Source organism: Pantoea sp. NPDC088449, from assembly GCF_044753225.1.
GTDB lineage: Bacteria > Pseudomonadota > Gammaproteobacteria > Enterobacterales > Enterobacteriaceae > Pantoea > Pantoea floridensis.
The window spans coordinates 286,442-343,407 of sequence record NZ_JBIVMT010000004.1 but is presented as its reverse complement, the minus strand read 5'-3'; the positions used below and the strand labels follow the sequence as shown (position 1 = coordinate 343,407).

Genomic DNA, 56,966 nt, shown 5'->3' with positions numbered 1-56,966 from the left:
GTGGAAGCCGATCGCTTCAGCGGTTATCAGCGCGCGGGGATTAACCGTATTTCGATTGGCGTGCAAAGCTTTAGCCCGCAAAAGCTGGAGCGTCTGGGCCGCATTCACGGACCGGAAGAAGCCGTCCGCGCGGCGCAGCTGGCGGAAGGCTTAGGTCTGCGCAGCTTTAACCTCGATCTGATGCACGGCTTGCCGGATCAGTCGCTGGAAGAGGCGCTGGACGATCTGCGCCAGGCGATTGCCCTCAATCCACCGCATCTATCGTGGTATCAGCTGACGATCGAACCGAATACCTTATTTGGCTCGCGTCCACCGCAACTGCCGGATGACGACGCGCTGTGGGATATTTTTGAGCAAGGCCATCAGCTGCTGAGCGCCGCTGGCTATCAGCAATATGAAACCTCGGCCTACGCTAAACCCGGCTATCGCTGCGAGCACAACCTAAACTACTGGCGCTTTGGTGATTATCTGGGCATTGGCTGCGGCGCACACGGCAAGCTGACGCAGCCGGATGGCCGCATCGTGCGCACCGTAAAAACGCGCCATCCCCGCGGCTTTATGAAAGGCAATTATCTTGATAAGCAGCACGAGGTGGCGGAAAACGACAAACCGTTCGAATTCTTTATGAACCGTTTCCGTCTGCTGGAAGCCGCTCCGCGCGCGGATTTCCGTCGCTATACCGGTATGGATGAGCAGGTGATTCGCCCGCAAATTGATGCCGCGATAGCGGCGGGATACGTGGTGGAAAGTGCTGAATACTGGCAGATTACTGAGAAAGGGAAGCTGTTCCTGAACTCGCTGCTGGAGCTGTTTTTAAGCGAAGATGAATAAGCAGAAGGCCGGGAAACCGGCCTTCTGCTTTGTTAACCTTTAACGCCCTGCATCAACCCTTTGCGTTGTTCTTCTAGCACGGTGACGCGATTACACACTTCGTGGCCGAAATTCTGGAAATCCTGTTCCTGCTTGTTCCATTCCGCCTGCACCGATTGCTGTAAGCCGCCAAGGTTGCCCATGATGGCCTGCAGCGGATTGCTGCCGTTCGCCGCCTGGCTGCTGCCCATCTCGTTGAGGCTATCCTGCATGATGCCGCCCAATGTGCTCTGCACCAGCTTCTCGCCTTCCGCACGCACCTGATCGATGGCCTGATGATGGAAGGTTAATCCATCCGGGCGATGCTCGATGATACGGTTCATTTGCTGCTTGAGCTGGCCATCCAGTTTGGTGAGACGATTGCGTACGTTGCTGTTAGCGCCAAGTTTCTCAACAATCACTTTGTCCAGCGCCACGCGGCTACGTTCCAGACGCGAGGTCGCGCCGCTGTCGATCCACGGCAAATCGCGACGCAGCGCGGTTTGATAATCAATGGCTTTCTGGCGCGTTGCGTTGTCAACGCTGACCTTCTGCCCATTAAACTGCACATCGCCCTGCGGCGTGATTTCAAGGTTGCCGTTGCTGCCCACCACCTGCACGCTCTGTGGTTTAACAATCACATCATCCTGTGGCTTAACGCTACATTCATACGCAGCCTGAGCCTGAGTTGCCGCCAGCAGCAGCGCGGCGATAAGTGCCTTACGAACCATGAAATCTCCTGAACAATAAAAAGGTCGCCAAAAATGGCGACCCTACGACGGATTTCGTAAGGTGGCCATTGATGGCCACCAACACGCATCAACCATTAAAGATTAGTCCCACCAAACGTCGAAGAGTTCAGTTACTTGAATATCAGAAAGGTTATGCTGCTCAAGCCATTTACGCACCAGCTCGCGGTGCTCATCGGTGCACTTGCCGGTTTCCTGCAGGCAAACCAGACCTTCCCACACAAGATAACCGCTGCCGTCATACGCCAGACCATTCGGTGCGATCACTTCATTAATGAACTGATCAACCGTCGCATCAATTTGCTCCTCAGTTGTGCCTTCGGCGAAACGCCAGGCCACGGAGAAACCCAATTCCTGAAACTCATCAATATGCAGTTTTTTACGCAAACGGCGGCTACGCTGTACGGCCATTATTTCACCCTCTCAAACATCAGATCCCATACGCCATGGCCCAGTCGCTGCCCGCGCTGCTCAAACTTGGTTAACGGACGCGTTTCGGGACGCGGCACGTAATTGTTACTTTCCGACTGATTTTTATATCCGTCGATGCTGCTCATCACGTCTAACATGTGTTCGGCGTAGGCTTCCCAGTCGGTTGCCATGTGGAACACGCCGCCCAGCTTCAACTTCCGCATCACCAGCTCAGCAAACGGCACCTGTACGATGCGACGTTTGTTATGGCGCGCTTTGTGCCACGGATCCGGGAAGAACAGCTGCACCATACGCAGCGAGTTGTCCGGAATCATCTTCTGCAGCACTTCCACCGCGTCGTGACACATCACGCGCAGGTTCTCAACGCCCGCTTCTTTGGCTGAGGCCAGGCAAGCGCCAACGCCCGGCGCATGGACTTCCAGCCCGAGGAAGTTCTGGTGCGGATTATTCTGCGCCATGGTCACCAGCGAAGCGCCCATGCCGAAACCAATTTCCAGCACCACCGGCGCGTCACGACCAAACAGCGTCACCAGATCCAGCGGTTCCGGCTGGAACTCAACGCCCATCTCCGGCCATAAATTATCGAGCGCGAGCTGCTGTCCTTTCGTTAAGCGCCCCTGGCGGCGCACAAAACTGCGGATACGGCGTAATGGCCGCCCGTTCTCATCAAATTCTGGGGTGATGACGTCATTAATCATGTTGAAGCCTGCTGGTTAGCCTGTTCTGGGAAACGGGCATTATGCAAAGTTAGAAAGCAGAAGCAAGCCTTTGCAATGTTCCGGTTTACACCCTGATGTCTCTGTGCTGGAATTCCTGCCTGATTGTAGAGTAAACACGGAAAATTTCCTTCTTATGATGCAAGCGCCGACGTTCGCGCAACAAGTGCTGGATTGGTATCAGCGCTTCGGTCGCAAAACCCTGCCGTGGCAGCAGGAGAAGACGCCATACAAAGTGTGGCTCTCTGAAGTGATGCTGCAACAAACGCAAGTGACCACCGTTATTCCCTATTTTGAACGCTTTATGGTGCGCTTCCCGACGGTCAGCGATCTGGCCGCCGCGCCGCTGGACGAAGTGCTGCATCTGTGGACCGGCCTTGGCTATTACGCGCGGGCGCGCAATCTGCACAAAGCGGCTAAGCAGGTGGTGGAGAAGCACGGCGGCGAGTTCCCACGCAACTTTGATGATGTGGCGGCATTGCCGGGTATTGGTCGATCGACTGCGGGCGCGGTGCTATCGCTGTCGCTGGGCCTGCATTTCCCGATTCTGGATGGTAACGTGAAGCGCGTGCTGGCGCGCTGCTACGCGGTTGGCGGCTGGCCGGGCAAAAAAGACGTTGAGAAACGTCTGTGGCAGATCAGCGAAGAGGTTACGCCCGCAGAAGGCGTTAGCCAGTTCAATCAGGCGATGATGGACCTTGGGGCATTAGTATGTACTCGCTCACGTCCTAAGTGTGAAATCTGCCCGCTGAACAGCCGCTGCGTGGCCTATGCCAATAACAGCTGGGCCAACTATCCCGGCAAGAAGCCGAAGCAGACCTTGCCGGAACGTAGCGGCTGGATGCTGATGATGCAGGATGGCGACGATGTGTGGCTAGAGCAGCGTCCGCCGGTCGGCTTATGGGGCGGGCTATTTTGCTTCCCGCAGTTCACTAGTGAGCAAGCGCTAACTGACTGGCTAAGCGAGCGTGGCATTCAGGCTAAGCCACAGCAGCTCACGGCGTTTCGTCATACCTTTAGCCATTTCCACTTAGACATTGTGCCTATGTGGCTAGCGTGGCCTTCCGCTGGGTCGCTGATGGATGAAGCGGGCGGTCTCTGGTATAACTTAGCGCAACCACCGTCAGTGGGTTTGGCAGCGCCGGTTGAGCGCTTGTTGCATGAACTGCGCCATCCCCAGCAGCTTACGCGTCGATCGGGCGTGACCGAAGAGGAAGAGTAATGAGCCGCACCATTTTTTGTACTTATCTGCAACGCGACGCTGAAGGCCAGGACTTTCAGCTCTATCCTGGCGAACTGGGTAAGCGCATCTTCAATGAGATCTCCAAAGAAGCCTGGCAGCAGTGGATGTCCAAGCAGACCATGCTGATCAATGAAAAAAAATTGAGCATGATGAACCCGGAAGATCGCAAAGTGCTGGAGAAGGAGATGGTGAATTTCCTGTTCGAAGGCAAAGACGTGCACATTGAAGGTTACACCCCGCCAGAAAAATAACCGTTCAGGGCTTCCCTTTGAAGCCCTCTTTTTCGAGTCAGGCACGCATTAACAATGAATAAAAAACTGATAGCACTGTTGGTGATTGCACCACTTTTGGTCTCCTGCTCCGGACAAAAAAAATCGCAGTATCATGAAGAGTGGGTCAAGGACACCAACGGTTTCGATATCCTGATGGGCCAGTTCGCCCACAACATTGAAAATATTTGGGGCATCAATGAGGTTCTGATCGCCGGACCGAAAGACTACGTCAAATATAGCGATGGTTATTACACCCGCAGTCACATCAACTTTGACAGCGGTAGCATCACTATTGAGACCATTTCCGGTACCGATCCGATGGCCAGCCTGCGCCAGGCAATCATCACTACGCTATTGATTGGCGAAGACCCGGGTAATGTCGATCTCTACTCTGATGCCAACGATATTCAAATCAGTAAAGAGCCGCTGCTGTACGGCCAGGTGCTGGATAACACCGGTCAGCCGATTCGCTGGCAGGGCCGCGCCGGCAACTTTGCTGACTATCTGATTCAGAACAAACTGCAGAAGCGCACTTCCGGATTGCATGTCATCTGGTCGGTGACCATTCCGATGGTGCCGAACCACCTCGATAAGCGTGCGCACAAATATCTGCCGATGGTGCGTAAAGCGGCGGAACAATATGGCGTCGATGCCTCATTGATTCTGGCGATTATGCAGATTGAATCGAGTTTCAACCCCTATGCGGTCAGCCATTCTGATGCGCTGGGTCTGATGCAGGTGGTGCAGCATACTGCCGGCGTCGATGTGTTCCGCATGAAGGGCAAAGGCGGCAAGCCGAGCCGCAGCTATCTGCTTGATCCTGAGAATAATATTGATGCGGGCACCGCGTATTTGTCGCTGCTGCAGAGAAGCTATTTAGGTGGGATTCAGGATCCGGTCTCGCGGCGTTATGCGGTGATCACTGCGTATAACGGCGGTGCGGGCAGCGTGCTGCGCGTGTTCTCCAGCGACAAAGATCGCGCCTTCTCGTCGATTAACGGTATGTCGCCAGCCGAGGTATATCAGACGCTGACCACCAACCATCCATCGGCGGAATCGCGTCGTTATCTGTACAAAGTGAGCCAGGCGCAGCGCAGCTATCGTCGGTTCTAGGACGGTGCGGCTTGGCCCTCATCCCAACCTTCTCCCGCTCGCGGGAGAAGGAGCCGATCCAGCACATGCTTAACAATGCTCACCACCTAAACATTCCCTCTCCCGCGTGCGGGAGAGGGTTAGGGTGAGGGAAATCAGCTCACCATCATATTCGCCACCAGATGCTTACGCCCGTTCTCCCCTTCCTCGGTGTAAACCCCTTGCAGCTCCGGCGAAAAGCCCGGCAGGAGATTGATGCCCTCTTCCAGCGCGAGGAAATAGCGCTGCACCGCGCCGCCCCACACTTCCCCCGGCACCACGCACAGCACGCCTGGCGGATAGGGCAATGCGCCTTCTGCCGCAATGCGTCCTTCGGCTTTGGCAATGGGCACCAGCTCCACTTCGCCGCGAATATACGCCTGATGCGCATCCTGCGGATTCACTTTCACCGGTGGGAAACAGGCCGAGCGGAACATCGCTTTCTGTAAATCCTTCACGTCGAAGCTGACGTAGAGATCGTGCATCTCCTGGCACAGGCGGCGCAGCGTGTAACCTTTGTAACGCTCGATATTCTTGCGATAGACGCTCGGCAGCACTTCCGCCAGCAGCGCATCCTCACGCACGTGCTGCTCAAACTGCACCAGCATCGCCACCAGATGCGCCATCTTCTCCGGTGTTTCAGCGGGCGTCAGCAGGAACAGAATCGAGTTCAGGTCGCACTTCTCCGGCACGATACCGTTCTCACGCAGGTAGTTAGCCAGAATCGTCGCGGGAATGCCGAAGCGGGTGTATTCACCGCTGGCGGCATCAATGCCCGGCGTGGTGAGCAGCAGCTTACACGGGTCGACCAAATACTGATCCTGCGCGTAACCTTCAAAACCGTGCCACTTCGCCCCCGGTTCAAGACTAAAGTAAGCAGGATCGGCGGCAATGGCTTCGGTTTCCGCCGTTTGCCACAGCTTGCCGTGCACTTTTTCTGGCAGGAACGGTTGGATCATCTCACAGCGTTCCAGAATCGCTTTGCGCGCATCAATGCCGATGGTGACGCACTCGTGCCACATGCTGCGCCCTGCTTCGCCTTGGTGCATACGGGCGTTGATATCCAGCGCGGCAAACAGCGGATAGAACGGGCTGGTGGAGGCGTGCAGCATAAAGGCATTATTGAGGCGCTTGTGCGGACAGAAGCGCTTTTGCCCACGGATGTGATTGTCTTTCTTGTGGATTTGCGAGGTCTGCGAGAAACCGGCCAGCTGCTTGTGCACTGACTGCGTAACAAAAATACCGGGATCGTTCGCGTCCAACTCCAGCGTCAGCGGCGAGCAGCCGGCCATCAACGGGATGAACTGCTCATAGCCGACCCACGCTGAGTCAAACAGGATGTAATCACACAGATGCCCGATGCGATCGACCACCTGCCGCGCGTTGTACACCGTGCCGTCATAAGTACCAAGCTGGATAATCGCCAGGCGGAAAGGCCGCTGATCCTGAGCGCGATGCGGCGCCACTTTCGCAATCTGCTCACGCAGATAGGCATCGTCAAAGCAGTGCGCATCAATGCCGCCGATAAAGCCAAACGGGTTACGCGCCGCCTCCAGATACACTGGCGTTGCGCCCGCCTGAATCAGCGCACCGTGGTGATTGGATTTATGGTTGTTGCGGTCAAACAGCACCAGATCGCCGCGCGTGAGCAGCGCGTTGGTCACCACTTTATTGGCGCTGGAGGTGCCGTTAAGCACGAAATAGGTTTTGTCGGCGTTAAACACTTTGGCCGCGAACTTCTGCGCATCTTTGGCGGAGCCTTCGTGGATCAGCAAATCGCCCAGCTTGACGTCAGCGTTGCACATATCGGAACGGAACACGTTCTCGCCATAGAACTCATAAAACTGCCGTCCCGCCGGATGTTTGCGGAAAAACGCGCCGCCCTGATGTCCCGGGCAAGCAAAGGTGCTGTTCTGCATATCAACGTAGCGCGTGAGCGTATCGAAGAACGGCGGCAGCAATGCTGATTCATACGCCAGCGCCGCGTCTTCCAGCGCCTGCCACTCTTCCGGCGCGCCGTTAATTTCAGCGGTGACGCCCGGCAGCTTTAGTACGTCTTCATCGAACGCATTGGCGACAAACACCGGCAGATTAAAGCCGATCTTCTGCAACAGCGTTAACACACCGCTGCGCGTATCTGACAGGGTGATCACCACCGCAGCGACATCGGTAAAATCAGTATTGTCCAGCGTCACCACGTCGCGTGTGGTATTCAGGCTGAGACTTGGCGCGACAGCAACGCTGGCAGCAATTTTCAATGGGTTCATAACACAAATCCCTGAGCAAGGATGAGTGGGTGCCGATGGCACAGCAATGAGGAGATTTCCTCGGCGAAAGTCATAAGGGAGTAGATGGCTGACTGGGGCGCAATCATGTCATCTTTTTTTTGCAGGAACAACCGTACCCTCACCCCAGCCCTCTCCCGTTATACGGGAGAGGGAGCAGTCGGAGCGATAATTAAGCGCTGCTGGATCGGCTCCCTCGCCCGCTTGCGGGAGAGGGAGCAGTCGGAGCGATAATTAAGCGCTGCTGGATCGGTTCCCTCGCCCGCTTGCGGGAGAGGGTTAGGGTGAGGGAAAAAAAGGAGTACTATTATTCAACTTTCCTCAACCAGCCGGAGGCTACATGTTTAAGGCATTGGTCATTGAAAATGACGAACAGGGTTATCGCACCACCTTGCAAGACCTTTCAGAAAAACAACTGCCCGATCAGGATGTCACCCTCGAAGTAAGCTACTCCACGCTCAACTACAAAGACGCGCTCGCCATCTGCAACAAAGGCCCGATTGTGCGTCAGTTCCCGATGGTGCCAGGCATCGATTTTGTCGGCCGGGTGATTAGCAGCCGCCATCCTGAATGGCAGCAGGACGATGTCGCGCTGCTCACCGGCTGGGGCGTGGGTGAAAAACATTGGGGCGGACTGGCGCAGAAAGCCAGCGTTTCGGGTGACTGGCTGGTGAAAGTGCCGTCCGCGCTCAGCCCGCTGCAAACCATGGCGATTGGCACCGCCGGTTTCACCGCCATGCTGTGCGTGCTGGCGCTGGAGAAACAGGGCATCACGCCACAGCATGGTCCGGTATTAGTCACCGGCGCGAGCGGCGGTGTCGGCAGCTTTGCCGTTAGCCTGCTGGCGCGGCTTGGCTATGAAGTAGTGGCCTCCAGCGGGCGCGCCAGCGACAGCGATTATCTGATCAACACGCTGGGCGCAGCCTCGGTTATCGATCGTGCGGAACTGAGCGAGCCAGGCAAGCCGCTGGCGAAAGAGCGCTGGGCGGCAGCAATTGATAGCGTTGGCAGCCACACGCTGGCTAACGTGTTAGCAGGCATCAAGCGCGATGGCGTGGTCGCAGCCTGCGGCATGGCGCAAGGTTTGGATCTGCCAACCAGCGTGGCGCCGTTCATTCTGCGCGGCGTGATTCTGGCGGGCGTGGATAGCGTGATGTGCGCACAACCGCTGCGTCAGCAGGCGTGGCAGCGTCTGGCGGAACTGGTGGATGGCGACTTGCTGCAGCAACTCACCAAGGTGATTCCGCTGAGTGAAGCGCGGGAAGGTGCCGAGCAGCTGCTGGCGGGGAAAGTGCGTGGCCGGTTAATCGTTGATTGCCGCTGATGTGTCGTAGGGTCGCCATTCATGGCGACCTGGTGGGCATGAATGCCCACCCTACGAAAACACAGGCATTACAATCAGGCTCGCAGTTGGATTTGCGGCCTGCTCTTTCCCTCCTGCATCACCACATCCAGCTCCGCCTGATACCAGCGCGTCAGCGTGGATTCGGTCATCACTTCCTGCGGTGCGCCCTGCGCCACCAGTTTGCCCTGATGCAACAGCAGCACGCGATCCGACCACAGCGATGCGAGATTAAGATCGTGCAGCACGGTACAGACGCTAAAGCGTCCGTTGCGCGTTAAGCGGTGCAGCAAACGCAAACTGTGCTGCTGCCAGTACAGATCGAGCGCCGACGTCGGTTCATCAAGAAACAGCCAGCCGCGCGGACCATCGCCATGCCACAGCTGCGCCAGCACGCGCGCCAGCTGCACGCGCTGCTGCTCCCCGCCAGAGAGCGAGCGATAATCGCGCTTTGCCAGCTCGAGGCTGCCGGTGATGTACATCACCTCTTCGATAACCGCTTTCGATTGGCTGGCCGGCCAGGGCGCACGGCCCATCGCCACCACTTCAGCCGCCACTAACGGAAAGGTGAGGCTGTTTTGCTGACGCATTACGGCGCGACGCTGTGCCAGCGGTTCACGCGGCCACGCATTTAACGGGCGATCGCCGAGCCAGCATTCCCCTGCTTCTGGCATGAGAAAGCCAGTTAGCAGGCGCAGCAGCGTGGATTTCCCTGCGCCGTTCGGACCAATCAGCGCGACCATTTCACCGGGCTGTAAGCTAAGCGAAACGTCATCGATTAAGGCGCGCGCGCCGTGGCTAAAGCGCAGACCGCGCGCCTGCAGGCAATCACTCATTCATCCCCCTTGGGCTCACGCAGAATCAGCCAGAGAAACCACGGGCCGCCGAGCAGGCTGGTTAACAGGCCAACCGGCATTTCTGCCGGGATCACCACCGTGCGCGCCAGCGTATCCGCCAGCAGCAGTAAAATCGCACCCGCCAGCGCCGAGCCCGGCAACATCCAGCGATGATCGCTGCCCAGACAAAAACGCATCAGGTGTGGCACCACTAAACCCACGAAACCAATAATGCCGCTCACCGAGACCGCTGTCCCCACCAACAACGCACTCAGCACCAGCAGTTGACGCTGCGTACGCTTCACATCGATGCCCATATAATGCGCATCTTCCTCACCGAGCTGCAGCAAGTTGAGGCGACGCGCGCGCAGTTGGATAGCAATCAGCGCCGGCAGAATCAGCACCGCACACACCGCCAGACTCGGCCATTGCGCCGCGCTCAGGCTGCCCATGCCCCACAGCGCCAGCTGACGCAGCTGCTGATCGTTACTCAGCCAGGAAAGCACGCCAACCGCCGCACCGCACAAGGCATTAATCGCGATGCCGACCAGCAGCAAACGCGACAAATTGCCCAGCGCCAGGCGGCTAAAACTGAAAATCAGCAGCGTGACGACCAAGCTGCCGATGAAGGCGGCAATGCTCGGCAGCCACAATGCCAGCAGCGGCGGTAAGCCGAGCGGAATAACGATCGAGAGCGCTACCGCCAAACCGGCACCGCTGCTAATGCCGAGTAAACCGGGATCCGCCAGCGGGTTGCGAAACAATCCCTGCATCACCGCGCCCGAAACCGCCAGCGCCATGCCGAGCAGCACCGCCAGCAGCACGCGCGGCAGGCGGATATTGATCCAGATTTGCCACGCCATATCGCTCAGCGGCGCGCGCCATAAGGTACGCATCGAAAGTGGCATCGCGCCGAAGTTGGCGGCCAGCAGCATGCACATCACCATGCTAATGCCCATCAAACACAGCCAGCGCAGCACGGATGCATTAGTCATGTTTTGCGGCTTCAGCGGCACGGCGCAACTTCACAATCGCACCCGGCGTATCCAGGCCAAAGCTCAGCAGCGCCATCTCATCCACCACCAGCAACGCGCGATGCTGACCGGCCGGCGTCATTGCCAGCCCCGGCAGCGCCCACACTTTCTCTTCGCCGCCCAGCGTGCGCAGACCATCTTCGCCCACCACGATTAAATCCGGTGCTGCCGCCACCACGCCCTCCTGCGACAGTTGCTGATAGTGCGGCACCGCGGCCATGGCGTTGATCAGTCCCGCGCTGCGAATCGCACCGTCGGCGCCGGTTTGCGCACCGGCCGCCTGGGTACGCATGCCGCCGTGCGCCATAATAAACAGCACTTTGATCGGTAACGGTTTTTGCGGGATCTGTGCGCGCTGCTTGTTCACTTTTTCAATCAGCGCGTTAGCTGCATCTTCACGATGCAGCGCCTTGCCGATGGTAGCGATTTTTTCCGCGATAGCATCAAGGCTATTTTTACCGGTGATATCCACCACTTTTACCCCGGCTTGTGCCACCTGCTCTAATACCAGCGACGGCTTGGCCAGCTCGCTGCTCAGCACCAATGTCGGCTTCAGCGCCAGAATCCCTTCGGCGTTCAGCTGGCGCATATAACCGACATCCGGCAGCTTATTGGCCTGCGCCGGATGCTGGCTGGTGCTGTCGCGTGCCACCAAATTCGCCTGCGCATCCAGCGCATAGATAATCTGCGTGACATCGCCGCCGATGGAGATGACTCGATCCGCCGCGAAGGTGGGCAGCGTCAGCGCGCAAAGCAGTGCCAGAAGTCGTCTCATGCGGTGGCCCCTGCGCTGTTCAGCGAGGTCACCTGCTCGCGCCAGCGCGCCTGTTCCGGCGTGCCTTCGCTGCGCTGGCCATACAGCTGCGCAATCTGCGTGCCGTCAGCAGCGAACAGTTCAAGACTGGTGACGAAGCCGTCGCCGCTCGGTTTGCGTGTCACCCAGCTTTCACTGATGCGATCCGCCATCAGATGCAGCGTGAAGGTGGGATTGAAGATGTTGATCCAGTTCTCCATCGGCATCAGCTTCTGCACCGCGCCGGTGAAGATCTGCGTGCAGCCACGATTGCCAATGAAAATCATGATTTCGTTGCCATCCTGCTGTGCTGCATCCAGCAGCTGCGCCAGGGAATCATTACTCACCTGACGCGCCAGATCGTCCGGCACCGCGTGGAATGCCTGCGGGCGTGAGAGATTATGACGCTTCAGCAGCCCAAAGAACTGATGCACATCGGTCATCGCACGCCATTCGGCCTCCACTTTGCTGGCATCCACCGTGCGGCTGTATTGCGCCGCGCTGGCGGGCTGCGGATCTACTGTCGCCGCGCGCTCCACCACAAACCCGGCAATCAGCGCATCCCAGGCGGTGATATCGGTGTTGTCGGTGACGTAGATTTTCAGTACCGCATCGGCGTGGCGATCAAAAATCTGAATGCTTTGACGTTCGCCGTGTGCGGTCTGCTCACGCAGAAAGAATGCGCTGTGCCACTGATTGAGAAACAGGCGCTGATCGAGGGCGCGCGGATTGAGAATCAGCCCGGCATGTTCGCCAAGATGCAGGTTTTCATACTTGCCCACCTGCTCGTGCACCGCATACTCATTGCGGGTGATACTTTTGGTCTCGCCGACAGCGGACAGCGCCGCCAGCAAGGCGGGAAAATCGGCTTTTAATGCCTGCGCATCCTGACTAACGCGGGCTTCGCACAGCTGTGCTTCGCCAATGCCCATCAATGCCGCCAGATCGCGCGCGTACTTTTTCGGATGCTCGCCTTTCAGCGCCAGATAGTGTTCGTAACGTGGGTTCATTGCCTTGCTCCATGAAAATGCCCTGCGCCACCGCAGGGCGAAAAGGGATTAGAAGTCGACGTTCACACCCAGCTGGAAGGTGCGGCCTGGCATCACTGCCAGATTGATGTCGTTGCGTTCCTGGGCATTGCTGCTGGTCAGCGTACGACTGCTGGTGTAATCCCAGTATTTGCGATCGGTAATGTTGTAGATGCCGCCGCTCAGCTTGACGTTTTTCGTCGCCTGCCAGTAAGCCGTGGCATCAACCATGCCGTATCCCGGCACGCGCATATAATCGGTGGTGGCATCGGTGATCGGCGTGCCAGCGTTGGTATAGCTTTCGCGGTTGGTGGCGGTAGCCTGCTTACCTTTCACAAAGGTGGCGGTCAACGCTGCGCCATAGCCACGCGCTTTGTCATCCCACGCCAGTCCAACAATGGCTTTCAACGGCGCGACGCTGTCGAGATCGATGTACTTGTCACCGGCATAGCTGGACTTCGATTTCCCTTCGTTATAGCCCAGCGCAAAGGTGCTGCTCAAGCCATCCACCTGCGGGAACCAAGTGCCGTAATTCACTTTGGTTGAGATCTCAGCACCATAAATGTAGGCCTTATCGCGGTTTTCAGCCTGATAGCTGGTGTAGATGTTGCTCGGTACGTTGACGAACATCTCCGGATTAGTGGCGCGACGATAGCGGGTATAAGCGATGAAGTTTTTATACTGGTTGTAGAACACCGACGTGTTAACCGTGACGCCTTCGGTGGCCTGACCTTTCAGGCCCCACTCGAAGTTGTTGCTGGTTTCGGTTTTCAGATCGGTATTACCAATCAGCGCATACTGCGCGCTACCTGCATAGCTGGAACCGAGGTTCCATGAGCCATACAGCTGGCTGGTGGTAGGGAACTGCACGCCGCGTTTGTATTGCAGATAGGTGGTCAGCGCGGGCGTCAAATCGTACTGGAAGGTCAGTGATGGCAGCACCTGAGTATCAGAGTTGGTTTTGCCGTACAGTGCATCAACCTGCTCTTCGGTCAGCACCGCGCTGCCAGTGGTAAGATCGCCCAGATCCTTCGGCTTAGTGCTTTGATACATCACGCGTACGCCGGGAATGATCGCGAAGTTGTGGCTATCAAGATCGAAGTTGATCTTATCCTGCAGATAACCGGCCACCGCGAAAGTGCGGCTGTCGGCCTGCGGTTGCGTGATGGCGCTGAAGGTACTGGGTGCCGGTTCCTGACGGAACGGACGCTCGCTGTTATCCAGACGCGCATTGACACCGGCGCTGAGCTCATGACGTCCCAGCGTTTTGGTACCGCGCGTGTCAAAGCCGTAAGTATCGACATTGAAATCGGAATAGACGAAGCCGTACTGACTGGCGCTGGTTGGCAGATAGGTATTGTCGTGCGCCTGCGTTTGCTGCCAGTAAACACGCGTGGTCAGCGTATCGATGAAGTCATTGTACGGCGTCCACTCATCCGCCAGATTGATGCCCCAGCGGCGCGTATCACTCTGCTGCTGCGCGCTGCCCCACACGGTGTTACCGCTGGTGTCCCAGGTATCGTAGTGACTGTGATTGGTTTTGTGATAGTAATCGAAAGTGGCGCTCAGCTTATGCTGATCGTTCGGCTGCCAGATGCCCGACGTCATAAAGGCATCGGAGTGCCAGTTAGCTGGATAGGCGTCTTTCACGCCGCTGTTATTTTCGGTTTCCTGACCGTCGCGGCGGCTATATACAAACAGGCCGCGCAGCTCGTCATCACCCGCTGCAGCAGTAATGCCGTTGTGCCAGCTGCGGTTCGAGGAGTCATAATCACTCTGGTAACCGAAGTACGTATTTTTGTCGCTGCTAAGGTAGTCATCGGCGGTTTTGTTGTGAAACGACACGTTACCGCCGATAGAGGTGTTGGGTTGATCGACCGCCGTGGCGCCCTTCTCGATATCAACGCTGCCGAACATGTAGGGATCGATGTAGTCGCGGCCAATCCCAAAGGTATTGTTACCGGTGCGGCTGACGTACGGACGACCGGTAGCATCCGGAATCGGGATGCCATCGATATCCATACCCACGCGGTTACTCTCCAGGCCACGGATGTTATAACCGGTGTAGCCCGCGCGGTCGAAGCCACTTTTGCCCGCCGATGAACCGCCGCTGGAGCCGGTTGCGCTGATCAGCGGTTCATAACGCATGATCGAACCGAAGTCATTGGCGCCGCGTTTTTGCAGTTCTTGCGCTGTAATCGTGGTTTTATTGCCGGCCTGCTGTTTTGGCGCAGTGACGGTCAATACCGGTTCATCGCTGGCGGCGTAGCTGCAAGCGGCATGAATAGCCGAAGATAAAATGGCAACTTTGAAAAGACGTTGCTGAGTGAATCCCTGAAAGAGTGAAGACATGCGCGAAATACCCGGTTAATTGTTAGTATTCGCTCACTTGCTTGCTGCCAGAAAGTACGGACTTTGATGCAAAGACCATAAAAAGTTGCGGACTTATTTTATGTAATAAATGATTGCGACAGAAATGTAATGCAACTGGTAATCATTATCAATAGCATTTACATTAAGATGTATCTTAGAGCGCACGATTTGTTAACTTGTTTATTATCAATAATTAAGCAGAGACATCTATGATTCAGAAACCGTCCATCACTATTCATTACTGCACACAATGCAACTGGCTGCTGCGCTCCGCGTGGATGGCGCAGGAATTACTGCATACGTTTGCTGAAGATGTAGGCGCAGTTACGCTTAAACCGGGCACCGGCGGCGTGTTTGAGATAAGCATTGATGGTCAGGTGATTTGGGAGCGTAAGCAGGAAGGCGGATTCCCGGATGCGGCGGCGTTGAAGCAGCGCGTGCGCGATGTTTGCTGGCCGGATCGCGCGTTGGGGCATGTGGACAAGAAGAAGAGTTGAGGTGATTGACGTGTGGTCATTGAAACGGTCGCCATGAATGGCGACCCTACGGGCGATCTGCTAACTTTTGGCGATTTTTTCTGCCGCGTCGTGCAGCGCGCTGATCACCCTCTCCAGCGCCTCAGCCGAAATATCTTCCTGCGCCAGGCGGTGATTCAGCGTGTATTTTATCAGGTGAATCGCCTGCTCAACCTGCGGAATATTGCGGTTATTCACCAGAATCGCCAGCGAGGTTAAGCGCTCAATAATCGCTTCCACACTGTCACGATTCTCCGCCAACAGTGCCGACCCGCTCTCATTCAGCGCATAGGCTTTACGTGATGCCTGCGCATCGACCACGCGAATCGCGTCCATCTCTTCAAGCAAGGTGAGATTGGGATAAATGATACCGGGGCTAGGGGAATATTCCCCTTTGGAGAGTTCTTCAACCGATTTGATCAGCTCATAGCCGTGCGCAGAGCCGTTCGCCAAAAAGTGCAGCATTAACAGTCGGATATCGCTGGCATCCAGCATCCGCTCCCGACGCTTCTTACGTGCGCCTGCACAGATGGTCCGCTGTGCGTGGTCGGACTGCCATGGAAAATCCCGCTGCTGTTTCATTGCCTTCCTGAGCGTCAATTAAGGGAGGTTGATAGTAGTCTGCCGCCTGGCAAAATTCAACACAGGCGGCAGCGGGCGGGCCAGTCGGGAATTATTTCTGATGCCAGTAGGCCGCAGCGCGCACGTAATCGGTGTGCGCACCGCGTCCTTGAGTAAAGTAATCGCTCAGCAATTTCACCGCCTCACCTTCGCCCGTTAGCCAGATGAAGTAGTCGTCAGCGGGCAGCGCAATGCTTTCTAAGCGTGCAGTTAGCGGGGCCAGGTTATCCGCCTGCATAGTGCCGCTGCCAAGCCAGCTCACCTGCACATTCGGCAACTCGCCAAGATAATCGCGGCCGGTCGCTTCATCGACATACGCCAGCAGATGGATCGCCTGCGCCTGCATCTCGGCGTAGCGACGCTTAAACGCGGGCAGGCCGGTTTCATCACAAACGTAAATCTGGCAGGCATAATCGACGGGCACGATAAGCGAACCGCGCGGACCGCCCATGGCAATTTGATCGCCCGGTTTGGCTTCATTAGCCCAACTGCTGGCCACGCCGCCCTCGTGGATGTAGAAATCGATGGTCAGTGAATCGATGCCGTTAAATTCCAGCGGCGTGTAATCACGCGCGGCAGGACGTACCCCGCCCGGCCAGACAATACCGTCATCCGTCATCTGCGGTAGCGCCAGTTCAGCGCCATTTTTTTCCGGGAAGAATACTTTGATGTGATCGTCAAACGACGGCGAATTGAAGCCTGCCAGATCGTTGCCGTTGAACACAATGCGCCAGAATGCACCGGCAATCAGCGTTTTGCTCACCACAGTGATGTGACGGAAACGCAATTCATTACGTACGCGACGCGGTACGCGTGCGGAAGGCGTAGTTTGCAAGCGTGGTCTCCCTAAAAGATAGTGAAAGTCATTCTCATCTGATGGCGTCAGAATAGTTATGATATATCTTCGATGCAATGCCGAAAAATGCTATTGGGAGATTGTGGCGATGGCAAAATCAGTGCGATTGGTAATGCGGTCGCCATAAATGGCGACCCTACGGGTTTTGTAGGGTGCGCATTTATTACGACGCGCGGGTTTTGTAGGGGCGCATTTATTACGACGCGCGGGTTTTGTAGGGGCGCATTTATTACGACGCGCGGGTTTTGTAGGGTGCGCATTTATGCGCACCGTCCACATGGACGCACAGAATTTGAGACGTGGCTAATCGCACCTGGCAATACAGCAGGCATGAAGATTTTTCATGGGAGAGCTCATCCTGCCGGACATCAGGCACGAGCAGTGCGACCGGCAAGCGAGATTAAAGCGTAGAAATATTAAGCCTGATGGTTACCGCAGGTGACGAAGCTACCCTCATCCTGGGTATGGTTCGGCAACACATTGTCGCCCAGAATTTCATGCTGTGCACAACGCGGTTGATGCGGATGCAGGCCACCCGGCGGTGAAAAAGGCTCGGCCATCTGTGCACTTGCCAGCGAAGAAAACGCTACAAGCGCTGTCATAAGGAACAACGGTAGAAGTCGCATAATTTTTTTATCTGTTCACTATAGCGGTCCGGAATGGACCAGAAATGCAGGTGATTATCCAGCCTGATGTGTGGCGGCTGGTGATTTACGCGGCCAATCAGGTTTCGATGAAGAATTTTACGCCAATCAGGGCGATGAGTTTATAAAATCGTGCGGTTTGTCACGGTTTACCGCACGAATTATGCATTAGTTAACCGCTACAGGAATATAGAACGTCCCTTGCAGCAGATCGGGCGTGCTGTATTTCAGATCCAGTTTGAGTAAATCTTTGCCCGCCCGTCGCGCCACGCCCAGCGCTGGCAGATGGTTGTAATAGATCTCGGCAGTAAAGGCGTTGATCTCTTCCGGCGCGCCGTGCCAGTTTATTTCCGCATACAAGCCCTTTTCACCGGTCCAGTTCTGCACATTACGTGGAAGCACATCGGCATACTGACTCTCCAGCGCCTGGAACAGGCTAATATGCTGCTGGTCGGCCGAATTCACGCCGGGACTAAACTGGAACCCCAGCCAGCCACGGTTCACGTGCTGACCCGCAAAGGCAATAAAATCACGCGTGTGTTGCGCCACAATATGATTGTGGTGATCGATGTATTCGCCAAAACGGCACTCCCACTCAATCACCTCGCCACACAGCTGCAGCTCCGGCTTCTCCACCAGATGCGCATTAACCCACTCACGCTGCGTTGAGATGCGGCTGTGGAAATCCTTCATCAGCATATCCGGGATGCGGCGATAGGCGCCTGGCGTCATTGAAAAATGACTTTTAAACACTCGGGTAAAATTCTGCTGATTATCAAAGCCAAAGCGCACCGCAATATCGATCAGCGGCATGCTGGTCAGACGCAGCGCCATCGCCGCCATCGTTAAACGACGTTTGCGCGTGTAAGACGCCAGCGTTTGTCCGGTCATCTCTTTGAACATGCGCTGCATGTGCCATTTGGAGTAACCGGATTTCAGGGTAATCAGATCGACGTTGAGTTCGTCAGTCAGATTCGCCTCGATCCAGTCCACCAGATCATTGATGTACTGTTTTTTTAGATTCAGGCTGAGCATGGTTTTGATAATCGAATGAAGTGGTTAACGTAATGAATTTGCGTTATTCGTCACATAAATATAACAAAAACGTATTACTAACGTAAGGAAGAGTAAACGTACCGAAGCGGGAAAAGCATTAATTGCTTAGGTGACTAACGTTTTTCTCTGCGTGGAAATAGAAAAGGTCGCCATGAATGGCGACCTTTCGACAAAGCAGACCTGTGTTAGTAGGGTGCGCATTCATGCGCACCTCAGTGCAGATAACTCAGTGCGAGCGCATGCCCGCTGCCGTCATCATCATACGAAACAGTGATGCCACTACACCCAGTGCCAGCACGCTTGCGCCGTAAATGATCACCAGCCACATCAACTGTTTCCACCACGGAATCTTCGTTTCTGAGTGAGTTTTCATGTTGCTGACCTCGGTTTGCATATCAATGGTATCCTTCGTCGGCTTTGATTTTTCCGCGGAACACGTAGTAACTCCAGAAGGTGTAACCCAGAATTACCGGAATAATCAGCAAGCCACCCACCAACATAAACGCCTGGCTGCTCGCCGGAGAAGCGGCCTGCCAGATAGTGATAGACGGTGGAATGATGTTCGGCCAGATGCTGATGCCAAGGCCCGAGAAGCCAAGGAAAATCAGCGCCAGCGTTAGAATGAACGGCGAGTAATGCGCTTCGCGTTTAATCGCACGCACAATCCCCCACGAACACAGCACCACCAGCACCGGAACCGGCAGGAACCAGAACAGGTTAGGACGCGTGAACCAGCGCTGCGCGATATCGGCGTGCGTCAGCGGCGTCCAGATGCTGATAATTCCCACCACCAGCAGCAGCGTCAACGTCAACGGCGTGGCCAGCGCAGACATTTTACGGTGCAGGTCGTGTTCGGTTTTCATGATGAGCCAGGTACAGCCCAGCAGCGCATAGGCGATGACCAGACCAACGCCACAGAACAGCGGGAATGGCGCCAGCCAGCTCATTGCTGAGCCCGCATATTCGCGGCCAACCACCGGGAAACCATTCAGAATCGCGCCAACCGCCACGCCCTGGCTGAAGGTCGCTAGCAGTGAACCGGCAATGAATGATTTATCCCAGAACGCACGGTGTTCCAACGTGGCTTTGAAGCGGAACTCAAAAGCAACACCACGGAAGATCAGGCCAATCAGCATCGCCGTTAACGGAATCGACAGCGCATCCAGCAGCACCGAATACGCCAGCGGGAAGGCGCCATACAGCGCCGCGCCGCCCAGTACCAGCCAGGTTTCGTTACCATCCCAAACCGGCGCAACGGTGTTCACCATCATGTCGCGTTCAACAGGATCTTTATTGAACGGCAGCAGCAGCCCGATACCCAGATCGAAGCCATCCATGACGATGTACATCAACGTGCCAAAGACGATGATGGCAAACCAGATAATTGAAAAGTCGATCATCTTAGTGCTCCCCACTCTTTTCGCTATGGGTTTTCGCCGCCGACAGCGGACGCGCTGGCGTGTGATGCTGACCCGGACCACCGTGATCAACCTCTTTACCTTCACCGGTCACCGGACCCTCTTTGATCAGACGCATCATGTAGAGGTAGCCCACGCCAAATACCGACGAGTAAACCAGAATGAATGCCAGCAGGCTGATGCTCATGTGCATATCGCCATGCGCGGAAACCGCATCAATGGTGCGCTGTACGCCATACACCACCCACGGCTGACGCCCAATTTCGGTAGTGAACCAACCAGCCAGAATGGCGATCAAACCCGATGGCCCCATCAGCAGCGTGAACCATAAGAATGGACGCGAATGATACAAGCGACCTTTGAAACGCAGCCACAGGCTGACCACGCCCAACGTAATCATCAGCAAGCCCAGCGCCACCATCACGCGGAATGACCAGAAGATGATGGTTGAGTTAGGGCGATCCTCTTTCGGGAAGCTCTTCAGCGCAGGAATCTGCTTATCCAGGCTGTGCGTCAGAATCAGGCTGCCGAGATACGGAATCTCAACCGCATACTTCGTGCGCTCCTGATCCATATCCGGCACGCCAAATAGAATCAGCGGCGAGGCTTCACCCGGTTTATTTTCCCAGTGGCCTTCAATCGCAGCGATTTTCGCTGGCTGATGCTCAAGGGTATTCAAACCATGCGCGTCACCAATCATCGCCTGAATCGGCGCGACAATCAGTGCCATCCACAGCGCCATGGAGAACATTTTACGAATCGCTGGATTGTCATTGCCGCGCAGCAGATGCCACGCGCCCGATGCACCAACAAAGAAGGCGCTGGCAAGGAAGGCACCCACCGACATATGGAACAAGCGGTAAGGGAATGAGGGGTTGAAGATGATTTTCAGCCAATCTTCCGGCACCACAATGCCGTTCTGAATGATGTAGCCCTGCGGCGTATGCATCCAGCTGTTCGAGGCGAGGATCCAGAAGGTGGAGAAGATGGTGCCGAGCGCCACCATGCAGGTTGCAAAGAAGTGCAAGCCAGGGCCGACGCGGTTCCAGCCAAACAGCATCACACCGAGGAAGCCCGCTTCAAGGAAGAAGGCGGTCAACACTTCATAGGTGAGCAGCGGGCCGGTAATACTGCCTGCGAACTGCGAGAAACCACTCCAGTTGGTACCAAACTGGTACGCCATCACCAGACCGGATACCACGCCCATACCGAAGTTAACGGCAAACGCTTTCGACCAGAAATGGTAGAGATCGCGATAGGTCTCGTTACGGGTTTTCAGCCACATTCCTTCGAGCACCGCCAGGAAACTGGCGAGACCGATGGTGATGGCTGGGAAGATAATATGGAAGGAAACAGTAAAGGCGAACTGTATCCTTGCCAGATGAAAGGCATCTAATCCAAACATTGCTTACCTCATTGCCACAAATTACACCGAATTTTTACTTATATTTAACAAGCAGATCGCAACGCAATATTTCGCCTTGCTTAAAGAAATGTCGCACCAATGTAAAAGGAAGCCGTGCGAACGAAAATAAACAGTGGAAGTCGGTAAAACTATAACAGTGTTTTTTGATTTCGATCATTGTTTTCCATGGAAACTAATACTTTAAAATCACTACGTTAAGGTTAATCACCCTCATTCATTGTGACAATATTGTTATTATTTTCAGGTAATTGCTGCTGCACTTATCAGGTAAATACTTCATTTATTTATTTTTTAGTGCGGAGAATAGATCGATTATTTTTCCCCAAGGGGATTTCAGCTGTAAATATTTCCGGACAGGTGCAACGGATCTAAAATGTTAATTAAAAGATAATATTTTTAGAGCAAATGGATATATTCCTGCTGAATATTTTCCACATGAGGTTAATCGGTAGTGGTTAACCCATTGAGTCATAACATTTGCCTGCGGGGACGAGCTGTGCTTTTTTAAAGCAGCAATCAACCCGTTAATCCGCGAAGGAGTGGTTATGACCCGTCTTACTGCACAGGATTTCCCTCAGGAATTGCTCGAACTTTACGATTACTACGCTCATGGCAAGATCAGCAAACGCGAATTTATTTCGCTGGCGGCAAAATTCACCATTGCCGGGATGACGGGTGCCACGTTGTTGAGCGCAATGAGCCCCAACTATGCGCTGGCGCAGCAGGTTGAATTTACCGATCCGGCGATCAAACCCGAGTACATTCACTATCCGTCACCGCAGGGTCACGGCGAGGTACGCGGTTATCTGGTGCGTCCGGCAAACGCTACAGGCAAAGTGCCCGCCGTAGTGGTCGTGCATGAGAACCGTGGCCTGAATCCTTATATCGAAGATGTGGCAAGGCGCGTGGCGAAAGCAGGTTATATTGCGCTGGCACCGGATGGTTTGAGCTCGCTGGGTGGCTATCCGGGCAACGATGACGAAGGCAAAACCATGCAGGCCAAAGTCGACCCCACCAAACTGATGAATGATTTCTTCGCTGCGGTAGATTTTCTGATGCACCACGAAGCAGGCACCGGCAAAGTGGGCATTACCGGTTTCTGCTACGGCGGCGGCGTTGCCAATGCAGCGGCGGTGGCGTTTCCCGACTTAGCCTGCGCCGTGCCATTTTATGGACGTCAGCCCAAAGCCGAGGACGTGCCGCGTATCAAAGCTCCGTTGCTACTGCACTATGCGGCGCTGGATAAAGGGATCAACGAAGGCTGGCCCGCCTATGAAGAAGCGCTGAAGGCGAACCACAAAATCTTTGAAGGCTATGTTTATCCCGGCGTGAATCACGGTTTTCATAATGATTCGACGCCGCGCTACGACAAAGCCGCCGCCGAGTTGGCCTGGAGCCGCACGCTGGGCTGGTTTGAGAAGTATTTGCACGCCTGATGCCGTAAGAGTGCCATGAATGGTTGTCAGTTAAGACATGAAAAACCCTCATTACCGAGAGCACACATTGTAGCGGCGCAATTTATTGCGCGATAAATCGCGCCGCTACGGAAGGTGCGGTGATTTGATACGACGCTTAACTGGTTGGCATTACGCCATTTATGGCGACCCGATTAATGCGCAGGCTTCAAAATGCGATGCACGTTGCTCTCTAACCAATCCGCCAGCCCAACCACCTGCCCTTCCACTTCATGCCCTAAAGACGTCAGACGATACTCCACATGCGGCGGCACCACTTCATAAGCAATACGCTCGACAAAACCATCTTCTTCCATATAGCGCAGCGTCTGCGCCAGCATACGTTCACTTACGCCACCAATCTTGCGGCGCAGTTCACTAAATCGCAGCGTTTCTTCGCGCAGCGCTAATAATATCAGTACGCTCCAGCGGCTGGTGATACGCTTGAGCACCTCGCGTGATGGGCAATTGACATTAAGCAACTCGCCACGCGTAAATTTATCACTCATCTTTTCAGACACTTAAACCATCTCCGCCAAACTAACAAATCTGTAAGTACTTACTAAAAGTTAGTTTATCTCGTAGGCTGTTTGTAAACCAGCTCAAACTGAAGGAGAACATCATGATTGCGATTACAGGTGCCACTGGCCAACTGGGCCGTTTGGTCATTACCGAATTACTGAAAAAAGTGCCGGCCAGCGACGTGATTGCGGCGGTGCGTTCACCCGAGAAAGCGGCGGATCTCAAAGCGCTGGGCGTCACGCTGCGTGCGGCGGATTACAGCAAACCGGAAACGCTACAGAGCGCCTTTGCCGGCGTAGATAAAGTGCTGCTGATCTCCTCAAGCGAAGTCGGCCAGCGCGTTGCCCAGCACAAGGCGGTGATCGACGCCGCGAAAGCCGCGGGCGTTAGTTTAATTGCTTACACCAGCCTGCTGCACGCCGACACCACCCCATTAGGATTAGGCGTTGAGCATCGTGCAACGGAAGCGGATTTGAAAGCCTCTGGCGTTCCCTACGCGCTGCTGCGCAACGGCTGGTATACCGAGAACTATGCGGCGAGCATTGCGCCCGCCCTGGCACACCACGCCTTTATTGGCGCAGCAGGTGAAGGTCGCATCTCATCGGCGGCGCGTAGCGATTATGCAGCTGCGGCGGCAGAAGTGATCAGCCGTGACGATCAGGCTGGCAAAGTGTATGAGCTGGCCGGTGACGACAGTTATACGCTGGCGCAATTCAGTGCCGAAATCGCTAAACAGTCGGGTGAAAAGGTTGAATACATCAACCTGCCGCAGGCGGAGTTCGCCGCGGCGCTGAAAGGTGCCGGTTTGCCGGATGGACTGTCTGAGATGCTGGCAGATTCAGATGCCGGAGCCGAAAAAGGTGGATTGTTCGATGATAGCCATACGTTGAGTAAACTGATTGGCCGCCCAACCACGCCATACGCGGATGTGATTAAGGCAGCACTGAAGAAGTAAGGTGCGCTTGGTCCCTCACCCCAGCCCTCTCCCGCACGCGGGCGAGGGAGCCGATCGAGTTCGTCTCAGCCGCTAAACATTCCCTCTCCCGCCGGCGGGAGAGGGTTAGGGTGAGGGGAAAACCGCTCAGCTCCCGCTGCGTTTGCCATAAATTGATCAAGCCATCTCACTCTTTTTTAGTCTTATTTTAGCGATTTTCTTAATTACAGATAATTCTGTGCAGCTATTTGAACATCCATCTCAAGCACTGCTTTCATTTCCTGAAATATAGCCCGTTGTAATCGCTCAAAATTCATAAAAACAGGCGATCCATCGACATGATTTATTACGTTCATAGATAAATCGCATTGTTGTTTAGCCCTCTCAAACCTCTATAATTTGTCCTTTACGCATTCAAGACTTTACCAGGAGGCTGCTATTAATACTAACCAACAGCAATATAACGCTTTCGAGGATCGACGCGCAGATGCTGAACTGGAGTATCAATATAATCCTCATGAATTTGTTCGTGAAGGTGTGCAAGATTCGGAGCCAGAACCCGAGCTGATCGAAGGTCTGCCCGCGCCGGATGCGCTGACGCCTGCCGATCGCTACATGGAGCTGTTTGAGCAGGTGCAAACCTCGCACATATTTGCCGACAGCAAAACGTTTCCAGACTGCGCACCCAAATTCGATCCGCTGGATATTTTAATTCGCTTTCGTCGCCGTAAACGCGCAGCGGATTTTGATCTTGAAAGTTTTGTGCACGAACATTTTTATTCACCGCAGGTGAATGAGAGCTTTTATGTTTCTAATCCGGATAAAACCTTAACGGAACATATTGACGATCTGTGGCCCGTGTTAACCAAAATGCCACAGCAGCATTTAGCACACTCATCGTTACTGCCATTACCGAAACCTTACGTGGTGCCCGGTGGCCGTTTCGGGGAAACCTATTATTGGGACTCTTACTTCAGCATGCTGGGCCTTGCTGATGCGGGGCGCGACGATTTGCTGCGCCACATGGCGGATAACTTTGCCTGGCTGATTGATAATTACGGCCACGTGCCAAACGGCAACCGTACTTACTATCTCAGCCGCTCGCAGCCGCCGGTGTTTGCGCTGATGGTTGAGCTGTTCGAAGAAGATGGTATTCGCGGCGCGAAACGCTATCTCGATCAGCTGATGAAGGAGTACCAGTTCTGGATGGACGGCGCGGGCGAGTTGATGCCGCATCAGGCTTACCGCCATGTGGTGCGCATGCCCGACGGTTCGCTGCTAAATCGTTACTGGGACGATCGTGATACGCCGCGAGACGAGTCGTGGCTGGAAGATATCGAGACCGCGAAAAAATCGAGCCGCCCAGCGAACGAAGTTTATCGCGATCTGCGTGCCGGGGCGGCTTCGGGTTGGGATTACTCCTCACGCTGGCTGCGCGATCCGCAGCGCCTGGCGAGTATTCGCACCACACAATTTATTCCGATCGATCTCAACGCGTTCCTCTACAAACTGGAACTGATGATTTCAACGCTGTCGCATGCCAAAGGTGAAGAGCTGACGGCGCTGGCATGGCAGAAAAAGGCCGATGGCCGCAAGCAGGCGATTCACCGTTACCTGTGGGATAACACCGCCGGGGTTTACCGTGATTACGACTGGCGCCGCGAGCGTTTCGGCGCCTTCACCGCCGCGGCGGTTGTGCCGCTGTTCCTCGGCCTCGCTTCGCCGGAACAGGCGCATTTGCAGGCGGTGGCGCTGCGTCAGTTGCTGCTCACGCAAGGTGGCTTATTAACATCCATGGTGGAAAGCGGCGAGCAGTGGGATAAACCCAATGCCTGGGCTCCGCTGCAGTGGATGGCCGTTGTCGGTTTGAATCACTACGGTGAAGAGACGCTGGCGACAGAAATTGCCGTCAACTGGCTGAATACGGTGAATAATTTCTATTCGCTGCATCATAAGCTGGTGGAAAAATACGACATCAGTGGCGATCGCGCCCGTCCGGGTGGCGGCGGTGAGTATCCGTTGCAGGATGGCTTCGGCTGGACCAACGGTGTCACCCGCAGGCTGATGACAATGTACGGGCATTTGCTGGCGGATTGATAAACGCTGTAAGGTCGCCATTCATGGCGACCTTTTCACATCAATTACTTCTGCAAAAACGCCAGCAGATCCGCATTCAACCGATCCTGATGCGTCACCGCAAAACCATGCGGACCATTCTCGTAAACCTTAAGCTCCGATCCTTTAATCATCTCATGGACCAGTTTGCCGGTGGCTTCGAACGGCACAACCTGGTCATTGCTGCCGTGAATCACCAGCGTCGGCACATCCACTTTGGCAATATCTGCGCGGAAATCGGTCTCAGAAAACGCCGTCACGCAATCGATGGTGCCTTTCAGCGATGCCAGTAGCGCAATGTTGAGAGTTTGCGTCAGCACGCCGTCAGAAACCGTTTGCCCCGCGTTAATGCCGTAGAACGGCGTCGCGAACTCTTTGATAAATTGCGCACGATCTTTGCGTAAGCCATCTTTAATGCCGTCAAATACCGATTGCTCAACGCCTTCTGGATGATCGGCCGTTTTGCCAAAGATCGGCGTTACCGCCCCCAACAGCACTAAACTTTTCACCTTCGCCGTGCCGTAGCGGCCGATATAGCGTGATACATCGCCACCGCCCATTGAAAAGCCCACCAGCGTCACATCATCTAACTGCAGATGTTCAATCAGGCCGTGAATATCATCGGCAAAGGTATCGTAGTTATACCCTTCCCACGGTTGATCGGAGCGACCGAAGCCGCGACGGTCAAAAGCAATCACGCGATAGCCACGTTCGGCGAGAAAATTTAGCTGGCTGTCCCACATATCAGCATCCAGCGGCCAGCCGTGACTAAACAGCACCGGTTGGCCCTTACCCCAATCTTTAAAATAAAGATTAACGCCATCTTTCGTCTTAAATGAACTCATTCGTTTGCTCCGTTAGTGAGTGATGTCGTGTGTCTGCCAATCAAACTACATCGAACGACGGGCGGTTTACTGTAAGCAAGTTTAGGCGCCGTGGCGGCGGATGGGAGAGAGGTGGGCGTTTTTTTTCGGCAGCGTTAACCCGCTAAGCCAAATCCTTGCTTGCCGTTTTTCTTAATCTGATACATCGCTTCGTCGGCGCGGGTTAGCGCATCCTCAAAACGGTCGAGCTCCTGCACCTGGGCGATGCCTATTGATGCGCCAATTTGTGCATGCCCGTTATCAACATCAAACGGCAGTAGCGCGGCATCCAGCACCGCCTGCAGCATAATGCGCACTTTGGGATAATCGATAAGGAAAGGGATCAGTAGCACAAACTCATCGCCGCCCAGGCGTCCAATCACCACGTTGGGCAGCACCACGGCGCTGATGCGCTGGCTGAGCTGAATTAACACTTCATCGCCGCTGCGATGACCCAGCGTATCGTTGACGTGCTTAAAATTATCCAGATCGACAAACGCCACGCACAGCGGCCCCTTTGCTTTCATCTGATTAAAATGGCTGGGCAGCGCATGGCGATTGGTAAGGCCAGTAAGCGGATCGTGATGCGCCAGCGAGGAGAGCTGCGCTTCGTACTCTTTCTCTTTGGTCATATCAATGTGCGTACCGGTCACCTTGATAGGATTACCTTGATCATCCCATTCGGTCACGCGCCCGCGATCCAGCACCCACTTGATGTTGTCGTTCTTACCGAGCATGCGATGCAGCGCTTCGTAGTAAGGCGCGCGCCCCTCAATATGATCGTAAAAGGCTTTCAGCACGTCGTCGGCATCGTCGGGATGCAGGCATTCACGCCACACATCAAACTGGGCTTTGGTTTCTTTTGGCTGAAAACCGAGCATGGCACCCCAGCGGCGGTTGAAAATCACTAACTTACCGCTCGGAATATCCAGCTGCCACAAGCAGAGCCCGGTACCATCCAGCGCAGCACTTAACTTATTACGCGCGTCATGCGCTATACGCTTTAAGCGCGCATTGTGCTTTTTCAGGATCTGGATCTGCTGACGCAGCGCTTCTTCTGACATGGTTGGCTGAAGGCGAGGAAATAAGCGCTATTTTGCCTGCCAGGAAGTTTCTGTAAATAAAACAAATGAAAAGCCGATTAGTAGCGGTAAATTGCAGCAACCTCAGGAGTAACGTCGAATGTAACCGGTAAAAACAGCGAACTTCACTAATTTAAGCGCCAGCTTTTAGTAAAATCCACTCACATCCGCTACCCGCCAATGGCGATTCGATAGCCCCATTCAGCCGTCATTTACCAGAATTTTCTCAGCTGCCATTTAATTCCTGCTTAACAGCGTGCCGCTGTGAGATGTCATTGGGCGCGTCAAGATTGCGCCAGAAAGTTGCACAGCCACGCTGGCAGTGCATGACGCCGTTAGCGAAAAGGAAGAGATGAGTCGTGGTAATACGTATTCTAAGCATGATCGTTCTGTGGAGCCTCTGTCTCTCAGCCTGGAGCGCTGCCCCATTAACTTTCACGCCACGTTACGGACTCGTCTCTCCTGAAGTGTCGCTGAGCCCATCGAGCCAACGCTGGCTGTCGCGTCATCCCGTACTGCGCGTTGGCGTATGGAACAATGCCATTCCGCCCTATATGGTTGAATTTGAAAAAGGAACTTACGAAGGCTTATCGGCTGACTACCTGGCCATCATCGCTAAAACCATGAACCTGCCGGTGAAGATCACGTTATATGACACCCGTCAGCAAATGGTGGATGCGCTGCGAGCCGGCGAGATTGATCTCACTCCCTATTACACCCAGGCAGCCAACCAGGACACACATCTCGAACTGAGCATCCCCTATTCGCTGGCACAGAGCGTGTTAATTAGTCGTCGTCAGGCAAAATTTGATCGGGAATTGAAAGACGCTAATTACCGACTCATGTTTTTCGGCGATACCGCACTCAAAAACTTATTACATCAGCGTTATCCAAAGGCCTATTTAGTGCCCGCTTCACCGCATTTATGGGCGTACACCGAAACAGCATTGAGCAACAACACGGTGTTTTGGAGCAATACCGCCACGCAGCGTTACTTATCGCAACGCGGCCTGCAAAATATTATTGAGTCACACGACACGCCCTACACCAATGACGTTGATGCCCGTTTTGCCACCCGCGCTGACAATCATCCGCTTATCACCGCCATTAATGAGATTCTCGCCAATATCCCACTGCGTAACGCCGTGCAAATCGCCGAGGCCTGGGGCCTGGATTATCGCTCGGTAGTGAAAAATCATCCCCTCGATCTCAGTGATGAAGAGGCTAAATGGCTGGAGCAGCATCGCGATATCACCGTATTTTACGATCCCTCGCACCTCCCTTTTACTTTTGTCGATGCCAAACAGCGCGTGGTGGGATTGAGCGTAGAGCTGCTCAATCTCATCTCTCAACGCACGGGAATTCATTTTCAATACCAAGCGACGCATGGCTTAAACAGGATGCGTGATGCGCTGGTCAAGCAGCCTCATTCGCTATTGGCGGTGAGCGACGCGGCTTCGCAACAAAATAAACATATCCGCTATTCGCGCTCATATATCTATTCACCCTGGGTGGTCGTCACGCGAAAAGAGAGTAAATGGCACAGCCTGGATGAGATGGCAGGCAAACGCATGGGTCTGTATGAACGCGTTTATTACCGTAACGACCTTCGTCGTAGCTGGCCGGAGGTAGATTTTGTTGAAAATGCCGTCTCGATTGATTTTCTCGGGCAGCTGCAGGATAAACAGGTAGACGGTTTTATCGTGCCTTATGAATCGGCACAGTTTTTACTCAATAACCACTTCAATGACCGTTTCAAAGTGGCGTTTGTCGCCCCATTACCGATGTTTCGCATGGCAATGGCCGCCAATGTTGCGGATAAACATCTCATTTCAATCCTGAATAAAGCGCTGTCAGATATTCCGCAGCCCACCATCCAATCGCTGATGGAACGCTGGATTAAGTACACGCCGCCCGCCACCAGCACCTCATGGCAGAGCTATCGCAGTTATATGCTGCGTTTCGGCATAGGCGCTGGCCTGTTTTTGCTGTTCTTCCTGTGGCGTAACCACCTGTTGAAATCCTCACTCGCGAAGCAACGCAAGCATGAAGAGGAGATGGGCCAGCAGCTGCACTACATCGAAACGCTGCTGGAGGATGTGCACAAAGCCAAGCGGGCAGCTTTACGTTCCAGCGAGGCGAAAAGTACCTTCCTCTCCCACATGAGCCACGAAATCCGCACGCCGCTGGCGGCGCTGATTGGCCTGCTGGAAATCGAGCATTTAGGGCAGAGCGATCAGCAGCAGCGGCAGAAGAATATCGATCTGGCGTGGCAGTCCTCGCGTTCACTGCTTTCGCTGGTTGGCGACATCCTTGATCTGGCGAAGATCGAATCCGGCCATTTCAGCATTCGCCCGATGACGATGTCGCTCAGCGATGTGATTCACGACACCGAAGCGCTATTCCACCAGGTGGCACTCAATAAAGGCATAGCGCTGAATGTGATACTGGAAATTGACCAGGATTGTGTGATGTTTGATCCGGTCGCTTTAAAGCAAATCTTGTCGAATCTGGTGAGTAATGCCATCAAATTCACCACCAGCGGCGCAGTTGAAGTCGTACTGTATCAAGCGGATACCAGTAAACCCGACTATGTGCTGGAAGTGTGTGACAGCGGCTCGGGTTTAACGCCCGAACAACAGCAGGCTATTTTCGATCCCTTTATTCAGGTTGATCAAGGCACTAACCGCGTCAGCGGTACCGGACTTGGGCTCAATATTTGCCGCCGTCTGGCGGCGATGCTGGAAGCGGAGCTGCACGTTGAGAGTGAGCCTGGAGTAGGCAGCGTATTTATGCTGCGCTTCAGCGCTCAGCCCAGCACGCTGTTTGAAGCAGAGGTTGAGCCTGAGCAGGTAGATGACATTGCCCACGTATCACTGCGCATGCTGATTGTTGATGATAACGCCACCAACCAGCTGCTGTTGGCACAGCAGCTGCGTTACGCCGGGCATCACGTTTTAGTCGCGGATGGCGGTGAAGCGGCGCTGACATTATGGCGTGAGCATGAAATCGATCGCGTAATCACCGACTGCAACATGCCCGGCATGGACGGCTTCGAGTTTACCCGTCAGCTCCGTATAGAAGAGAAGCGCCTTAATCGCCGCATCGTCCCCATTTATGGCCTCACGGCCATGGCGGAAGAGCGCGTTGCCCAGCTCGCCATTCAGGCGGGGATGAATGGTTGCCTGTTTAAACCGCTGGAAAGCACGCAGTTGCTGAAAGTGGTGACGGGAGCACCACCGACTCATTCACGCCCTGACACATTACTCACACTGGAAAACCTTGCGGCCAACGATCCGCAAGCCTGGCACGATTTGGTGACCACCGCCCAGCAGCAGAACGCGCGCGATCTTGCGCAGCTAAAGCTGGCGACGGAAGAAGCGAATTTTGCCAGCGCACGCCGCACCGCACACCAATTGCTCGGCAGCGCCAAGCTACTGCATGCCGAAGCGTTACAACACAGCAGCCTCGCTGCCGAGCAAGCGGCTGAAGAAGAAGATCATGCGCTGCTGCAGCAGCAGTTGCCAGCGGTTATCGCTGCCGTGGCGCAGCTGGAAGAACTGTTCCTACATACACTAGAAAAAAACCACATTGATGAGGTGAAACCATGAAAGAAACTGCGATTTGGCAGGTCGCCGTATTAGATGACCATCCGCTGATTGGCAAAGCGATTCAATATCGCCTGGCACAGGAACCCGAGCTGGAGCTGGTGGGTACTTTTGCCCAGCGTCAGCAGCTGATGAGTTTCCTGCAGCAGAATTCGGTGGATGTGCTGGTACTCGATTACATGCTGGGCGAAGAGGATCTCGACGGCTTGCAGATGGTGAAACAGCTTCGCCTGCGCTATCCCGATTTGAAAATTCTGGTCTCCTCGTCGATGGAGAAACCGGCCATTGTCCAGCTGCTGTTAAAAGCGGGTGTACATGGTTTTATCGGTAAGAGCGAAGAGCAGGAAGTATTAGTGACTGCTATTCATCAGGTGTGCCGCAACAAGCGTTTTCTCACCTCAGAGATGTTGCTGGAGATGGATAAGTTCCAGGAAAGCGATCGGGAGATGCATGACTACTTAATGCCACGCGAACTGGGTGATGAGCTCAAACTGCTGCTGCGCGATCTCAGCCCACGCGAGATCGAAGTGATCCGCTGCTATCTTGATGGCTTGAGCATCACGCAGATCGCGGTGAAATATGCGCGCAGCCGCAAAACCATCAGCGGGCAAAAGCAGACTGCGCTGCGCAAACTGGGGCTGCGATCCGATCTGGAATTATTCAAATACAAGGATCACTTCAGCGGCGTGCTGCACCATTAAGGCCGAACCTGGCGGATAAATTGTGTTCTGTGACGCGGATCAAGGCTTATAGTTGGTGCCGTGTTGTCAGCATGTTTACTAGAATGGTAGTTTATCAGTCATCACAGACACGATGACGGTGGATGACATTATGCAGCTGACAATGCGTTGGTTTGGTCCGAAAGAAGATAAAGTTTCGCTGGAATATATTCGCCAGGTGCCGGGCGTACGTGGCGTGGTTGGCGCGCTCTATGACGTGCCGGTGGGTGAAACCTGGCCTGTCGAAAAGATTAATGCGCTGGTTGAGCAGGTGCACGCCGCCGGTCTGACGGTGGAAGTGATCGAAAGCGTCAATATTCATGACGACATTAAAATCGGCCTGCCCAGCCGCGATCGCTACATTGAAAATTACCAGCAGAGCATCCGCAATCTGGCCAACGCGGGCGTTAAGGTGATCTGCTACAACTTCATGCCGGTGTTCGACTGGATGAAGACCGACATGAACTATGTTTTGCCCGACGGCTCGCTCACCATGGCTTTCGAGAAGAAAGGCATTGATAAGAGCCTTGATGAAGTGGTGCAGGAAGTGCTCGGCAATGCGAATGGTTTCGCCCTGCCCGGCTGGGAACCCGAACGTCTGGCAAAAGTGCAGGATCTGTTTGCCCAATACAAAGATGTGGATGACGCAAAGCTGCGTGAAAACCTCGCCTACTTCCTCAAGGCGGTGATCCCGGTGTGTGAAGAGGTGGGCGTGAAGATGGCGATCCATCCGGACGATCCGCCGTATTCGATCTTTGGCCTGCCGCGCGTGGTGAAAAATCGCGACGATCTTGACTGGATCTGTAACGTGGTGGATTCCGAAGCTAACGGCATCACGCTTTGTACCGGATCGATTGCGGAAGATCCCAGCAATGACGTGTACGCCATTCTGGCCGAGTTCTCTCGCCGCAGGCGCATTCCCTTTGCCCACGTGCGTAACATCAAAATTATTCAGGACAAAGATTTCTACGAGTGCGCGCACCCAACGGAGTACGGCTCGCTGGATATGTATAAAGTGCTGCAATCGATGTACGACAACGGCTTCGATGGCTACATCCGCTCGGATCATGGTCGCTTTATCTGGGGCGAAACCGGTCGTCCGGGCTATGGTTTGTACGATCGCGCGCTGGGTACTACCTACCTGCTAGGGCTGTGGGAAGCGCTGGGTAAGCGTTGAGTTTGGTGCGTTTTTTCCCCTCACCCTAACCCTCTCCCGCACGCGGGAGAGGGAACCGATCGCGCCCCATCGAACATTATCTCACTCCCTCTCTTTCACGGTAAATGGCTCTTTCTGCTCCCTCTCCCTGTGGGAGAGGGCTGGGGTGAGGGCATCAGAATGCAGCAAACTTCGTATAAAGCACAACTTAACAAATCCCTGATCCTCGTTTGCCGTTAAATATATACAGTTAAACTGTATATATTGCGGAGAATCACCATGTCTGAACAGAACAAAGCCGTTGTGCGTCGCTTTAACCAACAAGTGATGGCCGAGGGGGATCGTCAGGCCTTTGATCGGCTCGTCGCCGCACACTTCGTTAACCGCTCAGCACCCGCGGGCGCACCCAACGATCGCGAAAGTTTGTGGCACACCTTTGATCGGATCCTGCGCCCCGCGCTCTCCGATTTACAGGTGAATATTGAGGAGCAAATCGCCGAGCGCGATTGGGTCACTACGCGCAAAAGCATTGGCGGCGTTCACAGCGGATGGCTGATGGGCATTGCGCCCACCGGTTTAGCCGTGACGATCGCCGTGATCGATATGGTACGCATTGAAAACGGACAATACGTTGAACATTGGGGGATGAACACGCTGGCGGCGGTGATCAATCACCTGCGTAGCGCCAGCCCGTCGGTTTAAAGCAGCTTGCGCAATGCAGCCAAGCCTTTCTGCAGATCGTCACGATCGGATTGCTCAAGGCTGGCGTTAATGCGCGCCGCAATCCACTCCGTGCGCTGTTCGCGTGCCGTGACCAGGTGTGCGCGTGCGCGATCGCTCAACACAATCACCTGCGCTCGCGCGTCCTGCGCGCTTTTTTGCCGCAGTACCAAACCTTGCGACTCCAGCTCGTTAATCACCAACCGCATACTTTGATGCTTCACGCCGCGCAGCCGCGCGAGCTCGGCGATGGAGAGCGACTGATGGCTTTCGAGCAAATCTAAGGTTTCATACTGCGAAGTGCGCACGGTCGCAGTACCAACCCGCACATTACGCACGAACTGGCTGACAAGCTGACGGAGCTCTTCCGCCAGCTGCTGAGTTTCGGATTCCGGAGTCAAAGGGGCCATTCCTGCACGCTATCGTTGCCCCATTATAGGAAATCTATCGCCAGGCTTTAAACAACAAACTGGCATTAACCCCACCGAAGCCAAACCCATTCGATAGCGCATAGGTCATCGCCGTTGGCTGTGCGGTGAGCGCCACCAGATTGAGCCCGGCCGCCGCCTCATCCGGATTTTGCAGGTTCAGCGTGGGCGGCGCAATCTGGTCGCGTAGCGCCAGAATGGAGAAGATCGCCTCCACGCCACCCGCCGCTCCCAGCAGATGTCCGGTAGCGGATTTGGTTGAGGTGATCGCCACTTTGCTTCCCGCGAAGAGCGAACGGATTGCCGCCAGCTCGCCTTTATCGCCCACCGGCGTCGAGGTGGCATGCGCATTAATGTGCTGTACCTCCGCAGCCGCGATGCCCGCCTGCGCCAGCGCAGTTTCCATCGCCCGGCGCGCGCCTTCACCATTTTCCGGGCCGGCGGTGAGATGATAAGCATCGGCGCTGGTGCCGTAGCCCACCAGCTCGGCCAGCGGCGTAGCGCCGCGCGCCTGCGCATGCTCCAGCGATTCAATCACCAGTAACCCGGCGCCCTCGCCCATCACAAAGCCATCGCGGTCGCGATCGAACGGACGCGAAGCCTGCTGCGGACGATCGTTAAAGCCGCCCGACATCGCCTTTGCGGCGGCAAAACCGGCCAGGCTGACGCGATGAATCGCCGCTTCGGTACCGCCACACAGCGCAATATCCGCCTCGCCGCTGCGAATCAGTCGCGCCGCATCGCCAATCGCCTGCGCCCCCGCCGCACAGGCGGTCACCGGGGCACCAATCGGTCCGCGAAAACCGTGCGCAATCGAGACGTGTCCCGCCGCCAGGTTGGCGAGAAACGAAGGAATGGTGAACGGCGACAGACGGCGAGGTCCACGCGCTGCGGTGGTTTCTACCGCGTTGGCGATTTCGTTAAAGCCGCCGATGCCGGTGGCGATCACCGTGGCAGTACGCTGCTGCTGTGCCACATCCTGCGGCGACCAGTTGGCCTGCGCCAGCGCTTCATGGGCAGCCACCAGCGCGAACTCGATAAAGCGATCCATTTTCTTGCGATCTTTGGCGGCGATAATGCCGTCGGGGTTAAAACCGTGCTGCGCATCCTGCTCTGGCGTCGGCACCTGGCCCGCTACTTTACAGGCGATATCCTGCACCATCTCCGGCGGCAGCGCGCTGATGCCGGATTTTCCCGCCAGCAGCGACTGCCACACCGCCTCCGTGCCGCAACCCAGTGGCGAGACCAGCCCCATGCCAGTAATAACAATACGTTTCATTGATAACTCCTTAAGCCGCGGGCTTTTTCATAAAAGGAACCAGCAGCGCGGCGATACAAAATCCGACCATAATCAGCCAGAATGCGTCTGAAAATGCCTGCGTGCGCGCCTCGCGGAGCGTCAACTGCGCCAGCGATTGCAGCGCCGCAGTGTGCGCCGCATCCGAACTCAGGCCGCTGCCGATGAGCGCCAGCGTGCGTGATTGCAGATAGTCACCCAACGTCAGGCTGGCAGAGTTGAGATGGTCAGCCAGACGGCTGAAGTGCAGATTGGTACGATCGTTGAGCACCGTGCCACACAGCGCGATACCGATAGCGCCACCGAGGTTGCGCATCAGATTAAACAGCCCTGAAGCTAATTTTAGTCGCGCCGGGGGCAGGCTACCCAAAGTCAGCGTTACCGTAGGCGCCACGGCAAACTGCTGCGCCATGCCGCGAAACGCCTGCGGAAACAGCAGCTCTTTGGCGCCCCAGTCGTGGGTGATTGGCACAAAAAAGTACATCGACACGCCAAAACTCATCAGGCCAAACGCCAGTAGAATGCGCAGATCGACGCGATTCGCCAGCCAGGCATACAGTGGGATCGACAGGATCTGAAAAATACCGGTAGAGAAGATCGCCATCCCGATCTCCAGCGCGCTGAACCCTCGCACCTGGCTGAGAAACAGCGGCGTGAGATAAATGGTGGCGAAGATGCCGACACCGGCCATAAATGAGAAGTAACAGCCGAGGCTAAAACCAGGATCTTTCAGCGCGCGTAAATCCATGATGGGTCTGGCGTGATGCAGCGTACGAACAATAAAAAACACGCCGCACACCAGCGCAATCCAACCGGTGGTAGCGATGGTGCTATCGTCAAACCAGCCCCAGCGCGGCCCCTCTTCCAGCGTGTATTCCAGATAGCCGAGCGACGCCGCCAGCAGCACAATGCTGAAGTAATCGGCGCCACGCAGCAGTTCACGATTCGGCGCGTCGATTTTCACCAGCAGCGGCACGGCAACAGTAATGTAAATGCCGGGAATGATGTTGATGAAGAATAGCCAGTGCCAGCTGTAGTTGTCGGTAATCCAGCCGCCCACCGTCGGCCCCAGCGTCGGCGCCAGGGAGGCCAGCGCGCCCACCGTAGCCGCCGCAATCACCCGCTGCTTGCCCTGAAAAAAGGCAAACGCGGAAGTGAACACCAGCGGAATCATCGAACCGCCGGCTAATCCCTGCAGCGCGCGGAAGGCAATCATGCTTTGAATGTTCCATGCCCAACCGCACAGCAGACTCATGATGGTGAATCCGCAGGCCGAAGCGGCAAACAGCCAGCGCGTTGACATCACGCTCGCCAGCCAGCCGGAGAGCGGAATGATGATGATCTCCGCGATCAGATAACTGGTCTGCACCCACACGGTTTCATCATCGCCGGCCGACAAGCCGCCACCGATATCACGTAGCGACGCCGACACGATCTGGATATCCAGCAGCGCAATAAACATGCCGATGCACAGCGTGGCGAAGGCCACTATTTTCTTGCTCACCGGCATTTGCGCCGGCGCCACCAGCGGTGCGGCGACGCTGCTCATCGCGCGCTTCTCTCATCCACCGTGACCGTCACCGACAAGCCGGGACGCAGCAGGCCGAGCGCCGCATCATCGCCCTCCAGCACGATGCGCACCGGCACGCGCTGGACAATTTTGGTGAAGTTGCCGGTAGCATTTTCTGCAGGCAGGATGCTGAAGCGTGAACCGGTTGCCGGGGATAAGCTGGCAACGTGGCCGCTAAAGGTGCGGCCTGGTAACACATCGGCAACGATGTGCGCCGCCTGTCCCGGCTGCATGTTCGCCAGCTGGCTCTCTTTGAAATTGGCGTCGATCCATAAGCCGTGCGACGGCACCAGCGACAGCAGCTGCGTGCCGCTGCTGACGAACGAACCGGACCACGCGCGACGGTTGCCCACCACACCCGCAAAAGGCGCACGAATTTCGGTGTACTCAAGATTGAGCTTCGCCATCGCCAGCCCGGCCTGTGCTTTGGTCAATGCCGCTTTCGCCTGCAGTTCACGCGCGTCTAACACCTGAAGCTGTCGCTCCGCCACCGTTTTATCGGCGCGGGTTTTGCTCTCTTCGGCAATCGCCTGATGGTAATCGGCCTGCGCATGATCGCGGATCTGCTGTGACACCGCCGCACTGCTGGCCAGCAGGGTGTAGCGCCGCTGATCGGAGGTGGTTTTTTGCGTCACCGCCTGCGCCGCCAGCAGCGAGGCGTGCGCACCGGCAATGGTGGCGAGCTGCAGCTGACGAGTGGCGGCGATATCACTCAGCGCCGCTTGCTGCGCGGCCACTTCACCCGAGGCCTGCTCCACCGCCGCGAGATAATCACGGTTATCCAGCTGAACCAGCAGATCGCCCTGCTTTACCTGCGCGTTATCCTGCACCGCAATGGTGTGAATGTAGCCGGAGACTTTAGCCGAGATGGCGCTGATATCCGCGCCGACGTAGGCATCATCAGTTGAAGGCATAAAGCGCGCGGTGTGCCACCAGTAATAACCGTAACCGGCCAGCGCGATACCTGCCGCCGCCAGCGCCAGCAACAGCGCAGATTTTTTGCGCGTCAGCATCATGATTGCGGCTCTGTCAGCGAAGGCGGCGCGAATTTCTGGGCGTTATCACCGGCGCGTTTTTTCTGCAGATAGTCATGGCGATAGTGCATCATCGGCACCGCCGCCGGGCCGGGTACCATCTGATATTTGTCCAGGGTAAGCGGCTCACCATTCTCGCTATCGACCAGCTGCATCTTCACCGGACGCTGCGTGGCGGTTTCTACCAGCTGTATCTGGCGTCCTTCCGGCGAGAAGTGGGTGCTGCCCCACTCTGCCAGCGCCAGAATCACGCTGCGGAAATCACGTCCGGCAGGCGTGAGGTGATATTCATAGCGCGCGGGGCTGGTGCTGTAACACACCTTCTGCAGCAGGCCATCTTCAACCAGCTCTTTCAGCCGACGCGACAAAATGTTGGGTGCCACGCCGCTGCTTTTCTGGAACTCATCGAAACGCGTGAAGCCAGCCAGCGCATCACGCATGATCAGCATGCTCCAGCCATCGCCAATACGGCCCAGGCTGCGCGCGATGGGGCACGGCATATTGTAGAGGGGTTGGTTTTTCATGATTGGGTATCCGCATCTTTCTGATGCGGGATACTGTTACAGAGTGACTTTCATTTTGCAAGTAACTTGCATAATGAAAGTTATGATAGCGATAAAAAAGGTGCGCATAAATGCGCACCCTACGTGATTGGGTATGCGGGTTTTGTAGGGTCGCCATTTATGGCGACCAGGATTTACGTCCGCACCCGCAGCGCCGCCTCAATCTTGTCGGCAATCTTGGTAACCACATATGCAATCACCATGTAGAACACCACCGCAATCAGGAAGGCTTCGAGGTAGTAGAAATTCAGCGCCGCAGTCAACTGCGCCTGAGCGAAGATATCCACCACTTCGATAGCAAACGCCAGCGACAGCGCTTTCATGATCACCATAAAGGCATTCGCCAGATCGGGGATCGCCGCCACAATAATTTGCGGAAACATCACGCGGCGGAACAGCTGGCCGCCGCTATAGCCCAGCGATAGCGCCGCATCCGATTGGCCGCTATCAAACGAATTCAGCGCGCCCTTCCACACTTCCGCCTGGAACGCCGCCACGCAGGCGCTGAGCGCGACAATGATAATCACCCAGTTCGGCAGCGAGTGCGCATTCACTTCCACGCCAAACAGTGTGGCAACAAAGTGCAGCGCCGGTGGTAAACCGTAATAGGCGAGGAAAATTACCACCACCATCGGCACGCCTTTAAAGGCAATTTTGTATGCAATCACCAACTGCCGCAGTACCGGAATGCGGCGATGCTCGACAAAGGCAAACAGCCCGCCGAGCAGCGTTGAGCAGATAAACACCGTCACCGCCATCAGCAGCGTAACCGGCACCGCATCGAGAATGCTCCAGAAGTCCGGCAGCAAAACCTCAAGATCAAACATGGTTGCTCCCCTTTATCAGACGCTGGTGAATTTAACGCGCGCAGCGGTTTTTGAGCTGTACTTCGCGTGACGTTGTTCGAAGAAACGGATAATCAACCAGGCCACGCCGCACAGCAGCGAATAGAGCACCGCCAGCACCAGATAGGTACCGAACTGATATTGGTTGTAGTCACGTTCCATAATTAGATGCGCCGTCGCCATGACATCCGCCGCACCGATGTACATCACCAACGCCACGTTATGAATCAGATAGATAATCGCATTGCCGTAGCCCGGCAGCGCATAGTGCACCGCCTGCGGACCGACAATGCGCAGCATTTTCTGGCGAAAGCTGTAACCCATGCTGTCGGCGGCGTCATGCTGGCCGCGCTCCACGGCAAGAAAGGCCGGACGCATCACTTCCGACAGATAACCGCCGTGGTAAAGACTCAGGCCAATCATCGCTGCGATATTGGCGGTGACAAAATCGCTGAAACCAAACTGCTCGGCCACCAGCGGCAGGCCATAAAAGGCGACAAACAGCTGCAGCACCACCGGCACGCTGCGCGCGTACGAGACGTACAGATCCACAACCTGGCTAATTACTGGGATGCGGCGCACGCGGAACACGGTGGCGATCAGCGCCAGGAAGAACCCGACGATCATCGCGACAAACATTATGCCGAGCGTCAACGGCAGCGCCGAGAGCAGCTCGGGAATCATCGAAGTCAGATTCACGGTGAAACACTCCTGCTAACAATGAAGCAGCGCCCGGCTCAGCACCGGGCGCAGCGGCTTCAGGTGAATCGCTTACTTCATGTATTTAGTGACGTCTTCGCCGAACCACTTCTGCGCCAGCTTATCCAGCGTGCCGTCGGCCTTCAGCTGCTGCAGCGTTTTGTTGATGTCATCGTTCAGCGCCTGGTTTTCAGCAGAGCGGTGAATCAGCACGTAAGTGTTGTTGATGGCCACCGGCTCGCTGGCTTTGATCGCCAGCTTCTGATTGTCGATCACCGTCTGCTCGCCGAGGTTAGAAGGCAGGATCAGCGCATCATATTTACCGCTTTGCACTTCTTTCAGGCGATCCGGATACGGCACGCCGGCGCTCGACGCCTTGATCGCCACTTTGTCGTTCGGATTTTCCTGCTGCCACTGGGTCACAAATTTGTATACGCCGCCGCCAGCAGTCACCGGCACGATGTTCTTACCGACCAGATCTTTCATGCCGTTGATGTTGCTATCGCTGCGGCTGTAGATCTTCATCAGGCTGGCGCCGATCGGCGCATCCGGGATCAGGAACTGTTTGCTGCGGGTCGGCGCTTTGTAATAACCGCCGGTCGCCATGTCATATTTACCGGTCGCCAGACCGGTCTCCTGGGCGATATCCGCCGCCCCTTCCATGACGAATTTGTACTGCGGCAGCCTGGCGTTGATGGCTTTCAGCACGTCCGGCTCGTAACCCTGCGGCTCGTGACCAATTGCGCCCCACGACAGCGGTTTCGATTCCGCCGCGGTGGCGATTTTGATGGTGCGCACGGCGTCAGCAAAGCTGTTACCGCTAATGAGCGCCAGTGCGATGATGCCAGGCACGGCCAGGCGACGTAATGTGGTTTTGATTGCAGGCATGTGGTTGATTCCTTTAATTATTAGAATACGCGTTCTGAGTTGAGGAACTGAGCAAGGCGCGGCAGGGTGGGATTATCAAACATCTCAGTCGGGCTGCCCTGCGCGGCCACCACGCCCTGATCCATAAACACGATGCGATTGGAGATGCTTTTGGCGAACTGCATCTCGTGCGTCACCAGCAGCGAGGTAATGCCGGACGACGCCACGTCTTTAATCACTTTCAGCACCTCGCCCACCAGCTCCGGATCGAGCGATGAGGTTGGCTCATCAAACAGCATCACGTCGGGACGCACCGCCAGCGCGCGAGCGATGCCGGTACGCTGCAGCTGGCCGCCGGAAAGCTGCGACGGATAGTGATCCAGCTTGGCGCCCAGACCGACGCGCTCCAGCTCTTGCACCGCGATATCGCGCGCCTGCTGTTTGCTTTTACGCTGGATGACGATCAGCGGATCCATCACGTTTTCCAGCACCGTCATATTTTTGAAGACGTTGAACTGCTGGAACACCATCGCGGTGCGCAGGCGGATCGCCTGGATCGCCGCTTTGTCCGGAGCCTGATAATCCATGCGGATCTGATCGAGCTGAATAGTGCCGGACGCCGGTTTCGCCAGATAGTTAATGCAGCGCAGCAGCGTGGTTTTACCGGTGCCGCTTGGTCCGATGATCGACACCACGTCACCACGTTTTACCGATAGATCGACGCCTTTCAGGATCGGCGTGCTGCCATAAGCGAGCTTGATATCGTTGAGTTCTAACATGCAGCAGCCCCTATTTGTTCAGGTCAGCATGGCCAAGCACATGCATCAGACGGTTGGCCCAGCCAAAAATGGCGATGGCGTGGATCAGATCGATAATCTCCTGATCGTTCATGCCGACCGCGCGCAGTGCCGCCATATCCTCGGCGCTGGCCTCTGACGGCGTGACGGACAGGCGACGGGCAAAACGGTAGATCGCCGCATCACGCTCGCCGAGCACATCGGCACGATCGAAGTAAATCGCACTCACTACCGCATCACTTTCTGCCAGCTGCGCATGGCGGCGCGCATGCACCACCGCGCAATATTTGCAGCCGTTAACGATTGAAGCGCCCAGTGCACCGAGCTCGCGATCTGCACGATCCAGCCCGCCATCGACATACATAATGGCGTTGAACAGCACGGTACGCGCCACGTAGCTGTCGGGATCGTGCGCCAGCGTGCGCACATACTCGGAGATCTTCTTGTTCGAGGGCGTCACTTTCATCGCATCAAGCTGCGCGGGCGTGGCATCTGCCACCTCAACCGGCGCGATGTAAGGATGCCAGTGCAGCGGCTTGAGATTAACCGACGGAATCATGCAGACCTCAACAAACGTAATCCGGCCGCGACGCGCGTCTGGAAGTTAACAAAAGCGATCAGCTCTGAGAGCGCCACGATCTGTGGATTACTCAATCCTGCCTGTTCCAGCAGGCGAATGTGCTGCTCGGTGGCGTTCATCAGCTGCCGGGTAACGAGATCGGTATGCCGCGCGATAGTCGCCAGCGGCTCAGCCAGATCGCTGGCACCGGCCGCCAGCGTCAGCAGCGCGTCTGATGGCTGCAACGCCGCCAGCTGCGCCTGATAATCGCGCTGCAGCTCGGCATCGCCATTCAACTGCGCCATGCGTTGCGCCAGCGCCAAACGCACATCCGGCGCTAAGCCCTGATCGTCATTAGGTGCCAATACCGACAGCCGGCACTGCTCAGCGCCATCCACAAATTCCGGGCGCAGGCGGCGTGTAGCGTACAGCGCATCTTCAGCGTTTAAGCCAACGGCGCGATCAATTGCGTCACTCACTGCGCGTTCTCCTGGTTGAGTAAGGGCGTGGAATCCACCCATTCATCACCCTGCAATTCAGGGGTGTCAAAAGCCTGTAAGTTGGCGTAATGCTGCTCGACATCTTCGGCAAACAGCGACGCGCTGATGCCGCGCACCAGACGATCGGCACCGGCGCTCACCGCCGGAATATCGCCGGAGACTTTGCCGTGCGTCAGCATCGCCGCATCGTTGAAGCAGTGAATATGCGCCAGTCCGGAACACGCGCCGGGCGTCAATTCGCGGAACTCAAAGGCGGGACCGAGATCCGGCGCTTCGAGCAGATTGGCACGCGGCGCGCCCATTTCTGGCTGATAACGCCCGTCGCGCCAGCTGCGGATGTGCGGTGCGATGGCGGCAAACTCTGGGCGTCCGTGGAAATCGTTGCTAAAGCCAGTGGCGGCAATCAAAAAGTCGTAGCGCAGCGCGCCCTGAGTGGTTTCGATCAGCAAACCCTCGGCCTGCTGTTTTACCGCTTTGATGCCGCAGTTGAGGAAGAAGCGTGCATTGGCATGACGTGAAACGCGCAGCGTCGAAGAACGCGGCGGTGGCGTTTGCGTGGTAGCAGTGTAATCCACAAACTTCCATTTCCACGCGTCCGGCAATTGATACATCCCGTGCACCACGCCCTGGCTGCCGATGCCGGTCATTTTGTTAATGCGCGGCATCTGTGGGCGACGGATCAATAGATCTACTGCACCGGCACCGTTTTCCAGCGCGGTGGCGGCGTTATCCATCGACGATGCACCCGCGCCAATCACCGCAATGCGTTTGCCCTGCAGGGCCGCGAAATCAATGTCGTCGGCGGAGTGCGCCCAGAATTTGCGGTCAATGCCTTGCAGGAAGTCCGGCACGGCAAAACCGCCAAGGCCAGAGCGTCCGGTAGCCAGCACCAAACGGCGGGTGTAAATCCGGCCGGTTTCGGCACCACTAAGATCGAGCGCGATTAACTCACCTTCGAAAGTAATATTGGTGACGCGCACATTGTTGCGCACCGGCAGATTCAGCACCTTGCGATACCAAATCAGATAATCCATCCACTGCGCTTTGGGAATTTTATCCAGCTCCTGCCAGGCTTCTTTGCCCCATTGCGCGGTGAACCACGCGCGGAACGTCAGCTGCGCCATGCCGAGTGCCGGGCCATGCAGTGACTTCGGTGAACGCAACGTTTCCATGCGCGCAAAGGTCACCCACGGACCTTCCAGCCCGGCGGGCGCGGCATCGTAGGCCACCACGTTGCTGATGCCGGTAAGCTGCAATTTGGCCAGCGCCGCCAGGCCGCACATACCGGCACCGATCACCACCACATCACGCACCGGGGCGCCATCCTGCGTGCGCGCTGGCACCCAGGATTTTGCAGGCAGTTCAAGATATTCCAGATCCTGCTGCAGCTGAGCTTCCAGCGCGGCAAGACCGTCGGCAGCATTCGTCATACGCGTTTTCCCTGAAATAAGCGGCGGCCAGCAAACTGGCGAAACCACTAAAGTGCATTGGTGACTATGCATTTTCATTATCCCGATAACACATAGTTAGCGTGCTTTAATCACCAAATCACATAGTAAGAGCTAAGGTTTCGCATAATCCTCTTGCCCTAAAACGGAGTCAACAATCTCGCTCAGCTTTTGACCAATGTATTTCTTATATCTTATGCCGAAATTGTTATAAGCGAGGTGGGAGCTGGCTGGCGGTCGCCATAAATGGCGACCCTACGGGTTGGTCGTCATTTATCATGGGAAAGAGCTGCACGGGGCGATTGTAGGGTCGTCATTTATGACGACCTTGTTGATACCCGCACTGTTGTTTAATCCTGATTAATCAGGCGCATAATGCGCGGATGCTCGCTGGCAGGCAGACGCTCAAAGCCTGGCAGCAGATGAGCCGCAGCGTCGGCTAAGGCTTCCACCAAGGCTTGCGCAGCGGTGGAGATTTGTCGCCCCTGCGGCGTGATCACGCCAAAGTAGTACGGAATATCCTCCTCCAGCGGACGAATCGCCACACCGGCCAGCGGCATGCCCCAACCGGTCACCGGCTCAAGGATCGCTACGCCCAATCCGGCGCGCACACAGCCGAGAATATTGGCGGAGGAGTTAGTCTCGATGGTTTCCTGCAGCGGCGTTTTGACCTTTTTCAGCGCCTTTTCATAGCGCCCGCGCAGACGTTGCGGGCTCCACGGCGCAATCAAACGGCGTCCCGCCAGGCTGCTGAGCGACAGCCGCGTTTGCGCCGCCAGCTCATCGTTCTCCGGCAGCGCCACGACGCACTGCGACTGCCCAATCCAGTGCAGCTCTACCGCGTGATGCTCCAGCGGCAAGCTACACAGACCGAGATCGGCCTCTGCGGTGATCACGGCATGCGCGGTATTAACTGCGGATTCGCTGATGATCTGCACTTTGTTCTGCAAATTAAGCGCGGCCAGCGCCTGCGGCAGCAATCCCGCCGCCAGCGCGGGCGTGGCGGCAATACTCAGTGGACGATGCTGCTGATGGGCGATCTCCTGCGCGCGCAGGCGAATTTGCTGCAAAGAAAGCAGCGCTTTCTGCACGTATTGATGCAGCTGCAATGCCTCTTCCGAAGGATGGATACGCGGGCCGTTGCGGATAAACAGCGGATAACCGAGCGACTGTTCCAGTTCCTGAATCAAGCGCGACACCGCCGGCTGCGAGCGATTGAGCGCCTTTGCTGCCGCCGTAACGCTACCGGCAGAGATCACCGCCGAGAAGGCCTCCAGCTGCCGCAAATCCAGGTCGTTTAAAATGGTCATCGCGCGATTTTTCCCTAACTCATTGATCACTCCCGACATTGGCGCGGGAAAGTTTTCATCATAGAGAGAGTCACGGCAATTAGCCACTGGGTGGACAGTGCGCTTTGTCCCTCACCCTAGCCCTCTCCCGCAGGCGGGAGAGGGAACCGTCCTCTGCGGAATTCAGCATTTTCTCCCAACTAATCATTCCCTCTCCTTCTGGGAGAGGGAACCGTCCTCTGCGGAATTCAGCATTTTCTCCCACCTAATCATTCCCTCTCCTTCTGGGAGAGGGTTAGGGTGAGGGAAATCACAACTTCTCCGTCAACTCACATTCATTCTCATGCAGCAGCCGCAGCATCTCGAGTAAAAACGCGTCTTCGTTGCCCTTTTGCCAGGCAATACTGAGCGGCAAGCCTTTGATTTGTTCGGGCAGATCCAGCGCTATGTAGCGCACGCTGTCGCTGTTCATCGTGCGGTACGACGCGGGCACCACGGCCAATCCCAAACCGGCCGACACCAAACTCAGAATGGTTTGTTTCTCTTCGGCGAACTGCGCGATGTGCGGCGTGAGTCCCGCCAGTTTGAACAAACTCATCGTCAAATCGTGGCTGTGCGGGCGCGTGCGGCGATCGGGAATAATCATCGCTTCATGCTGGAAATCCACCACCGCCACCCGTTCGCGCTGCGCCAGCGCATGCTGAATTGGCACCGCCAGCACGCAGCTTTCACGGGTAATAAAGCGCACCGCTAAAGACGCATCAATACTTTGCGGTTCGCGGATAAAAATCATATCCAGCCAGCCCGATTTTAATTTCGGAATTAAATTAATGGTTTTGTCTTCAATAATATGAATATCACTGTGCGGATGCAGTGGCACAAATAAGTTAAGCAACGCCGGAACTAATCCGCGCGCGGCGCTATCAATGGCGCCAATGCGTAATGTACGACGCTCATCGTTTAATCCGACTTTAAATCGCTGCGCCAGCGCATCAAATTGATCGATTAATTTGCTGGCCTCATCAAAAAATATCGCGCCTTCGGCGGTTAATGAAACATTACGCGTCGAGCGATTTAACAAGCGCACGCCAAGGTCTTCTTCCAGTAAACGAATGAAGCGAGAAAGTGACGCAGGCATCATTTCCATTCTTTGAGCAGCGCGCCCGAAATGGAGTTCTTTACCCACGGCGACAAAACAACGCAATTGATTTATATCCACATTTCCCTCGCCCGTTGATTATGCAAATACTTTATATAATCCACGCCTGATGATCCACCAAAGCAAAACTGCATACTGAACGCGAAGACAAAAAAATAATACTACCCCTACACAATCTGGAGCACGTTAATATGAACTCTCACCTCGAAAAAAGGGTGATGCGTAAAGTGACGTTACGCATTGTGCCCTTCATCATGCTGCTCTACTTCATCGCCTTTCTCGATCGCGTCAATATTGGTTTTGCTGCATTAACCATGAATCAGGATTTAGGTTTCTCGCCCACGGTGTTTGGTTTTGGTGCCGGAATTTTCTTTCTCGGTTATTTCCTGTTTGAAGTACCGTCAAATTTAATTCTGCACAAAGTCGGCGCACGCATCTGGATCGCCCGCGTGATGATCACCTGGGGATTAGTCTCCGGCTGCATGGCCTTCGTGCAGGGCACCACCAGCTTCTATGTGTTGCGCTTCCTGCTCGGCGTAGCGGAAGCCGGATTCTTCCCCGGCATCATTCTCTATCTCAGCTACTGGTTCCCGGCGGCGAAACGCGCGCAGGTCACCGCCATCTTTATGGCTGCCGCACCGCTTTCGACGGCGCTCGGTTCGCCAATTTCTGCTGCGCTGCTTGAGATGCACGGCCTGCTAGGCTACGCCGGCTGGCAATGGATGTTTGTGCTGGAAGCCATCCCGGCGCTGCTGTTCGGCATCGTGGTGCTGTTCTACCTCACCGATCGGCCAGCAAAAGCCAAGTGGCTGAACGATGAGGAGCGCGCCTGGCTGGAAAACACCCTGCGGGCGGAAGAGCAGGCGCGCGCCACCAGGCAGAGCCACAGCAGCGCATGGCGCGGACTGGCCGATAAGCGCGTGTTAGCGCTGGCGCTGGTCTATTTCGGCACCTCGGCGGGCTTGTACACGCTGGGCATCTGGTCACCGCAAATCATCCGTAGCTTTGGCGCATCCTCAATGGAGATCGGTTTCCTCAATGCCTTCCCGGCGGTAATTGGCGTGATCGGCATGATCCTCTGGGCGCGCCATTCGGATCGCACCAAAGAGCGCAGCTGGCACGTGATCGGCGCCTGTTTACTGGCGGCGGCCGGACTGATTTATGCCGGCAACGTCAGCACGCTGTTTACGGTGATTATCGCACTGACGCTGGTCACCGTCGGCATCAGCGCCGCCAAACCGCCGCTGTGGAGCATGCCGACGCTGTTCCTCAGTGGTCCAGCGGCGGCAGCGGGCATCGCCACCATCAACTCGATTGGCAACCTCGGCGGTTTTGTCGGTCCGATGATGATTGGCGTGATTCGCCAGCAAACCGGCAGCTACAGCTGGGGACTCTATTTCGTGGCGGGACTGCTGGCGATCTCCGCCATCGTGGTTCTGCTGCTCTCCACCCGCGGCAATAAGCCGCAAACGGCGGAGCTTCCTCATCCTCATACTCATTAATCTGGAGATACAACATGCGTAACTATTCGATTGCCGCTATTCCCGCAGACGGCATTGGCCCGGAAGTGATCTCTGCCGGTGTGGAAGTCTTGCACGCGCTAACGCACCAGGATCCGCAGCTGAAGTTCAATGTCGAGACCTTTGACTGGGGTTCGGATTACTACAAACAACACGGCGTGATGATGCCGGAAGATGGCCTGCAAACGCTGAAGAAGTTCGATGCGATTTACTTCGGTGCGGTGGGTGCGCCTGACGTGCCGGATCACATCACGCTGTGGGGTTTGCGTCTGCCGATCTGTCAGGGCTTTGATCAGTACGCCAACGTGCGCCCCACCAAAATCCTGCCGGGCGTGACGTCACCGCTGCGCAATCGCGGTCCTGGCGATCTTGATTGGGTCATCGTGCGGGAGAACTCAGAAGGCGAATATTCCGGCAACGGCGGGCGGGCGCACCGTGGTTTGCCGGAGGAAGTCGGTACCGAAGTGGCGATTTTCACCCGCGTCGGCGTAACGCGCATCATGCGTTATGCCTTCAAACTGGCGCAGTCGCGCCCGCGTAAGCTGCTCACCGTGGTGACCAAATCCAACGCCCAGCGTCACGGCATGGTGATGTGGGATGAGATTGCCGCCGAAGTGGCGATCGAGTTTCCGGATGTGCAGTGGGACAAAATGCTGGTTGATGCCATGACGCACCGCATGACGCTGCATCCACAAAGCCTCGACACCATCGTGGCCACCAACCTGCACGCCGATATTCTGTCGGATCTGGCGGGTGCGCTGGCGGGCAGCCTCGGCGTGGCGCCGACCGCCAATATCGATCCCGAGCGTCGCTTCCCGTCGATGTTCGAACCGATTCACGGCTCAGCGTTTGATATCACCGGCAAAGGCATTGCCAACCCGATCGCCACCTTCTGGACCGCAGTACAGATGCTGGAGCATCTCGGCGAGCGCGACGCGGCGGCGCTAATTATGCAAGGTATTGAGTTTGTCTGCGCCAAAGGCATTTTGACCCCGGATGTCGGCGGCACGGCCAACACCGCCGAGGTGACGCGTGCGGTAGTGCAGTTTATTACGTCCAAAGCCAGCGTGGCAGAAGCCCTCTGATTTAACCCAGTGCGGGTTGAATCATCCCACCTTCCATAGCGGCGCAATGAATTGCGCCGCTATGGCTCGTGCATACTGTGATTCGACGTGTGTCGACTGGAGAAAAATGGCGGTGCACAGGTGCTGGTGAAATTAAGTCGCCCGATATAAGTAAATAAATGATTCATAGCCCTTACAAGAAAAGGGCTAATAATCCGATTCACAATCATTTCTCAGCATAACAAAAAAGTAATATTAATGATGATTGATTTCATCAGCTTGGAAATTAAAAATAAATATAAGCGGTACGGATAATTACCTGGCACACAATCAAGCCAGGAAAATTTATTTATTCTTACGCGAAAAATAATTAAGCAAACCCTAAGAAATAATCGAGCCTTTTCAATACCGATAAGATAACTCCTAATTAGTCCGCCTTGTGCGTTAGGCTTTAACGACTAGCCTTAAGGTGTAACTGAAATAATAGTTATCTAACTTTTTGAGGCAATAATCATGACAACACCACGTGGCGGTTCTGGCAATTTTGCCATGGACCCAGAAAGAGCCCGCGAAGCGGGAAAAAAAGGCGGCCAGCTTAGCGGCGGTAATTTCCGTAATAATCCGGAACGCGCTATTGAAGCAGGGAGAAAAGGTGGAAAAAAAAGCCGTCGCGTCGTGGATAAATCGCCTGAGTAACGTCTCTGCGGCTAGCAATTAATAGGTGAAATAGCCGCAGCACCCTATTTTCAATAAGGTAGCATATTATGAGCAATAACAGCGAAACACACTTTCTCGATTGGGTCAGAGATGCCCATGCCATGGAAAAACAAGCGGAAAGTATGCTGGAAAAAATGGCCTCACGCCTTGAGCACTATCCCGATCTCAAATTACGCGTTGAACAGCATATAGATGAAACTCGCCAGCATCAGGTGCTGGTACAAAGCGTAATTGACCGCTACTCCACCTCGCAATCGGTATTAAAAAATATCGCCGGCAAAATATCCGCTTTTGGTCAGGCAATGGGCGGCATGATGGTAGAGGATGAAGTGGTGAAAGGCGCGATCAGCGGAAATGTGTTTGAGCATCTTGAGATTGCCAGTTACACCTCGCTGATAGCCGCAGCCCAGCATCTCAACGATCATGAAAGCGTCGATATCTTTAATCGTATTCGTGAACAGGAAATTGCGATGGCAGAATGGACGCTGAACAATCTGCCGGTGGTGACGGAACAGTATTTGGTTCGCTCTGCCACGCCGGGCGTTGAGGCGAAAAAATAACGCCGAAGCGCACAGCATGACTCTTCCATTTTTCGCAATAATGACTTCGCTAATTCGGCTATTCTGCCGCTAAATCGTCTGTGCGAACCTTATGGCATGGCTCGGGATCGTCCCGAGCATCACCTAAGGAAGCACACGATGAAACTCTATCATTTCCCCCTTTCCGGCCATGCACACCGTGCACGCCTGTTTCTGTCGCTGCTCGGTTTACCGCATGAAATTATCGATGTTGATCTCAAAGCGGGCGAGCACCACACGCCGGAATTTCTCGCCATGAACCCGTTCGGGCAAGTGCCGGTGCTGGAGGATGACGGTACGTTTATTGCCGATTCCAACGCCATTCTGGTCTATCTGGCAAAGAAAACCGGCCGCAGCGAGTGGCTGCCGGAAGATGCACAGGGCGCAGCAGCGGTACAGCGCTGGCTGACCGTCGCAGCGGGCGATATCGCGTTTGGTCCGGCAGCAGCGCGCTTGATTACCGTGTTTGGACGGCCGTTTAATGCGGAAGAGGTCATCGCCCGCGCGCACCTGGTGCTGTCACGCATAGAAAACCACCTCCAGAACCGTGAATGGCTGGTGGGCGATGGCCCAACCATCGCTGACATCGCACAGTACAGCTATATCGTGGGCGCACCAGAAGGCAACGTCGACCTTTCCGGCTACCCGGCGGTGAACGCACTCTTGCGCCGTATCGAAGCGCTGCCGGGCTTTGTGCCCTTCCCGCAAACCGCTGCCGGCCTGCGCGGCGTCGCCTGAGCGTACCATCATGAGTAAGAAACTGCCGGTGTGGCATCAGGGTGAAATAGCCCTTCAACAGCAGGCGGGCGTGGCGGAGCGCATGGCGGACGTGGGTCGGCGCGTGGTGCGCGATCACATGCCCGATCAGCATCGTGACTTCTATGCGCAGCTGCCGTTTATCGTGGCAGGTAGCGTTGATGCGCAGGGCGATGCCTGGGCCACGCTGCTGGAAGGCCAGCCCGGCTTTATCTTCTCACCCAATGCCACCACGCTGGACATCGCAGCGCGCGCGGATAGCAGCGATCCGGCCGCTGCCGGGATGCAGGATGCTGCGCCGATTGGCCTGCTCGGCATCGAGCTGCACACTCGTCGCCGCAATCGCATGAATGGCGTTCTGACGGCAATTGGCGGCGGGTATCGCGTGCAGGTTGATCAAAGCTTTGGCAACTGTCCGCGCTATATCTCGCTACGCGATTTCCGCTTTGCCCGCGATCCGGCCGAGCGCTATGACGCAGCAGCAGAAACCCTGAGCGTGCTGGATGACGCAGCGCGCACCACTATCGGCACAGCGGATGCGTTCTACGTTGCCAGCTATGCCGACCAACCTCATCGGCAGGTTGATGTTTCCCATCGCGGCGGCAAACCTGGCTTTGTACGCATCGGTGATGACGGCCTGCTGACGATTCCCGATTTCAACGGCAATCTGTTCTTCTCTACCCTTGGCAACATCCACCTGAACGGCAAAGCGGGGCTGCTGTTTGTCGACTATGCCAGCGGCGACACGCTGCAGCTGAGCGGTGATGCCGAAGTGATCCTCGACTCGCCAGAGATCGCCGCTTTTCAGGGCGCGGAGCGACTCTGGACGTTTCGCGCGCGCCGCATCGTACGTCGTCGTGCCGCCCTCGCCCTGCGCTGGATGACACCGGCAGAGAGCATAGAAGCGAGCTCGCTGATGACGGGGGATTGGCAAAACGCCGCCGAACGTCTGCGTGCGGCGGAACTGGCTTCGCGCTGGCGGCCGTTTAAAGTGACGAAAATTGTCGAAGAGAGCAGCACTATTCGCTCGTTGCATTTACAGCCGGATGACGGTGCCGGCGTGCTGCCGCATCTGGCCGGCCAACATCTGCCGATTCGTGTGCAGCTGCCAGGTGCAGAGAAACCGCTGATGCGCGCCTATACGCTTTCGGTCGCGCCTGCGGATGGGTTTTATCGTATCAGCGTGAAGCGCGAGGGTGCGGTATCGCGTTATCTTCACGATGGGATTGCGGTTGGCGATACGCTTGAGGCGCGTGCTCCGGCGGGCGATTTCACTATCGATGCTAACGAAACGCGTCCAGCGGTACTGCTTGCCGCCGGCGTGGGCATTACGCCCATGCTGGCGATGCTGCGGCACCTGGTGTTTGAAGGCCAGCGTAAGCAGCGGATGCGGCCAACGGTTCTGTTGCAATCGGCTCGCTCTAAAGCCGAGCGGCCATTCGCGCGTGAGCTTGATCAGCTGCTGGCACAGGCGCAGGGTGCCGTCAAATTGGTGCGTGTGCTAAGCCACACCACGGATGCGGAACAGGGCTTCGATTACGACATCGCTGGACGCATTGATATGGCACTGCTTTCGCAGGTGCTACCGTTCAACGATTACGATTTCTATCTGTGCGGTCCGCCAGCATTCACGCAGGCGCTGTATGACGGACTGCGCGCTTACAATATCGCCGATCATCGCATTCATGCGGAAGCCTTTGGCCCTTCCTCGCTGCAGCGCACCCATGATGTTGCCGGGCAGGATACGCCGCGGTTGCCGGTTGCAACCCAATCGGTGCCGGTGAAATTTATGGATTCATTAAAAGAGGCGCGCTGGACGCCGGATGCGGGTTCACTGCTGGAGCTGGCCGAAGCGCGCGGGCTGAGCCCGGCTTATAGCTGTCGCGCCGGGCATTGCGGCAGCTGCAAAACCAAACTGCTGCAAGGCGCGGTAACCTATCAAACGGCCCCCAGCGCCAGCGTGGCGGACGATGAAGTATTGATTTGTTGCGCGCTACCCGCTCAACAAGAGGGAGAAGAACAGGCGATACACCTGCCGTTGTGAGTATCAGGCTTCACACATTAACGGGCATTAATCAGTCCAGATTATGCCGGCGAGCAAAGTTAGCAAGTTCAACCTGATTACTCATACGTAACTTTTTGAGCAACCGGGTTTTATAAGTGCTGATCGTTTTATCACTCAGCTTCATAATTTTTGATATATCGATGTTTTTCATACCGCTTGCCAGGTATTTCAAAATTTGCAATTCACGCGCAGACAGAAGAGAAACAAAATCGCCTTCTGAATCAGGGATCGACGACGTTTGTTTATTGTTCAATACTGGCATGGGAAAATAGCTGTACCCGGACTGGATCGCTCGAATGGCATCGTGCAGTTCGGAGAGATTATTCTCCTTGCTGATATAACCATTCGCTCCCGCTTTAATGCTAAGGTTAATATAATGCTGCTCTCTTTTCCCTGTCAGCACCAAAATATAACCGGAAAAACCAAGCCGACGTAATCTATTGACCACTTCAATGCCGTTAATTGAGGGGATATCGATATCGACAATAACCAGGTCGGGCTGTAACGTTTTTGCCATGCTAATACCTTCAAAACCATCACCGGTCTCTGAGGCAACAATATACTCTTTACTTTCCAACAAAATACGCAGTGCAAGTCGGGTTACTGGGTGATCATCAATAATTAACACTCTTGACATAGGAAACGTCTCGAAAGGCAACTCATTATTATTGTCAGGGCAACTATGCTACGATCTTTAGCGGCATGACACACGCATAATTGGCTGTAGCATTACGCTCGCATTCAGAAAAGTCCTTCTTATTGCGCCACTTCGCCATATTATGGCTTTGAGCATCAGGAAATTCCCTACAGCTTACTTTTTAATTAACCACCAAAAACATACGTACGTTCTTTTGCACTAAAAAGGCGATGAAAATACTCATCGCCTCTATTTTACTTGCTGACTACTCTTTCAAAAAATTAGCCAATCATTACCAACTCCAGCGTACCCCAACGCTGGCATTCCATGGTGTTTCGGTTTTGGAACCTTTGCTGTAATTCGCTTCGCTATAGAGTTGCACATCCTGAGTGAGCTGCGCGGATGTACCTAATGTAAATTTACCCTGCACGCCCGACATATCATTGTTAAAACCATTATCATTGATATGAACCTTGTTGTTTTTTGCAAACTCCTCAATGAGTGAGGCACGTAACCAAGGTTGAATTGTCATGCCATTTTCTAATTCAATATTCTTTCCAACAACGCCATGCAATGCAGCCTGCTTAGAGGTTGCCATGTCACTATCGGCTTTAAGGCCATTATCTAAACGGTAGCCCGTGCCTTTGATCCATACGCTTGATAACTGCACTGATGGCTCAGCGAACCAGCCGCCATCAAAATCAATACGTTTACCCAATTCAACAGATAACCCGAATGCCGGCGTGCTGTAGCCGCCTTTGGCGAGCTGGCCATCACTCATACGCGCGTTAGTATGGTTGCTGAAGTTGTTTGCTTTGATGACGTTATCGATAAACCAACCATCCTGCAGCAGGAAAGTGGAGTAACCGCCGATAAAGAAACTGTCGATAGTGCCGGAACTGTTGTGCGTAAACGCCAGGTTACTGCGGCTATAACCGCTGAACAGGCCAAGCAGCATTTGCGATTGCCCTACATCGATTGCGCTGTCTACACCAACAGAAATACCTGACTGGTTTTGGCTATACCCTTCGCCGTTGGCGTCATGCATTTTAAATTCGCCGCCCACGCCACGTACCCACGCGCCACCCGTTTGTTTGCCCTGGCGCACATCGCCCAGGCGTGTACGCAAGGTGGTCATTTCGCCATACCATGCGGAAGGCATCGCGTTAAAAATGCCCAGCGCGGTGGCTGTTGAAGGCGTCACAACGGGATCTCCGCCATCATCACCGCCGCCGCCCTCTTTAAATTTCTGGGCTAACACCCAATCGTTATCCTGATGCTTTAACTCGTACTGGTAGGTACCCGCATCCACGACGCCATTTTGCAAAGTAAACTGCTCATCGCCATTGCCAGCCGTTTTTACCACCGCCAGTACATCGTGCGTTTCACCTGGCTCCAGACCGGTATTGTTAATCGAGAGAACGTGATCGCCCGTGGCGTTTCCGCTAACGGTAATCAGGTCACCCGTGAGCTTCTGCAGATCGGTTGTCATCGCAAACTGGCTATTGCCGGAGAGATCGCCTAGCGCGAGCGTTTTGAAGCCATCGTCGCTGTGGGCAAATTCAATCATGCCCGTAGAAGCCAGCGATTTGAGATCGGAGTTTTTGGTCATCAACCAACGGCTGCTGCCGTCGATGGTCATAGCCGAACCGTTGAGTATGGCGCCGGTTAATTGCGACGATTGCGCAAGATCGACATCTACACGATTGTTACTTTCCGCGATGATGTCACCGCTCAGCAGCACATCATTTTCAGCCTTCAGGCTAACCCTGCTCGGTTGCG

54 protein-coding genes (2 of these 54 running past the window's edge) are annotated in these 56,966 nt (G+C 55.4%); 19 read left to right on the top strand and 35 right to left on the bottom strand.

What is annotated here, in order from left to right; translation table 11 throughout:
• Positions 1-831 carry the 3' portion of a radical SAM family heme chaperone HemW gene (hemW, locus tag ACIP6T_RS18970; RefSeq protein WP_400458372.1) on the top strand. The gene continues 312 nt to the left of window position 1, outside the view, so only the last 831 of its 1,143 coding nucleotides appear in the window; its start codon lies beyond the left edge, outside the window; the stop codon is at positions 829-831.
• Positions 832-863: 32 nt separating this feature from the next.
• On the opposite strand, the gene ACIP6T_RS18965 is transcribed toward hemW, so the two are convergent.
• The 3 genes from ACIP6T_RS18965 to trmB form a co-directional block, all read right to left on the bottom strand.
• Positions 864-1,580 carry a DUF2884 domain-containing protein gene (locus ACIP6T_RS18965; RefSeq protein WP_400458370.1) on the bottom strand — a complete coding sequence of 239 codons (717 nt, stop codon included), beginning with the start codon at positions 1,578-1,580 and terminating at the stop codon, positions 864-866.
• A gap of 102 nt (positions 1,581-1,682) precedes the next feature.
• Positions 1,683-2,009, bottom strand: a complete 327-nt coding sequence (locus ACIP6T_RS18960; RefSeq protein WP_097096091.1) for a YggL family protein — start codon at positions 2,007-2,009, stop codon at positions 1,683-1,685.
• Positions 2,009-2,728: a tRNA (guanosine(46)-N7)-methyltransferase TrmB gene (gene trmB / locus ACIP6T_RS18955; protein WP_097096090.1), complete on the bottom strand. Its 720-nt coding sequence runs from the start codon at positions 2,726-2,728 to the stop codon at positions 2,009-2,011. The genes ACIP6T_RS18960 and trmB overlap by 1 nt, the downstream gene beginning before the upstream one ends.
• A 154-nt stretch (positions 2,729-2,882) precedes the next feature.
• Between trmB and mutY the strand changes: the two genes are divergently transcribed.
• From mutY to mltC, 3 genes are read left to right on the top strand one after another with little or no spacing between them, the layout of a single operon-like run.
• A complete protein-coding gene (gene mutY / locus ACIP6T_RS18950) occupies positions 2,883-3,968 on the top strand; it encodes an A/G-specific adenine glycosylase (RefSeq protein ID WP_400458368.1) in 1,086 nt (361 codons plus the stop codon).
• Positions 3,968-4,240: an oxidative damage protection protein gene (locus ACIP6T_RS18945; protein WP_097096088.1), complete on the top strand. Its 273-nt coding sequence runs from the start codon at positions 3,968-3,970 to the stop codon at positions 4,238-4,240. Before mutY ends, ACIP6T_RS18945 begins: the two co-directional genes overlap by 1 nt.
• A 54-nt stretch (positions 4,241-4,294) precedes the next feature.
• A complete protein-coding gene (gene mltC / locus ACIP6T_RS18940) occupies positions 4,295-5,374 on the top strand; it encodes a membrane-bound lytic murein transglycosylase MltC (protein WP_097096087.1) in 1,080 nt (359 codons plus the stop codon).
• A gap of 134 nt (positions 5,375-5,508) precedes the next feature.
• Here mltC and ACIP6T_RS18935 read toward each other — a convergent pair whose 3' ends face one another.
• The gene (locus ACIP6T_RS18935) at positions 5,509-7,659 is read right to left on the bottom strand and encodes an ornithine decarboxylase (RefSeq protein WP_400458366.1); all 2,151 of its coding nucleotides are present in this window, start codon (positions 7,657-7,659) and stop codon (positions 5,509-5,511) included.
• Between the two features lie 358 nt (positions 7,660-8,017).
• Between ACIP6T_RS18935 and ACIP6T_RS18930 the strand changes: the two genes are divergently transcribed.
• Entirely contained in the window at positions 8,018-9,001 is a 984-nt protein-coding gene (locus ACIP6T_RS18930; protein WP_400458364.1) for an MDR family oxidoreductase, read from the top strand.
• Positions 9,002-9,075: 74 nt separating this feature from the next.
• Here ACIP6T_RS18930 and ACIP6T_RS18925 read toward each other — a convergent pair whose 3' ends face one another.
• From ACIP6T_RS18925 to ACIP6T_RS18905, 5 genes are read right to left on the bottom strand one after another with little or no spacing between them, the layout of a single operon-like run.
• The gene (locus ACIP6T_RS18925; RefSeq protein ID WP_097096084.1) at positions 9,076-9,855 is read right to left on the bottom strand and encodes a heme ABC transporter ATP-binding protein; all 780 of its coding nucleotides are present in this window, start codon (positions 9,853-9,855) and stop codon (positions 9,076-9,078) included.
• On the bottom strand, positions 9,852-10,850 hold the full coding sequence (locus tag ACIP6T_RS18920; RefSeq protein ID WP_097096083.1) for an iron ABC transporter permease: 999 nt from the start codon (positions 10,848-10,850) through the stop codon (positions 9,852-9,854). The genes ACIP6T_RS18925 and ACIP6T_RS18920 overlap by 4 nt, the downstream gene beginning before the upstream one ends.
• Complete coding sequence (locus ACIP6T_RS18915; RefSeq protein WP_400458361.1) at positions 10,843-11,664, bottom strand: hemin ABC transporter substrate-binding protein; 822 nt, start codon at positions 11,662-11,664, stop codon at positions 10,843-10,845. The genes ACIP6T_RS18920 and ACIP6T_RS18915 overlap by 8 nt, the downstream gene beginning before the upstream one ends.
• The gene (locus tag ACIP6T_RS18910) at positions 11,661-12,692 is read right to left on the bottom strand and encodes a hemin-degrading factor (protein ID WP_097096081.1); all 1,032 of its coding nucleotides are present in this window, start codon (positions 12,690-12,692) and stop codon (positions 11,661-11,663) included. Before ACIP6T_RS18910 ends, ACIP6T_RS18915 begins: the two co-directional genes overlap by 4 nt.
• Positions 12,693-12,740: 48 nt before the next feature.
• Positions 12,741-15,062 carry a TonB-dependent receptor domain-containing protein gene (locus ACIP6T_RS18905; RefSeq protein ID WP_345828354.1) on the bottom strand — a complete coding sequence of 774 codons (2,322 nt, stop codon included), beginning with the start codon at positions 15,060-15,062 and terminating at the stop codon, positions 12,741-12,743.
• 230 nt (positions 15,063-15,292) lie between these two features.
• Between ACIP6T_RS18905 and ACIP6T_RS18900 the strand changes: the two genes are divergently transcribed.
• Positions 15,293-15,580: a SelT/SelW/SelH family protein gene (locus tag ACIP6T_RS18900; RefSeq protein ID WP_097096079.1), complete on the top strand. Its 288-nt coding sequence runs from the start codon at positions 15,293-15,295 to the stop codon at positions 15,578-15,580.
• Positions 15,581-15,640: 60 nt separating this feature from the next.
• Here ACIP6T_RS18900 and ACIP6T_RS18895 read toward each other — a convergent pair whose 3' ends face one another.
• The 7 genes from ACIP6T_RS18895 to ACIP6T_RS18865 form a co-directional block, all read right to left on the bottom strand.
• A complete protein-coding gene (locus ACIP6T_RS18895; protein ID WP_400458358.1) occupies positions 15,641-16,180 on the bottom strand; it encodes a PadR family transcriptional regulator in 540 nt (179 codons plus the stop codon).
• Between the two features lie 91 nt (positions 16,181-16,271).
• Entirely contained in the window at positions 16,272-17,054 is a 783-nt protein-coding gene (locus ACIP6T_RS18890; protein ID WP_400458356.1) for a siderophore-interacting protein, read from the bottom strand.
• Positions 17,055-17,491: 437 nt separating this feature from the next.
• The gene (locus ACIP6T_RS18885) at positions 17,492-17,635 is read right to left on the bottom strand and encodes a hypothetical protein (RefSeq protein WP_345828352.1); all 144 of its coding nucleotides are present in this window, start codon (positions 17,633-17,635) and stop codon (positions 17,492-17,494) included.
• Between the two features lie 252 nt (positions 17,636-17,887).
• Complete coding sequence (locus ACIP6T_RS18880; protein ID WP_097096075.1) at positions 17,888-18,754, bottom strand: helix-turn-helix domain-containing protein; 867 nt, start codon at positions 18,752-18,754, stop codon at positions 17,888-17,890.
• A 247-nt stretch (positions 18,755-19,001) separates the two neighbouring features.
• Entirely contained in the window at positions 19,002-19,169 is a 168-nt protein-coding gene (locus tag ACIP6T_RS18875) for a DUF2474 domain-containing protein (protein ID WP_097096074.1), read from the bottom strand.
• 1 nt (position 19,170) lies between these two features.
• Entirely contained in the window at positions 19,171-20,175 is a 1,005-nt protein-coding gene (gene cydB, locus ACIP6T_RS18870; RefSeq protein WP_097096073.1) for a cytochrome d ubiquinol oxidase subunit II, read from the bottom strand.
• A gap of 1 nt (position 20,176) precedes the next feature.
• The gene (locus tag ACIP6T_RS18865; protein ID WP_097096072.1) at positions 20,177-21,598 is read right to left on the bottom strand and encodes a cytochrome ubiquinol oxidase subunit I; all 1,422 of its coding nucleotides are present in this window, start codon (positions 21,596-21,598) and stop codon (positions 20,177-20,179) included.
• Between the two features lie 566 nt (positions 21,599-22,164).
• Between ACIP6T_RS18865 and yghX the strand changes: the two genes are divergently transcribed.
• Complete coding sequence (yghX, locus tag ACIP6T_RS18860) at positions 22,165-23,055, top strand: YghX family hydrolase (protein ID WP_097096071.1); 891 nt, start codon at positions 22,165-22,167, stop codon at positions 23,053-23,055.
• Positions 23,056-23,228: 173 nt separating this feature from the next.
• Here the strand turns inward: yghX and ACIP6T_RS18855 are convergent, their stop codons facing one another.
• Positions 23,229-23,594 carry a helix-turn-helix domain-containing protein gene (locus ACIP6T_RS18855; RefSeq protein ID WP_097096070.1) on the bottom strand — a complete coding sequence of 122 codons (366 nt, stop codon included), beginning with the start codon at positions 23,592-23,594 and terminating at the stop codon, positions 23,229-23,231.
• A gap of 101 nt (positions 23,595-23,695) precedes the next feature.
• Here ACIP6T_RS18855 and ACIP6T_RS18850 point away from each other — a divergent pair, with 101 nt between their 5' ends.
• Together ACIP6T_RS18850 and treF are read left to right on the top strand one after the other, a co-directional pair.
• Positions 23,696-24,550: an SDR family oxidoreductase gene (locus ACIP6T_RS18850; protein WP_400458353.1), complete on the top strand. Its 855-nt coding sequence runs from the start codon at positions 23,696-23,698 to the stop codon at positions 24,548-24,550.
• Positions 24,551-24,928: 378 nt separating this feature from the next.
• Positions 24,929-26,626, top strand: a complete 1,698-nt coding sequence (gene treF, locus ACIP6T_RS18845; RefSeq protein WP_097096068.1) for an alpha,alpha-trehalase TreF — start codon at positions 24,929-24,931, stop codon at positions 26,624-26,626.
• Positions 26,627-26,670: 44 nt separating this feature from the next.
• On the opposite strand, the gene ACIP6T_RS18840 is transcribed toward treF, so the two are convergent.
• Together ACIP6T_RS18840 and ACIP6T_RS18835 are read right to left on the bottom strand one after the other, a co-directional pair.
• On the bottom strand, positions 26,671-27,489 hold the full coding sequence (locus ACIP6T_RS18840; RefSeq protein ID WP_345828347.1) for an alpha/beta fold hydrolase: 819 nt from the start codon (positions 27,487-27,489) through the stop codon (positions 26,671-26,673).
• 134 nt (positions 27,490-27,623) lie between these two features.
• Positions 27,624-28,571, bottom strand: coding sequence for a sensor domain-containing diguanylate cyclase (locus ACIP6T_RS18835; RefSeq protein WP_097096067.1), 948 nt, complete (start codon positions 28,569-28,571; stop codon positions 27,624-27,626).
• A gap of 377 nt (positions 28,572-28,948) precedes the next feature.
• Here ACIP6T_RS18835 and ACIP6T_RS18830 point away from each other — a divergent pair, with 377 nt between their 5' ends.
• The 4 genes from ACIP6T_RS18830 (at position 28,949) to ACIP6T_RS18815 (ending at position 34,774) form a co-directional block, all read left to right on the top strand.
• The gene (locus ACIP6T_RS18830) at positions 28,949-32,200 is read left to right on the top strand and encodes a transporter substrate-binding domain-containing protein (RefSeq protein ID WP_400458350.1); all 3,252 of its coding nucleotides are present in this window, start codon (positions 28,949-28,951) and stop codon (positions 32,198-32,200) included.
• Positions 32,197-32,898, top strand: coding sequence for a response regulator transcription factor (locus tag ACIP6T_RS18825; RefSeq protein WP_097096065.1), 702 nt, complete (start codon positions 32,197-32,199; stop codon positions 32,896-32,898). The genes ACIP6T_RS18830 and ACIP6T_RS18825 overlap by 4 nt, the downstream gene beginning before the upstream one ends.
• Positions 32,899-33,028: 130 nt before the next feature.
• Positions 33,029-34,093 (top strand): mannonate dehydratase, encoded by a 1,065-nt coding sequence (uxuA, locus tag ACIP6T_RS18820; protein ID WP_097097649.1) that lies wholly within the window; start codon positions 33,029-33,031, stop codon positions 34,091-34,093.
• A gap of 258 nt (positions 34,094-34,351) precedes the next feature.
• A complete protein-coding gene (locus tag ACIP6T_RS18815) occupies positions 34,352-34,774 on the top strand; it encodes an ester cyclase (RefSeq protein WP_400458347.1) in 423 nt (140 codons plus the stop codon).
• On the opposite strand, the gene ACIP6T_RS18810 is transcribed toward ACIP6T_RS18815, so the two are convergent.
• The 14 genes from ACIP6T_RS18810 to ACIP6T_RS18745 all read right to left on the bottom strand — a co-directional run bounded on the left by ACIP6T_RS18810 (position 34,771) and on the right by ACIP6T_RS18745 (position 47,907).
• Positions 34,771-35,202: a MarR family winged helix-turn-helix transcriptional regulator gene (locus tag ACIP6T_RS18810; RefSeq protein ID WP_400458346.1), complete on the bottom strand. Its 432-nt coding sequence runs from the start codon at positions 35,200-35,202 to the stop codon at positions 34,771-34,773. The genes ACIP6T_RS18815 and ACIP6T_RS18810 overlap by 4 nt on opposite strands.
• Before the next feature lie 34 nt (positions 35,203-35,236).
• Complete coding sequence (fabF, locus tag ACIP6T_RS18805; RefSeq protein ID WP_097096062.1) at positions 35,237-36,499, bottom strand: beta-ketoacyl-ACP synthase II; 1,263 nt, start codon at positions 36,497-36,499, stop codon at positions 35,237-35,239.
• Between the two features lie 10 nt (positions 36,500-36,509).
• Positions 36,510-38,066 carry a DHA2 family efflux MFS transporter permease subunit gene (locus ACIP6T_RS18800; RefSeq protein WP_400458344.1) on the bottom strand — a complete coding sequence of 519 codons (1,557 nt, stop codon included), beginning with the start codon at positions 38,064-38,066 and terminating at the stop codon, positions 36,510-36,512.
• On the bottom strand, positions 38,063-39,103 hold the full coding sequence (locus ACIP6T_RS18795) for an HlyD family secretion protein (protein WP_400458342.1): 1,041 nt from the start codon (positions 39,101-39,103) through the stop codon (positions 38,063-38,065). The genes ACIP6T_RS18800 and ACIP6T_RS18795 overlap by 4 nt, the downstream gene beginning before the upstream one ends.
• Positions 39,100-39,645 (bottom strand): helix-turn-helix domain-containing protein, encoded by a 546-nt coding sequence (locus ACIP6T_RS18790; protein ID WP_345828333.1) that lies wholly within the window; start codon positions 39,643-39,645, stop codon positions 39,100-39,102. Before ACIP6T_RS18790 ends, ACIP6T_RS18795 begins: the two co-directional genes overlap by 4 nt.
• Before the next feature lie 173 nt (positions 39,646-39,818).
• Positions 39,819-40,511, bottom strand: a complete 693-nt coding sequence (locus ACIP6T_RS18785) for an amino acid ABC transporter permease (RefSeq protein ID WP_097096058.1) — start codon at positions 40,509-40,511, stop codon at positions 39,819-39,821.
• A 15-nt stretch (positions 40,512-40,526) separates the two neighbouring features.
• Positions 40,527-41,213, bottom strand: a complete 687-nt coding sequence (locus ACIP6T_RS18780; RefSeq protein WP_320204511.1) for an amino acid ABC transporter permease — start codon at positions 41,211-41,213, stop codon at positions 40,527-40,529.
• A gap of 87 nt (positions 41,214-41,300) precedes the next feature.
• Entirely contained in the window at positions 41,301-42,116 is an 816-nt protein-coding gene (locus ACIP6T_RS18775) for a transporter substrate-binding domain-containing protein (RefSeq protein ID WP_097096056.1), read from the bottom strand.
• Positions 42,117-42,136: 20 nt separating this feature from the next.
• A complete protein-coding gene (locus tag ACIP6T_RS18770; protein WP_049850676.1) occupies positions 42,137-42,874 on the bottom strand; it encodes an amino acid ABC transporter ATP-binding protein in 738 nt (245 codons plus the stop codon).
• 10 nt (positions 42,875-42,884) lie between these two features.
• On the bottom strand, positions 42,885-43,451 hold the full coding sequence (locus ACIP6T_RS18765; protein WP_179452163.1) for a peroxidase-related enzyme: 567 nt from the start codon (positions 43,449-43,451) through the stop codon (positions 42,885-42,887).
• Positions 43,448-43,930: a CMD domain-containing protein gene (locus ACIP6T_RS18760; RefSeq protein WP_400458339.1), complete on the bottom strand. Its 483-nt coding sequence runs from the start codon at positions 43,928-43,930 to the stop codon at positions 43,448-43,450. Before ACIP6T_RS18760 ends, ACIP6T_RS18765 begins: the two co-directional genes overlap by 4 nt.
• Positions 43,927-45,381 carry an NAD(P)-binding domain-containing protein gene (locus ACIP6T_RS18755; RefSeq protein WP_400458337.1) on the bottom strand — a complete coding sequence of 485 codons (1,455 nt, stop codon included), beginning with the start codon at positions 45,379-45,381 and terminating at the stop codon, positions 43,927-43,929. The genes ACIP6T_RS18760 and ACIP6T_RS18755 overlap by 4 nt, the downstream gene beginning before the upstream one ends.
• Before the next feature lie 368 nt (positions 45,382-45,749).
• Entirely contained in the window at positions 45,750-46,709 is a 960-nt protein-coding gene (locus ACIP6T_RS18750) for a LysR family transcriptional regulator (protein WP_400458335.1), read from the bottom strand.
• A gap of 289 nt (positions 46,710-46,998) precedes the next feature.
• Positions 46,999-47,907: a LysR family transcriptional regulator gene (locus ACIP6T_RS18745; protein WP_400458333.1), complete on the bottom strand. Its 909-nt coding sequence runs from the start codon at positions 47,905-47,907 to the stop codon at positions 46,999-47,001.
• Positions 47,908-48,038: 131 nt separating this feature from the next.
• Between ACIP6T_RS18745 and ACIP6T_RS18740 the strand changes: the two genes are divergently transcribed.
• From ACIP6T_RS18740 to ACIP6T_RS18715, 6 genes are all read left to right on the top strand, one after another.
• Positions 48,039-49,349, top strand: coding sequence for an MFS transporter (locus tag ACIP6T_RS18740; RefSeq protein ID WP_097096049.1), 1,311 nt, complete (start codon positions 48,039-48,041; stop codon positions 49,347-49,349).
• A gap of 14 nt (positions 49,350-49,363) precedes the next feature.
• Entirely contained in the window at positions 49,364-50,452 is a 1,089-nt protein-coding gene (locus ACIP6T_RS18735; RefSeq protein ID WP_400458331.1) for a tartrate dehydrogenase, read from the top strand.
• A 492-nt stretch (positions 50,453-50,944) separates the two neighbouring features.
• Positions 50,945-51,127 carry a general stress protein gene (locus tag ACIP6T_RS18730; RefSeq protein ID WP_007893075.1) on the top strand — a complete coding sequence of 61 codons (183 nt, stop codon included), beginning with the start codon at positions 50,945-50,947 and terminating at the stop codon, positions 51,125-51,127.
• Positions 51,128-51,195: 68 nt separating this feature from the next.
• Entirely contained in the window at positions 51,196-51,708 is a 513-nt protein-coding gene (locus ACIP6T_RS18725) for a ferritin-like domain-containing protein (protein ID WP_097096047.1), read from the top strand.
• Between the two features lie 138 nt (positions 51,709-51,846).
• The gene (locus ACIP6T_RS18720) at positions 51,847-52,464 is read left to right on the top strand and encodes a glutathione S-transferase family protein (protein ID WP_400458329.1); all 618 of its coding nucleotides are present in this window, start codon (positions 51,847-51,849) and stop codon (positions 52,462-52,464) included.
• A 10-nt stretch (positions 52,465-52,474) separates the two neighbouring features.
• The gene (locus tag ACIP6T_RS18715) at positions 52,475-54,526 is read left to right on the top strand and encodes a pyridoxamine 5'-phosphate oxidase family protein (protein ID WP_400458327.1); all 2,052 of its coding nucleotides are present in this window, start codon (positions 52,475-52,477) and stop codon (positions 54,524-54,526) included.
• A 31-nt stretch (positions 54,527-54,557) separates the two neighbouring features.
• On the opposite strand, the gene ACIP6T_RS18710 is transcribed toward ACIP6T_RS18715, so the two are convergent.
• Complete coding sequence (locus ACIP6T_RS18710; protein ID WP_097096044.1) at positions 54,558-55,184, bottom strand: response regulator transcription factor; 627 nt, start codon at positions 55,182-55,184, stop codon at positions 54,558-54,560.
• A 292-nt stretch (positions 55,185-55,476) separates the two neighbouring features.
• Positions 55,477-56,966, bottom strand: the 3' portion of a protein-coding gene (locus tag ACIP6T_RS18705; RefSeq protein WP_400458325.1) for an autotransporter outer membrane beta-barrel domain-containing protein. Its footprint extends 1,222 nt past the window's final position; the window shows 1,490 of its 2,712 coding nt (coding positions 1,223-2,712); the start codon falls outside the window, past its right edge; it ends in the stop codon at positions 55,477-55,479.

Excerpts from the sequence above, each read along its gene's own strand:
- ACIP6T_RS18735 (WP_400458331.1), top strand. The coding sequence starts at position 49,364 with ATGCGTAACTATTCGATTGCCGCTATTCCCGCAGACGGCATTGGCCCG.
- ACIP6T_RS18730 (WP_007893075.1), top strand. The coding sequence starts at position 50,945 with ATGACAACACCACGTGGCGGTTCTGGCAATTTTGCCATGGACCCAGAA.
- ACIP6T_RS18895 (WP_400458358.1), bottom strand. The coding sequence starts at position 16,180 with ATGAAACAGCAGCGGGATTTTCCATGGCAGTCCGACCACGCACAGCGG.
- uxuA (WP_097097649.1), top strand. The coding sequence starts at position 33,029 with ATGCAGCTGACAATGCGTTGGTTTGGTCCGAAAGAAGATAAAGTTTCG.
- ACIP6T_RS18765 (WP_179452163.1), bottom strand. The coding sequence starts at position 43,451 with ATGATTCCGTCGGTTAATCTCAAGCCGCTGCACTGGCATCCTTACATC.
- ACIP6T_RS18750 (WP_400458335.1), bottom strand. The coding sequence starts at position 46,709 with ATGACCATTTTAAACGACCTGGATTTGCGGCAGCTGGAGGCCTTCTCG.
- ACIP6T_RS18925 (WP_097096084.1), bottom strand. The coding sequence starts at position 9,855 with ATGAGTGATTGCCTGCAGGCGCGCGGTCTGCGCTTTAGCCACGGCGCG.
- ACIP6T_RS18835 (WP_097096067.1), bottom strand. The coding sequence starts at position 28,571 with ATGTCAGAAGAAGCGCTGCGTCAGCAGATCCAGATCCTGAAAAAGCAC.
- ACIP6T_RS18910 (WP_097096081.1), bottom strand. The coding sequence starts at position 12,692 with ATGAACCCACGTTACGAACACTATCTGGCGCTGAAAGGCGAGCATCCG.
- mltC (WP_097096087.1), top strand. The coding sequence starts at position 4,295 with ATGAATAAAAAACTGATAGCACTGTTGGTGATTGCACCACTTTTGGTC.
- ACIP6T_RS18770 (WP_049850676.1), bottom strand. The coding sequence starts at position 42,874 with ATGTTAGAACTCAACGATATCAAGCTCGCTTATGGCAGCACGCCGATC.
- ACIP6T_RS18790 (WP_345828333.1), bottom strand. The coding sequence starts at position 39,645 with ATGAAAAACCAACCCCTCTACAATATGCCGTGCCCCATCGCGCGCAGC.
- ACIP6T_RS18885 (WP_345828352.1), bottom strand. The coding sequence starts at position 17,635 with ATGGCCGAGCCTTTTTCACCGCCGGGTGGCCTGCATCCGCATCAACCG.
- ACIP6T_RS18755 (WP_400458337.1), bottom strand. The coding sequence starts at position 45,381 with ATGACGAATGCTGCCGACGGTCTTGCCGCGCTGGAAGCTCAGCTGCAG.
- ACIP6T_RS18920 (WP_097096083.1), bottom strand. The coding sequence starts at position 10,850 with ATGACTAATGCATCCGTGCTGCGCTGGCTGTGTTTGATGGGCATTAGC.
- ACIP6T_RS18780 (WP_320204511.1), bottom strand. The coding sequence starts at position 41,213 with ATGATTCCCGAGCTGCTCTCGGCGCTGCCGTTGACGCTCGGCATAATG.
- ACIP6T_RS18720 (WP_400458329.1), top strand. The coding sequence starts at position 51,847 with ATGAAACTCTATCATTTCCCCCTTTCCGGCCATGCACACCGTGCACGC.
- mutY (WP_400458368.1), top strand. The coding sequence starts at position 2,883 with ATGATGCAAGCGCCGACGTTCGCGCAACAAGTGCTGGATTGGTATCAG.
- ACIP6T_RS18965 (WP_400458370.1), bottom strand. The coding sequence starts at position 1,580 with ATGGTTCGTAAGGCACTTATCGCCGCGCTGCTGCTGGCGGCAACTCAG.
- ACIP6T_RS18850 (WP_400458353.1), top strand. The coding sequence starts at position 23,696 with ATGATTGCGATTACAGGTGCCACTGGCCAACTGGGCCGTTTGGTCATT.
- ACIP6T_RS18865 (WP_097096072.1), bottom strand. The coding sequence starts at position 21,598 with ATGTTTGGATTAGATGCCTTTCATCTGGCAAGGATACAGTTCGCCTTT.
- ACIP6T_RS18775 (WP_097096056.1), bottom strand. The coding sequence starts at position 42,116 with ATGCCTGCAATCAAAACCACATTACGTCGCCTGGCCGTGCCTGGCATC.
- ACIP6T_RS18715 (WP_400458327.1), top strand. The coding sequence starts at position 52,475 with ATGAGTAAGAAACTGCCGGTGTGGCATCAGGGTGAAATAGCCCTTCAA.
- ACIP6T_RS18785 (WP_097096058.1), bottom strand. The coding sequence starts at position 40,511 with ATGTTTGATCTTGAGGTTTTGCTGCCGGACTTCTGGAGCATTCTCGAT.
- ACIP6T_RS18825 (WP_097096065.1), top strand. The coding sequence starts at position 32,197 with ATGAAAGAAACTGCGATTTGGCAGGTCGCCGTATTAGATGACCATCCG.
- ACIP6T_RS18810 (WP_400458346.1), bottom strand. The coding sequence starts at position 35,202 with ATGGCCCCTTTGACTCCGGAATCCGAAACTCAGCAGCTGGCGGAAGAG.
- ACIP6T_RS18710 (WP_097096044.1), bottom strand. The coding sequence starts at position 55,184 with ATGTCAAGAGTGTTAATTATTGATGATCACCCAGTAACCCGACTTGCA.
- ACIP6T_RS18935 (WP_400458366.1), bottom strand. The coding sequence starts at position 7,659 with ATGAACCCATTGAAAATTGCTGCCAGCGTTGCTGTCGCGCCAAGTCTC.
- yghX (WP_097096071.1), top strand. The coding sequence starts at position 22,165 with ATGACCCGTCTTACTGCACAGGATTTCCCTCAGGAATTGCTCGAACTT.
- ACIP6T_RS18740 (WP_097096049.1), top strand. The coding sequence starts at position 48,039 with ATGAACTCTCACCTCGAAAAAAGGGTGATGCGTAAAGTGACGTTACGC.
- ACIP6T_RS18880 (WP_097096075.1), bottom strand. The coding sequence starts at position 18,754 with ATGCTCAGCCTGAATCTAAAAAAACAGTACATCAATGATCTGGTGGAC.
- ACIP6T_RS18840 (WP_345828347.1), bottom strand. The coding sequence starts at position 27,489 with ATGAGTTCATTTAAGACGAAAGATGGCGTTAATCTTTATTTTAAAGAT.
- ACIP6T_RS18795 (WP_400458342.1), bottom strand. The coding sequence starts at position 39,103 with ATGATGCTGACGCGCAAAAAATCTGCGCTGTTGCTGGCGCTGGCGGCG.
- trmB (WP_097096090.1), bottom strand. The coding sequence starts at position 2,728 with ATGATTAATGACGTCATCACCCCAGAATTTGATGAGAACGGGCGGCCA.
- fabF (WP_097096062.1), bottom strand. The coding sequence starts at position 36,499 with ATGAAACGTATTGTTATTACTGGCATGGGGCTGGTCTCGCCACTGGGT.
- ACIP6T_RS18725 (WP_097096047.1), top strand. The coding sequence starts at position 51,196 with ATGAGCAATAACAGCGAAACACACTTTCTCGATTGGGTCAGAGATGCC.
- ACIP6T_RS18915 (WP_400458361.1), bottom strand. The coding sequence starts at position 11,664 with ATGAGACGACTTCTGGCACTGCTTTGCGCGCTGACGCTGCCCACCTTC.
- ACIP6T_RS18800 (WP_400458344.1), bottom strand. The coding sequence starts at position 38,066 with ATGAGCAGCGTCGCCGCACCGCTGGTGGCGCCGGCGCAAATGCCGGTG.
- ACIP6T_RS18905 (WP_345828354.1), bottom strand. The coding sequence starts at position 15,062 with ATGTCTTCACTCTTTCAGGGATTCACTCAGCAACGTCTTTTCAAAGTT.
- ACIP6T_RS18930 (WP_400458364.1), top strand. The coding sequence starts at position 8,018 with ATGTTTAAGGCATTGGTCATTGAAAATGACGAACAGGGTTATCGCACC.
- ACIP6T_RS18875 (WP_097096074.1), bottom strand. The coding sequence starts at position 19,169 with ATGCAAACCGAGGTCAGCAACATGAAAACTCACTCAGAAACGAAGATT.
- ACIP6T_RS18945 (WP_097096088.1), top strand. The coding sequence starts at position 3,968 with ATGAGCCGCACCATTTTTTGTACTTATCTGCAACGCGACGCTGAAGGC.
- ACIP6T_RS18960 (WP_097096091.1), bottom strand. The coding sequence starts at position 2,009 with ATGGCCGTACAGCGTAGCCGCCGTTTGCGTAAAAAACTGCATATTGAT.
- ACIP6T_RS18815 (WP_400458347.1), top strand. The coding sequence starts at position 34,352 with ATGTCTGAACAGAACAAAGCCGTTGTGCGTCGCTTTAACCAACAAGTG.
- ACIP6T_RS18900 (WP_097096079.1), top strand. The coding sequence starts at position 15,293 with ATGATTCAGAAACCGTCCATCACTATTCATTACTGCACACAATGCAAC.
- cydB (WP_097096073.1), bottom strand. The coding sequence starts at position 20,175 with ATGATCGACTTTTCAATTATCTGGTTTGCCATCATCGTCTTTGGCACG.